The 56,467-nt window shown below is 68.9% G+C and carries 50 protein-coding genes (2 of these 50 running past the window's edge); 31 read left to right on the plus strand and 19 right to left on the minus strand.

What is annotated here, in order from left to right; genetic code table 11:
* Together gmd and FBZ89_RS04495 are read right to left on the minus strand one after the other, a co-directional pair.
* Window positions 1–215, minus strand: the start of a protein-coding gene (gene gmd / locus FBZ89_RS04490; RefSeq protein ID WP_145748812.1) for a GDP-mannose 4,6-dehydratase. 889 nt of this gene lie to the left of the window's left edge; only the first 215 of its 1,104 coding nucleotides appear in the window; it begins with the start codon at window positions 213–215; the stop codon falls past the left edge of the window.
* 146 nt (window positions 216–361) lie between these two features.
* Window positions 362–1,729 carry a glycosyltransferase family 4 protein gene (locus FBZ89_RS04495; protein WP_145748813.1) on the minus strand — a complete coding sequence of 456 codons (1,368 nt, stop codon included), beginning with the start codon at window positions 1,727–1,729 and terminating at the stop codon, window positions 362–364.
* Between the two features lie 262 nt (window positions 1,730–1,991).
* Here FBZ89_RS04495 and FBZ89_RS04500 point away from each other — a divergent pair, with 262 nt between their 5' ends.
* Window positions 1,992–3,371, plus strand: a complete 1,380-nt coding sequence (locus FBZ89_RS04500; protein WP_145748814.1) for a glycosyltransferase family protein — start codon at window positions 1,992–1,994, stop codon at window positions 3,369–3,371.
* Window positions 3,372–3,449: 78 nt separating this feature from the next.
* On the plus strand, window positions 3,450–4,472 hold the full coding sequence (galE, locus tag FBZ89_RS04505; RefSeq protein ID WP_145748815.1) for a UDP-glucose 4-epimerase GalE: 1,023 nt from the start codon (window positions 3,450–3,452) through the stop codon (window positions 4,470–4,472).
* 140 nt (window positions 4,473–4,612) lie between these two features.
* On the opposite strand, the gene FBZ89_RS31415 is transcribed toward galE, so the two are convergent.
* Window positions 4,613–5,005 (minus strand): Rieske (2Fe-2S) protein, encoded by a 393-nt coding sequence (locus FBZ89_RS31415; RefSeq protein WP_246172034.1) that lies wholly within the window; start codon window positions 5,003–5,005, stop codon window positions 4,613–4,615.
* Entirely contained in the window at window positions 5,002–6,195 is a 1,194-nt protein-coding gene (locus FBZ89_RS04515; RefSeq protein WP_145748816.1) for an amino acid aminotransferase, read from the minus strand. The genes FBZ89_RS31415 and FBZ89_RS04515 overlap by 4 nt, the downstream gene beginning before the upstream one ends.
* A 155-nt stretch (window positions 6,196–6,350) precedes the next feature.
* On the opposite strand from FBZ89_RS04515, the gene FBZ89_RS04520 reads away from it, so the two are divergent.
* The 9 genes from FBZ89_RS04520 (at window position 6,351) to FBZ89_RS04560 (ending at window position 13,059) form a co-directional block, all read left to right on the plus strand.
* The gene (locus tag FBZ89_RS04520) at window positions 6,351–6,821 is read left to right on the plus strand and encodes an Lrp/AsnC family transcriptional regulator (protein WP_145748817.1); all 471 of its coding nucleotides are present in this window, start codon (window positions 6,351–6,353) and stop codon (window positions 6,819–6,821) included.
* 233 nt (window positions 6,822–7,054) lie between these two features.
* A complete protein-coding gene (gene hmgA / locus FBZ89_RS04525) occupies window positions 7,055–8,374 on the plus strand; it encodes a homogentisate 1,2-dioxygenase (protein WP_246172035.1) in 1,320 nt (439 codons plus the stop codon).
* A complete protein-coding gene (gene fahA / locus FBZ89_RS04530; protein WP_186457196.1) occupies window positions 8,371–9,690 on the plus strand; it encodes a fumarylacetoacetase in 1,320 nt (439 codons plus the stop codon). Before hmgA ends, fahA begins: the two co-directional genes overlap by 4 nt.
* A 14-nt stretch (window positions 9,691–9,704) precedes the next feature.
* Window positions 9,705–10,394 carry an SDR family NAD(P)-dependent oxidoreductase gene (locus FBZ89_RS04535; RefSeq protein ID WP_145748818.1) on the plus strand — a complete coding sequence of 230 codons (690 nt, stop codon included), beginning with the start codon at window positions 9,705–9,707 and terminating at the stop codon, window positions 10,392–10,394.
* An 11-nt stretch (window positions 10,395–10,405) separates the two neighbouring features.
* Window positions 10,406–10,690 (plus strand): 4a-hydroxytetrahydrobiopterin dehydratase, encoded by a 285-nt coding sequence (locus tag FBZ89_RS04540; protein ID WP_145748819.1) that lies wholly within the window; start codon window positions 10,406–10,408, stop codon window positions 10,688–10,690.
* A 98-nt stretch (window positions 10,691–10,788) separates the two neighbouring features.
* The gene (locus FBZ89_RS04545; protein ID WP_145748820.1) at window positions 10,789–11,379 is read left to right on the plus strand and encodes an ANTAR domain-containing response regulator; all 591 of its coding nucleotides are present in this window, start codon (window positions 10,789–10,791) and stop codon (window positions 11,377–11,379) included.
* On the plus strand, window positions 11,376–12,431 hold the full coding sequence (locus tag FBZ89_RS04550) for a CmpA/NrtA family ABC transporter substrate-binding protein (RefSeq protein ID WP_145748821.1): 1,056 nt from the start codon (window positions 11,376–11,378) through the stop codon (window positions 12,429–12,431). The genes FBZ89_RS04545 and FBZ89_RS04550 overlap by 4 nt, the downstream gene beginning before the upstream one ends.
* Window positions 12,432–12,505: 74 nt before the next feature.
* Window positions 12,506–12,757 carry a type II toxin-antitoxin system CcdA family antitoxin gene (locus FBZ89_RS04555; RefSeq protein ID WP_145748822.1) on the plus strand — a complete coding sequence of 84 codons (252 nt, stop codon included), beginning with the start codon at window positions 12,506–12,508 and terminating at the stop codon, window positions 12,755–12,757.
* The gene (locus tag FBZ89_RS04560; protein WP_145748823.1) at window positions 12,757–13,059 is read left to right on the plus strand and encodes a CcdB family protein; all 303 of its coding nucleotides are present in this window, start codon (window positions 12,757–12,759) and stop codon (window positions 13,057–13,059) included. The genes FBZ89_RS04555 and FBZ89_RS04560 overlap by 1 nt, the downstream gene beginning before the upstream one ends.
* Window positions 13,060–13,068: 9 nt before the next feature.
* Here FBZ89_RS04560 and FBZ89_RS04565 read toward each other — a convergent pair whose 3' ends face one another.
* Complete coding sequence (locus tag FBZ89_RS04565) at window positions 13,069–14,766, minus strand: bifunctional protein-serine/threonine kinase/phosphatase (protein ID WP_145748824.1); 1,698 nt, start codon at window positions 14,764–14,766, stop codon at window positions 13,069–13,071.
* 428 nt (window positions 14,767–15,194) lie between these two features.
* On the opposite strand from FBZ89_RS04565, the gene FBZ89_RS04570 reads away from it, so the two are divergent.
* The 8 genes from FBZ89_RS04570 (at window position 15,195) to FBZ89_RS04605 (ending at window position 25,079) form a co-directional block, all read left to right on the plus strand.
* Entirely contained in the window at window positions 15,195–16,406 is a 1,212-nt protein-coding gene (locus tag FBZ89_RS04570; protein ID WP_145748825.1) for a nitrate/nitrite transporter, read from the plus strand.
* Window positions 16,407–16,465: 59 nt separating this feature from the next.
* Window positions 16,466–18,937, plus strand: coding sequence for a nitrite reductase large subunit NirB (gene nirB / locus FBZ89_RS04575; protein ID WP_186457197.1), 2,472 nt, complete (start codon window positions 16,466–16,468; stop codon window positions 18,935–18,937).
* On the plus strand, window positions 18,937–19,275 hold the full coding sequence (nirD, locus tag FBZ89_RS04580; RefSeq protein WP_145748826.1) for a nitrite reductase small subunit NirD: 339 nt from the start codon (window positions 18,937–18,939) through the stop codon (window positions 19,273–19,275). Before nirB ends, nirD begins: the two co-directional genes overlap by 1 nt.
* An 11-nt stretch (window positions 19,276–19,286) precedes the next feature.
* Window positions 19,287–21,974, plus strand: a complete 2,688-nt coding sequence (locus FBZ89_RS04585) for a nitrate reductase (RefSeq protein ID WP_145748827.1) — start codon at window positions 19,287–19,289, stop codon at window positions 21,972–21,974.
* A complete protein-coding gene (gene cobA, locus FBZ89_RS04590) occupies window positions 21,955–22,761 on the plus strand; it encodes a uroporphyrinogen-III C-methyltransferase (RefSeq protein WP_145748828.1) in 807 nt (268 codons plus the stop codon). The genes FBZ89_RS04585 and cobA overlap by 20 nt, the downstream gene beginning before the upstream one ends.
* 19 nt (window positions 22,762–22,780) lie before the next feature.
* Window positions 22,781–23,761, plus strand: coding sequence for a glycosyl transferase family protein (locus FBZ89_RS04595; RefSeq protein WP_145748829.1), 981 nt, complete (start codon window positions 22,781–22,783; stop codon window positions 23,759–23,761).
* A 79-nt stretch (window positions 23,762–23,840) separates the two neighbouring features.
* Window positions 23,841–24,440: a hypothetical protein gene (locus FBZ89_RS04600; RefSeq protein ID WP_145748830.1), complete on the plus strand. Its 600-nt coding sequence runs from the start codon at window positions 23,841–23,843 to the stop codon at window positions 24,438–24,440.
* 186 nt (window positions 24,441–24,626) lie between these two features.
* Window positions 24,627–25,079 carry an SgcJ/EcaC family oxidoreductase gene (locus tag FBZ89_RS04605; RefSeq protein ID WP_145748831.1) on the plus strand — a complete coding sequence of 151 codons (453 nt, stop codon included), beginning with the start codon at window positions 24,627–24,629 and terminating at the stop codon, window positions 25,077–25,079.
* Here FBZ89_RS04605 and FBZ89_RS04610 read toward each other — a convergent pair.
* A complete protein-coding gene (locus tag FBZ89_RS04610; protein ID WP_145748832.1) occupies window positions 25,047–25,955 on the minus strand; it encodes a sigma-70 family RNA polymerase sigma factor in 909 nt (302 codons plus the stop codon). The two genes, FBZ89_RS04605 and FBZ89_RS04610, sit on opposite strands and share 33 nt — an antisense overlap.
* A gap of 158 nt (window positions 25,956–26,113) precedes the next feature.
* Between FBZ89_RS04610 and FBZ89_RS04615 the strand changes: the two genes are divergently transcribed.
* Window positions 26,114–26,749, plus strand: coding sequence for a glutathione S-transferase family protein (locus tag FBZ89_RS04615; RefSeq protein WP_145748833.1), 636 nt, complete (start codon window positions 26,114–26,116; stop codon window positions 26,747–26,749).
* A 40-nt stretch (window positions 26,750–26,789) separates the two neighbouring features.
* Here FBZ89_RS04615 and FBZ89_RS04620 read toward each other — a convergent pair whose 3' ends face one another.
* From FBZ89_RS04620 to FBZ89_RS04630, 3 genes are all read right to left on the minus strand, one after another.
* Complete coding sequence (locus FBZ89_RS04620) at window positions 26,790–27,431, minus strand: GntR family transcriptional regulator (RefSeq protein ID WP_145748834.1); 642 nt, start codon at window positions 27,429–27,431, stop codon at window positions 26,790–26,792.
* Between the two features lie 96 nt (window positions 27,432–27,527).
* Complete coding sequence (locus FBZ89_RS04625) at window positions 27,528–29,105, minus strand: glycoside hydrolase family 27 protein (protein WP_246172036.1); 1,578 nt, start codon at window positions 29,103–29,105, stop codon at window positions 27,528–27,530.
* Window positions 29,102–30,694: an alpha-N-arabinofuranosidase gene (locus tag FBZ89_RS04630; RefSeq protein ID WP_145748835.1), complete on the minus strand. Its 1,593-nt coding sequence runs from the start codon at window positions 30,692–30,694 to the stop codon at window positions 29,102–29,104. Before FBZ89_RS04630 ends, FBZ89_RS04625 begins: the two co-directional genes overlap by 4 nt.
* Window positions 30,695–30,821: 127 nt before the next feature.
* On the opposite strand from FBZ89_RS04630, the gene FBZ89_RS04635 reads away from it, so the two are divergent.
* Window positions 30,822–32,585 carry an alpha-amylase family protein gene (locus FBZ89_RS04635; RefSeq protein ID WP_246172037.1) on the plus strand — a complete coding sequence of 588 codons (1,764 nt, stop codon included), beginning with the start codon at window positions 30,822–30,824 and terminating at the stop codon, window positions 32,583–32,585.
* A 92-nt stretch (window positions 32,586–32,677) separates the two neighbouring features.
* Here FBZ89_RS04635 and FBZ89_RS04640 read toward each other — a convergent pair whose 3' ends face one another.
* The 3 genes from FBZ89_RS04640 to araD1 all read right to left on the minus strand — a co-directional run bounded on the left by FBZ89_RS04640 (window position 32,678) and on the right by araD1 (window position 38,556).
* The gene (locus tag FBZ89_RS04640; RefSeq protein ID WP_145748836.1) at window positions 32,678–34,093 is read right to left on the minus strand and encodes an amino acid permease; all 1,416 of its coding nucleotides are present in this window, start codon (window positions 34,091–34,093) and stop codon (window positions 32,678–32,680) included.
* Window positions 34,094–34,330: 237 nt separating this feature from the next.
* A complete protein-coding gene (locus tag FBZ89_RS04645) occupies window positions 34,331–37,270 on the minus strand; it encodes a TonB-dependent receptor domain-containing protein (protein ID WP_246172038.1) in 2,940 nt (979 codons plus the stop codon).
* A gap of 290 nt (window positions 37,271–37,560) precedes the next feature.
* Window positions 37,561–38,556, minus strand: coding sequence for an AraD1 family protein (gene araD1 / locus FBZ89_RS04650; protein ID WP_145748838.1), 996 nt, complete (start codon window positions 38,554–38,556; stop codon window positions 37,561–37,563).
* Between the two features lie 338 nt (window positions 38,557–38,894).
* Here araD1 and ytfQ point away from each other — a divergent pair, with 338 nt between their 5' ends.
* From ytfQ to FBZ89_RS04680, 6 genes are read left to right on the plus strand one after another with little or no spacing between them, the layout of a single operon-like run.
* A complete protein-coding gene (ytfQ, locus tag FBZ89_RS04655) occupies window positions 38,895–39,848 on the plus strand; it encodes a galactofuranose ABC transporter, galactofuranose-binding protein YtfQ (RefSeq protein WP_081486693.1) in 954 nt (317 codons plus the stop codon).
* Window positions 39,848–41,380: a sugar ABC transporter ATP-binding protein gene (locus FBZ89_RS04660; RefSeq protein ID WP_145748839.1), complete on the plus strand. Its 1,533-nt coding sequence runs from the start codon at window positions 39,848–39,850 to the stop codon at window positions 41,378–41,380. The genes ytfQ and FBZ89_RS04660 overlap by 1 nt, the downstream gene beginning before the upstream one ends.
* Entirely contained in the window at window positions 41,377–42,387 is a 1,011-nt protein-coding gene (locus FBZ89_RS04665; RefSeq protein WP_145748840.1) for an ABC transporter permease, read from the plus strand. Before FBZ89_RS04660 ends, FBZ89_RS04665 begins: the two co-directional genes overlap by 4 nt.
* Before the next feature lie 11 nt (window positions 42,388–42,398).
* Window positions 42,399–43,457, plus strand: a complete 1,059-nt coding sequence (gene yjfF / locus FBZ89_RS04670; RefSeq protein WP_145748841.1) for a galactofuranose ABC transporter, permease protein YjfF — start codon at window positions 42,399–42,401, stop codon at window positions 43,455–43,457.
* A gap of 9 nt (window positions 43,458–43,466) precedes the next feature.
* Window positions 43,467–44,201: a FadR/GntR family transcriptional regulator gene (locus FBZ89_RS04675; RefSeq protein ID WP_145610299.1), complete on the plus strand. Its 735-nt coding sequence runs from the start codon at window positions 43,467–43,469 to the stop codon at window positions 44,199–44,201.
* Window positions 44,202–44,257: 56 nt separating this feature from the next.
* Window positions 44,258–46,066 (plus strand): IlvD/Edd family dehydratase, encoded by a 1,809-nt coding sequence (locus FBZ89_RS04680; RefSeq protein WP_145748842.1) that lies wholly within the window; start codon window positions 44,258–44,260, stop codon window positions 46,064–46,066.
* 98 nt (window positions 46,067–46,164) lie between these two features.
* Here FBZ89_RS04680 and FBZ89_RS04685 read toward each other — a convergent pair whose 3' ends face one another.
* Together FBZ89_RS04685 and FBZ89_RS04690 are read right to left on the minus strand one after the other, a co-directional pair.
* Window positions 46,165–47,091, minus strand: coding sequence for a Gfo/Idh/MocA family protein (locus tag FBZ89_RS04685; RefSeq protein ID WP_145748843.1), 927 nt, complete (start codon window positions 47,089–47,091; stop codon window positions 46,165–46,167).
* An 88-nt stretch (window positions 47,092–47,179) separates the two neighbouring features.
* Window positions 47,180–48,757, minus strand: coding sequence for an aldehyde dehydrogenase (NADP(+)) (locus tag FBZ89_RS04690; RefSeq protein ID WP_145748844.1), 1,578 nt, complete (start codon window positions 48,755–48,757; stop codon window positions 47,180–47,182).
* Between the two features lie 310 nt (window positions 48,758–49,067).
* Between FBZ89_RS04690 and FBZ89_RS04695 the strand changes: the two genes are divergently transcribed.
* Genes FBZ89_RS04695 through FBZ89_RS04710 form a run of 4 tightly spaced genes read left to right on the plus strand, consistent with a single transcriptional unit; the run spans window position 49,068 to window position 51,300 of the window.
* On the plus strand, window positions 49,068–49,817 hold the full coding sequence (locus FBZ89_RS04695; RefSeq protein ID WP_145748845.1) for a hypothetical protein: 750 nt from the start codon (window positions 49,068–49,070) through the stop codon (window positions 49,815–49,817).
* 15 nt (window positions 49,818–49,832) lie between these two features.
* Window positions 49,833–50,171, plus strand: coding sequence for a PadR family transcriptional regulator (locus FBZ89_RS04700; RefSeq protein WP_145748846.1), 339 nt, complete (start codon window positions 49,833–49,835; stop codon window positions 50,169–50,171).
* Window positions 50,164–50,907 (plus strand): permease prefix domain 1-containing protein, encoded by a 744-nt coding sequence (locus FBZ89_RS04705; protein WP_145748847.1) that lies wholly within the window; start codon window positions 50,164–50,166, stop codon window positions 50,905–50,907. The genes FBZ89_RS04700 and FBZ89_RS04705 overlap by 8 nt, the downstream gene beginning before the upstream one ends.
* A 15-nt stretch (window positions 50,908–50,922) precedes the next feature.
* Entirely contained in the window at window positions 50,923–51,300 is a 378-nt protein-coding gene (locus tag FBZ89_RS04710) for a hypothetical protein (RefSeq protein WP_145748848.1), read from the plus strand.
* A gap of 3 nt (window positions 51,301–51,303) precedes the next feature.
* Here FBZ89_RS04710 and FBZ89_RS04715 read toward each other — a convergent pair whose 3' ends face one another.
* The 5 genes in view from FBZ89_RS04715 to FBZ89_RS04735 are tightly spaced (at most 11 nt apart) and all read right to left on the minus strand, a layout consistent with a single transcriptional unit that may run on beyond the window.
* Window positions 51,304–52,071, minus strand: coding sequence for a prepilin peptidase (locus FBZ89_RS04715; protein WP_186457198.1), 768 nt, complete (start codon window positions 52,069–52,071; stop codon window positions 51,304–51,306).
* Complete coding sequence (locus tag FBZ89_RS04720; RefSeq protein WP_186457199.1) at window positions 52,071–52,928, minus strand: type II secretion system protein GspK; 858 nt, start codon at window positions 52,926–52,928, stop codon at window positions 52,071–52,073. Before FBZ89_RS04720 ends, FBZ89_RS04715 begins: the two co-directional genes overlap by 1 nt.
* Before the next feature lie 11 nt (window positions 52,929–52,939).
* The gene (gene gspD / locus FBZ89_RS04725; protein WP_145748851.1) at window positions 52,940–55,246 is read right to left on the minus strand and encodes a type II secretion system secretin GspD; all 2,307 of its coding nucleotides are present in this window, start codon (window positions 55,244–55,246) and stop codon (window positions 52,940–52,942) included.
* Entirely contained in the window at window positions 55,243–56,001 is a 759-nt protein-coding gene (locus tag FBZ89_RS04730; protein WP_145748852.1) for a hypothetical protein, read from the minus strand. Before FBZ89_RS04730 ends, gspD begins: the two co-directional genes overlap by 4 nt.
* Window positions 55,979–56,467: the 3' portion of a GspMb/PilO family protein gene (locus FBZ89_RS04735; RefSeq protein WP_145748853.1), read on the minus strand. 117 nt of this gene lie beyond the right edge of the window; 489 of the gene's 606 nt are visible here — the last part of the coding sequence; the start codon falls outside the window, past its right edge — the gene reads right to left on this strand; its stop codon occupies window positions 55,979–55,981. The genes FBZ89_RS04730 and FBZ89_RS04735 overlap by 23 nt, the downstream gene beginning before the upstream one ends.

Raw genomic sequence — 56,467 nt, forward strand, 5'->3', positions numbered from 1 at the left:
AGCACCATGCTGTCCGTCATGTCGCCGTAGTGCAGAGAGAACTCGAAGCCGCCCTCATGGCGATCGCGGTAGATGTGATCCAGCCGGTCGGTGTTGATGGACGACGAACGGCGCTTGAGGCCGTGGACCACATAACCACGGGCCAGTAGGAACGAGGCCAGGTAAGACCCGTCCTGGCCGGTGATACCGGTGATCAACGCGGTTCTATTCGACATACGCTGCTCCGTTCATCAAAGGGTTGATCGCTGTTTTCAGCAAAATCTTGGGGGTTCTGTTCTTCAGGGTTGTTGTTCGCGGGGGCGCTTCTTTCCCTTGTTCTAGACGCCCCTTGTCCTGGCGGCCGGCCGGCGCGCCCGTGCCCTCACGGGAACAGCACGGCGCGGGCGACGCGGTCCCAGGTGTAGGTTTCCAGCACGTGGTTCTGGCCGCGGGCGCCCATGACGGCCAGGCGCTGCGGATCGGACACGGCGTGGATGATGAGATCGGCCAACACCTGGGGGTCGGCGTGCGACGCCAGGAAGCCGTAGCGGCCGTCACCGGTGATCTCGGGCAGGCCGTTGCGGCGCAAGCCCAGCACGGGGGTGCGGGAGATCAGCGCCTCCAGGTACACTTGGCCCCAGGGGTCGTTCAGCATGGGCTGCACCAACAGGGAAGAACGGCGGTACAGCTCCTGCAACTCCACCCATGGCAAGGCGGACCGGAAGTCGATGGCCGGATGCTCCGGCACCCGGTCACGCACCGAGGGGTCGGCCACGATGGTCAGGGTCAGGTCCGGCCGGCGCAGCACCGCCTGCTGGAAGGCCTCGATGACCAGTTCGCCGCCCTTTTCCCGGAACAGGTGCTTGCAGACGAACAGCAACTTGGGCTTGGCGTAATCCTTGGGTCCGATGTAGGGCTTGATGTCGCCCATGCCCGAACCCACCGCCGTCACCCGCGCCGCCGGCACGCCGTAATGGCTGATGATGTGGTCGCGCACATAGCGGCCGAAGGTGAAGATGTGGTCGACGCAGTGCAGCGACCGCCGCTCCAGCTCCTCATAGGCTTCCAGCGCGCGGGCACTGTAGCCGGCGATGTCGGGGCGATGCTCCGCCGCCAGCGCCCAGGTGTGATCGCAATAAAGGTAGTGGTGGATACGGTGCGCCCGGTCGGCCATGGGATCGGCCGTGGCCTGCGCCTCCACCGCCGGCAGGTCGAGGGCGCCGGTATGGATGATGTGGCGGGTGCCGCGCTCCGCCGCCTTGGCCGCCAGCTGGCGCGCCAGATGGCGCCGGGCGGGGGCCGCGCGGTACAGCTGCTCCGACGTCATGAGCCTGCCGTAGCCGCCCATCACGTGGCGCGCGGCCAAGCCCATCTTGAAGGTCTTGGATAGGTGGGGGTGAAAGCCCTCCACCGTCACGCCCAGCTTTTCCAGGGCCACGCCCAGGTTGCGGGGGGCCCCCGACCAGGTGCGGGGATGGGCGGGATCGCCGAAGACCGAGGTGATGGCCACGTGGTCAAAACGGCGCTCACCCGCCTCACCCTCCGTGATGACCGGGCGGGCGGGCGTCTCTTCCCCGGAAAACCCACCGAAAACCGGCGGCTGCACGGGGCGCCCGGACGGATGCGATTGGGACTGGGGGGTGTGCACGGCCACGGCCTTGGTCACTCCGGTCGGTTGATCGGCGGCGGGATCGGAGGTGCCTAGAAACCCGTCCGGCGCCGCGGCGTTGTGGATAGGTGGTTCGGACACATGAACCCGCTGATGTCGTGGCTTAAATCAAACAATCCCGGCGTCAAACCCGCCAGTGACCAACCTGTGACCGGGGGTGCTTTATCTGCCCCATTTCAGTCACAGGGGCTACCCCAACGGAAAAAAGGCATATGCCCTTTAATGATAAGACGGCCCTGTTTTGTCACAGCACGGAAAATCCGCCCAGGTCCATGATGAATTACTTCGCATTGGCCGCTAATGGGGACGCTCCGTGCCGTCAAGAATTCCCAGTGCAGCATTGATGGACAATAGTCAGGCTGCCACCGCCGCCGTTTCACCCACCGACACCGCCGCGACGCCGCAGGGCGGCATGCCCGGCGGTGACGTCCTGGGCGATTGGATGGCCCAGCGCGTCGGCCCCGGCGCCGCTCCGGCGGACAAGGCCGGCGTGGTGTTCCTGACCCAGGACGTAACCGATGTCAGCACCATCAAACGGGTGCGGGAATTCCTGGACAACGGCCTGCCCGTCCTGGTCCTGGGGTTTGAGCGCGAGCGGTACAACAGCGGCTATCGGCCGCCCTGGCCCCACGTGCTGCTGGGCCGCACCGTGGACGGCAAGTACGCCCATCGCCTGCAGGCTCTGGCGGGCGCCCTGCGCGTCATCTTCCGCCACCGCCCGCGCCTGACCGACGCCACCATCCTGTACGCCCGCAACATCGACCAGCTGCTGCTGGCCCTGGTCATGAAGCTGTTCATCAGCCGGCGGGCGGAGGTGGCCTACGAGGTGCTGGATATCCAGCCCATGTTCGTGGCCCACGGCCTGCGCTCTTTCCTGCTGCGCCTGGTGGAACGCCTGTGCCTGACCCAGGTGAAGCTGCTGGTGCTGTCCTCCCCCGGCTTCCATCGGCATTATTACGCGCCCACGCAGAAGTTCCGGGGCCCATGGCTGCTGGTGGAGAACAAGCTGCCCCGTGTCGGCCTGCCCGAACGGCCGAAGCCCGCCGCCACGGTGGCGGCCGAGATTCAACCCGCCGGGGCCCAGGCCGCCGGCACCAAGCCCCTGATGCCGCCGCACCGCCCCTGGGTCATCGGCTATTTCGGCCTGATCAGGGGGGAGCAGACGGTTGACCTGATGCACCGCCTGGCCCAGCGCCTGCCCGATCGGCTGCAGATCCGTTTCCGCGGCGTGCTGACCACGGTGGATGAGAAGCGCTTCTTCAAAACATTGGAGTCCTGCCCCAACATCGTTTACGGCGGCCGCTACGACCATCCGGGCGAATTGGCCGACATGTACGCCGGCGTGGATTTCGCCTGGGCGCTGGACCTGGAAAACACCGAGCACAATTCACGCTGGCTGCTGCCCAACCGCTTCTACGAGGCGGGCTATTTCGGCGTGCCCTGTCTCAGTGTCCAAGGGTTCGAGGTCGACCGCCTGGTGCGCCGACACGATGTGGGCTGGGGTTTCGAGCCGCCGCTGGAAGATACCATGGTCCGCTTCTTCCAGGACCTGACGGTCGAGGAGTACGAACGCAAGCGGCAGCGCCTACTGGCCCTGCCCGACGAGACCTTCGTCGCCGGTGAGGAGATCCGGGCCCTGTGCCGTTTTTTCGCCCGGCGGGCCGCGACCCCGATGGAAAAGCCGCCAGTTGAGAAGGGGATGCAACCGCACCCCGCCTCCTGATCCGCCGCCGCCGATTTATCGCGGACCCATCAAAAGCCCCCCGAGTTGTCGGGGAGAAGACTGTGAAGGGAATAGGCTATGAGCGACACCGTTGTGGTGACCGGCGGCGCCGGTTTCATCGGCAGCCACGCCTGCAAGGCGCTGGCCGAGGCGGGGTTCAGCCCCGTCACTTATGACAATCTCAGCCGTGGTCCCCGGGAGGCCGTGCTGTATGGCCCGCTGGAGGTGGGCGACATCGGCGATGTGGACCGGCTGACCGCCGTGCTGCGCGACTACGATCCCTGCGCCGTCATGCATTTCGCGGCCTATGCCCATGTGGGCGAGTCCGTCAGCGACCCGCTGCTGTATTACCGCAACAACGTCTCCGGCTCCGTTGGCCTGCTGGAAGCCATGCGCGACGCCGGCGTCACCAATCTCGTGTTCTCCAGCACCTGCGCCGTCTATGGCGTGCCGCAACGGGTGCCGATCACCGAGGGCCACCCCCAGGCGCCCATCAACCCCTATGGCGCCAGCAAGCAGATGATGGAGCGCATCATCGCCGACTGTGAACCCGCCTGGGGCCTGCGCGCCGTCGTGCTGCGCTATTTCAACGCGGCCGGCGCTGACCCGGATGGCGACCTGGGGGAGAACCATGACCCCGAGCCGCACCTGATTCCCAACGTGCTGGACGCCGCCCTCGGCCGCAAGGACGGGCTGACGGTCAATGGCGCCGACTATCCCACGCCGGACGGCACCTGCATCCGCGATTACATCCACGTCAGCGACCTGGCCCAGGCCCACATCCTGGCGCTGAAGCACCTGCTGGACGACGGCCCGTCCATGGCCCTGAACCTGGGCAACGGCAACGGCTATTCCGTGCGCGAGGTCATGGAGGCGGCGGAGCGAGTGACCGGCCTGCCCATCCCCTGGCAGGTCGGCCCCCGCCGGCCGGGCGACCCGCCGTCCCTGGTCGGCGACGCCACCCAAGCCCGCCGCATCCTGGACTGGACGCCGGAGCGCGGCGGCCTGGACGTGCAGATCGCCGACGCCTGGCGCCGCCGCCTGCGCGAACTGCAGGCCTCGCAGGAGGCGGGGGTTGCCGCAGCACGGAAAACCGCATGATCGCATGATCCCACCAGCGGCGTGCAGCCGCCGTAGGACGCGACCGCGTCCGCCGAAACGAGCACCGCCAGGTAACGTAATGGGGGGCGCAGTGAGGAAGCCAAGCAGGCGGATGCCCGCGCCCGGCGCGTGAGGGACAATCAAAGGGTCTCGATGAAACCGTCGCGCACCGTCACCGGCCAGGGCAGCAAGCCCTGGCCGGGGCACGGTCCGGCGACGCAGCGCCCGGTATCGATGTCGAACAAGGCGCTGTGCCAGCTGCAGCGGATGACGTCCCGGCCGGTCAGGTCCTGGGCGAGGTAGTCGTCCAGGGTGAAGGCCAGGGGCACGCCGGCATGGGGGCAGCGATCAACGTAGCCCATGACCGCCTCCCCCCGCCGCACAACGAAGCCGTGGAAACGGTCGCCCTGGATCTCCAGCACGAAGTTGCGGGCGCTGAGCGGCGCCAGCTCCGCCACCGCGCACAAGCGCACCCCGGCCGGTGTCCGGGTCAGCCGCGGGCGGATGCCGCCCGGCACGGGCGCGTCGCTCAACGCACGGCCCGCAGGGCGTCGATGAACCGCGGCACGGTGGCCAGCGTCAGGCCGGCCAGGTTGGCGCGACCATTGCCCACCATATAGACGGCATGGTCGCGCCGCAGCAGGGCCACCTGCTCCGGCGACAGGGGCAGCAGCGAGAACATGCCGCGCTGGCGCCCCAGGGGGGCCAGCCAGGCGTCACCGGCGGCCAAGGCCTGGCGCACCTGGTTGATGCGGGTGCGCATGGCGTCCAGCTCCGCCCGCCACTCGGCGGTCAGCCCGGCGTCGTCCAGGATGACGCGCACCAGGGCGCCGCCGTGGTCGGGCGGCATGGACCAGTTGACGCGCGCCAGCAACAGGATGTTGGAGCGCATCAGCGCCGTGCGCGCGGGCGTGCCGCCCTTGGCGTAAAGGGCGCCCACGCGTTCCCGGTACAGGCCGAAGTTCTTGTCGCAGGAATAGGCCACCAGGGCGTCCGGGGCGGCATCCAATACCAGGCGGGCGCCGGCGGCATCCTCCTCCAGCCCGTCGCCCAGGCCCTGGTAGGCAAGGTCGATGAGGGGGATCAGGCCGCGCTCGGCCACCACATCGGCCACCGCCCGCCACTGGGCCTGGTCCAGGTCGGCACCGACGGGGTTGTGGCAGCAGCCGTGCAGCAGCACCACGTCGCCGGCGGCGGCACCCTTCAGGGCCGACATCATCTCATCGAACAGGATGGTCTGGGTCGCCTGGTCGTAATAGCGGTACGTGGCCACGGTGAGGCCGGCGGAGGTCATGATGGGCGCGTGGTTGGGCCAGGTGGGCGTGCCCAGCCAGACCTTGGCCCCAGGTCCCTTGGCGTTTTTCTGGGCGGCGTTCACCAGTTCCGCCGCCAGGCGCAGGGCGCCGGTGCCGCCGGGCGTCTGCACCCCCACCATCGTGTCGGCCGGCATCGCCTTGCCGAAGATGATAGGCTGCAGCAGCTCGGTATAGCGGATGTCGCCCTCGGGGCCCAGATAGCTCTTGCTACCCTGCGTCTCCAGCAGCCGGCCCTCGGCCGCCTTGACGGCGCGCATCACCGGCGTGGCGCCGCTGTCGTCGCGATAGACGCCCACGCCCAGGTCCAGCTTCTTGGGCCGCGGGTCGTCACGGTACAAAGCGATCAGGGACAGCAGGACATCGGCGGGCTGCGGCGTCAGCGCGTCGAAAGGCGTCGGGGCGGACATCGTGGAGACTCCCTTATGGGCGGGGCTGGATCCGCCCCCAGTGGCGGCACCCCTATCGTTGCTGAATGATTTTATGCGAAACCTGTGACAATGTCCTTTCATTGACGCGCCACGGGAACCCGATATGGGAATCGCATTTCGCCGGATTGGGAAAAATGAAAGAGATTGATCAGTTCGATGAAATCGACCACCGCATCCTGCGCGCCCTGCAACGCGACGCCAGCCTGAGCCACGCCGCCCTGGCGGAGGAGGTGGGCGCCTCCCCCGCCTCGTGCTGGCGGCGCATCAAGGCGCTGGAGGGGGCCGGCATCCTGGGCGCCACCGTGCGCCTGGTGGACGCCACCAAGGTCGGCCGGGGCGTCAGCGTCATGTGCCAGCTGCGCATGAAAAGCCACGCCACCAAGGACCGGCAGGAATTCGAGGCCTTCATCCAGACGCGCGGCGAGATCATGGACTGCCACAGCATGTCGGGCGAATGGGATTATCTGATGCGGGTGGTGGTGGCCGATGTCGCCAGCTACGAGCGCTTCCTGATGCGGGAATTGCTGGCCCACCCGGCCGTGGCCGCCGCCGCCTCGCACTTCGCGCTCAGCCAGGTGAAATACACCACCGCCCTGCCGATCTGATCTTTTCCATTTCCGGTGCCTTCCTTTCACCGATGGCCTTTCACCGATGGCGTTTGGGCCGCGAAACCTTTTCAGGCCTGCCGGGTTCCGCCAGCGCGATTGAAAGGTTTTCGCGGGAGCCGCCGCCCATCTACGCTGATGGCCCGAAACTGGTGGCGTTTATCCATTTGACAAGCGGCGGACATCGCCCCTTATATCGTTTCAAATGAAACGATCTGGTGGAGGCAGCGGCCATGACCCAGGACAGCATCCGAGACAACGCGCCCTTTGACATGATGAGCGGCTTCGGCAACAGCGTCGCGACCGAGGCCGTGCCCGGCGCCCTGCCCGTGGGCCGCAACTCACCGCAGAAGGTGCCCTTCGGCCTGTATGCCGAGCAACTGTCGGGCAGCGCCTTCACCGCCCCACGCACGGAGAATCGCCGCTCCTGGCTGTACCGCCTGCGCCCCACCGCCAGCCACGCGCCGTTCACGGCCTATGGGCGGGCCAGCCTGCTACGGTCCGGCCCGTTCGATGAGGTGCCGCCCACGCCCAACCGCCTGCGCTGGGATCCGCTGCCCCTGCCCGACGCGCCGACCGACTTCGTCGACGGGCTGGTGAGCTATGGCGGCAACGGCGACGTGGGCACCAACAACGGCATCGCCATTCACCTCTACGCCGCCAACCAGCCCATGACGGCAAGGGTGTTTTACAACGCGGACGGCGAGTTGCTGCTGGTGCCGCAGCTGGGCCGCCTGCGCCTGGAGACGGAGCTGGGCCGGCTGGAGGTGGCGCCGGGCGAAATCGCCGTGGTGCCGCGCGGCGTGCGTTTCCGCGTCCTGCTGCCGGACGGCGCCGCCCGGGGCTATGTCTGCGAAAACTACGGCGCGCCGTTCAAGCTGCCCGACCTGGGGCCCATCGGCGCCAACGGCCTGGCCAACCCGCGCGACTTCCTGACCCCCGTCGCCTGGTTCGAGGATGTGGATGAGGCCACCGAGGTGGTGCAGAAGTTCCAGGGCCGCCTGTGGACCACCACCCTGGACCACAGCCCTCTGGACGTGGTGGCCTGGCACGGCAACCTGGCGCCCTACACGTACGACCTGGCGCGGTTCAACACCATCAACACCGTGTCCTACGACCATCCGGACCCGTCCATCTTCACGGTGCTGACCGCGCCGTCGGAAATCGCAGGCACGGCCAATTGCGACTTCGTCATCTTCCCGCCGCGCTGGATGGTGGCGGAGGACACGTTCCGGCCGCCCTGGTTCCACCGCAATGTCATGAATGAATTCATGGGCCTGATCCACGGCCAGTACGACGCCAAGGCCGGCGGCTTCGCGCCTGGCGGCGCCTCGCTGCACAACTGCATGAGCGGCCACGGCCCCGACCGCACCAGTTACGAGCGGGCGGTGGCGGTGGACCTGAAGCCGCACAAGATCGAGAACACCATGGCCTTCATGTTCGAAAGCCGCTGGGTCATCCGCCCCACCCGTTTCGCCACCGAGACCCCGCTGATGCAGTTGGACTATGATGACTGCTGGGCGGGCTTCACCAAGGCCGAGCTGCCGCGATGAACATTCCCCTGATCGATGAGACCCACAACCCGGCTCTGACCAGCTGGGTCAGCAGCGCCAACGGCCACGCCGAGTTCCCCATCCAGAATCTGCCCCTGGGCGTGTTCAGCACCCGGAATGAGGCGCCGCGCGGCGGTGTCGCCATCGGCGACTGGGTGCTGGATTTGGCCAAGGCCGGCCGGTCCGGCCTGCTGACGGGGGATGCGTTGGACGCCGCCATCGCCGCCAGCGGCCCAACGCTGAACCCGCTGCTGGCCCTGGGGGCGGGCCCGCGCCGGGCGCTGCGCCGCCGGCTGTCGCAGCTGCTGGCCACCGGCAGCGATGACCAAGGCATCGTGGAAGGCCTGCTTTACCACGCGGCGGACTGCACCCTGAATCTGCCCACCGCCATCGGTGGCTACACGGATTTCTACGCCGGCATCCACCACGCCCTGAACGTCGGCCGGCAGTTTCGCCCCGACAACCCGTTACTGCCCAACTACAAGCATGTGCCCATCGGCTACCACGGCCGCGCCTCTTCCGTGCGCGTGACCGGGGCGGAGGTACGCCGGCCTAACGGGCAGCGCAAGGCCCCGGATGCGGAGGCGCCGACCTTCGGCCCCAGCCAGCGCCTGGACCTGGAGCTGGAGCTGGGCATCTGGATTGGCCCGGGCAACGAGTTGGGCACGCCCATCGCCATCGGCGCGGCGGACAGCCACATCGCGGGCCTCTGCCTGCTGAACGACTGGTCGGCCCGCGACCTGCAGGCCTGGGAATACCAGCCGCTGGGCCCCTTCCTGGCCAAGAACTTCCTGACCACCGTGTCGCCCTGGATCGTGACGGCAGAGGCGCTGGCCCCCTTCCGCACCCGCCAGCCGGCGCGCGGCCCCGACGACCCCAAGCCCTTGCCCTATCTGTGGGATGAGACGGATCAGGAGCGCGGCGCCTATGGCATCGAGCTGTCCGTGCTGATCCGCACGCCCAAGATGCGCGAGGACAAGGAGGCCCCGCACCGCCTGGGCACCGGTCCCGCCACCAACCTCTATTGGACGGCGGCGCAGTTGGTGGCGCACCACACCTGCAACGGCTGCGACCTGAACCCCGGCGACCTGCTGGGCACCGGCACCATCTCCACCCCCGACGACAGTGGCGTGGGCAGCCTGCTGGAGTTGACCCGGGGCGGCAAGGCGCCCATCACCCTGCCCAATGGCGAGACGCGCACCTTCCTGGCCGATGGCGATGAGCTGATCCTGGCCGGCCGCGCCGTGGCCGACGGCTATGTCTCCATCGGCTTCGGCGACTGCCGGGGCCAGGTGACGCCGGCGTTGAACATCTGAGAAAGGGGAAAGCCATGACCCAGCAGAAGGTCATCATCACCGGCGGCGCCGGGGTCCTGGGCGCCACCGTGGCCCAGGCCTTCCGGGCGGCCGGCCATCACGTCGCCGTGGTCGATCATGCGCCCGCACCCGCCGTCGTGACGGAGGGCGTGCTGCACCTGGGCGGTGTGGATCTGACGGACGAGGCTGCCGCCCGTACCGCCTTCCAACAAGCCAAGGTGGCCATGGGTGGCGCCGACGTGCTGGTCAACGTCGCCGGCGGCTTTCGCTGGCAGACGGTGGCGGACGGCGATCCTGCCGCGTGGGAGAAGCTGTTCGCCATCAACGCCCGCACCTGCCTGAACATGTGCCGCGCCGCCATCGTGCCCGAGGGCGGCCTGTCGGATGGCGGCGCCATCGTCAACGTGGGTGCCGCGGCGGCGGAGAGGGCGGGCATCGGCATGGGCGCCTATGCCGCGTCCAAGGCTGCCGTCGCCCGCCTGACGGAAAGCCTGGCGGCGGAGCTGGGCGGGCGCATCCGCGTCAACGCCGTGCTGCCCCTGGTCATGGACACGCCGCAGAACCGCGCGGACATGCCCGGCGTCGATCCCAAGACCTGGACCGCCACGGCGGCCGTGGCCGACGCCATCGTCTTCCTGGCCAGCCGTGCCGCCCGCGCCATCAACGGCGCCCTGATCCCCGTCACCGCCCCCACCGCCGACTGAAGGAGCGCCCCATGGTTGCCCGCCTGAACGCCGCCGATCTTCCCCCCCTGCCCGGCTGGACCGTGACGCCGGAGGGCGACGCCATCACCCGTCGCTGCGTCTTCACCGATTTCCGCGCCGCCTTCGGCTTCATGACCCAGGTGGCCCTGCTGGCGGAAAAGGCGGACCACCATCCGGAATGGTTCAACGTCTACAACCGCGTGGACATTCGGCTGACCACCCACGACGCCGGCGGCCTGTCGCAACGCGACGTGGACATGGCCCAGGCCATCGACCGTTTGTTGCCCGTCCTCTGACCTTCGGGACACAATCGGCATCACCGCACTTGCGCACGGGGGGCAATGGCGATTAGAGGTGATCGCCTCCACCAACCCGCATCCCCCGTGTGCTGCCGGTGAAAGTCCTTATCGCCGACACCGTCCATCCCAACGACCCCGGCCGCATCGTCGAGGCGGACCTGATGGCTGCCGGGGCCACGGCCATTGTGCGCCTGGGCGCCGGTGAGTTGCTGGCCGACGCCGTCCTGCGTGAGGCGCCGGATCTGGTGATCGTGGACATGGCCCGCCCCGACCGCGATGGGCTGGAGGACATCCGCGCCATATCGCGCCACGACCCGCGCCCCATCGTCATGTTCGTGGACCAGGACGACCCCGCCTTCATGGAGGCGGCGATCGAGGCCGGCGTCAGCTCCTACAACGTGGTCGGTGCCTCGCTGCCCGTCCTCAAGCCAGTGGTGCAGGCGGCCGTGGCCATGTTCCGCCGCTACCGCCAGGTGGAAACCAGCCTGCACAAGGCCGAGACGTCCTTGCGCGAGCGTGAGGTGGTGGACCAGGCCAAGGCCCTGCTGATGCGCCAGCGCGGCATGGCGGAGCCGGACGCCTATCGCTGGCTACGCCGCCAGGCCATGGAGCAGAGCCGCAAACTGGCCGCCGTGGCCGCCGACATCGTGGCCGCCGCTGAACAAAAGAAGGGAGGCGGGTCATGACCGTTTCGCGCCCCGTCCGCATGGGCCTGCTGCGCCTGACCGACAGCGCCCCGGTCATCCACGCCCAGACCGCCGGCCTGTTCGCGGCCGAGGGCCTGGACGTCACCCTGTCGGTGGAACCCAGCTGGGCCAACCTGGCGGACAAGCTGTCCTACGGCCTGCTGGACGCCGCCGTGATGCTGCCGCCCCTGGTGCTGGCCATGGCGCTGGGCCTGCGCCCGGCGGCGGCCCGCCTGATCATCCCCATGAGCCTCAGCCAGCACGGCGACGCCGTGACCCTGTCCAATGAGCTGGCCGAGCCCATTCTGGCGGGCGGGCGCCCCGACGACGCCGAGGCCGGGCGCCGCCTGGCGACGCTGCTGCGCGCCCGTGCCCAAGCCAACGGGCCGCGCGTCACCCTGGCGGTGGTGCATGCCTGGTCCACCCACGCCCTGCTGTTCAAGCGCTGGCTGCACGCCGCCGGCATCGACCCCCAAGCCGACGTGGACTGGGCCATCGTGCCCCCGGCCGACAGCGTGGCCGCCATCGAGAGCGGCCGTATCGACGGCTTCTGCGCCGGCGCCCCCTGGGGGGCCGTGGCCGCGGCCGCCGGCGTGGGCCGCACCGTGGCCCTGTCGTCCGACATCATGCCCGGCCATCCGGAAAAGTGCCTGGCGGTGCGCGAAGCCTGGGCCGAGGAACAGCCCGAGGCCCTGCAAGGCCTGCTGCGCGCCCTGCTGCGCTCGGCCAAGGACTGCGCCGACCCGGCCAATACCCCCGCCATCGCCGCCACCCTGGCCCAGCCCACCTTCCTGAACCTGCCGCCCGACATCATCGCCGCCTCCCTCCCCGGCGGCGCCCGTGAGGGCGTGGGCCAGGACACCGACGTCTGCCGCTTCGCCATCCCCGAGGCCACCCGCCCCACCCTGGCCCAGGCCCGCTGGTTGCTGGACCAGATGGCCCGCTGGCGCGACCTGCCGGTCAGCGCGGCCGAAGCGGACACCCTGGCGACCCGCATCTATCGGCCGGATTTATATGAGGCCGCGCAGGCGGTAAGCATCTCACCCTATTGATTGGGTCTTAAATGACGCACATATTGCGCCCAGAATGACGCGCACGTTTCGTGCGCATGTTTCTGGAGGTCACTATGCGCACGAAATCCTCTCAGGAAAACGCTTTCGCCCGAAAAAATACCAACGTGTCACTTCCTGAGGACATGGTCTCCGAAGCCAAAAACCTGGGTATCAGCATTTCGCGCGCCTGTGAACGCGGGTTGGCAATGGAGATTTCAGAACGGAAGGCAGCCCTGTGGCTCGAAAAGAACCAAGCGGCAATCGACGAATGGAATGCCTTTATTGAAGAAAATGGCGTGCCTTATGCGCAATTTCGGCAATTCTGATGGCTCAGCTAGATCTCTATCGGGTCAGAGGAGAGGGTGGATATGCCCTCGAAATCCAAGCTGATCTGCTGAGCGGCCTAAAGACGGCAGCAGTCGTTCCTCTTCGCCCTGGGAGCAGCAGTCCTGGAGCTTTAGACCGGCTAAATCCCATCTTCACAATTGACGGGATCGACTATGTAATGGTCACGCAATTTATCGCCACCATTCCCCGAAAAGAGCTAGGTCCACCAGTCGGATCTTTAAATCGTGCCCACTATTTCGATGTCATCAACGCCCTGGACATGCTGATTTCCGGCTCTTAGCCAGGTCTTCTAATCCCGCACCAGCGACAGGATCAGCAGGACCAGCAGCGCCAGGGCCGTCAGCTTCCAGAAGCGCACCGGGTCGCGGTCGTAGAGGGAGCGGCGGCGGGTGGGCCTCGGCGCGGGGTGGGCGGCGCCGGCTTCCAGTTCCAGGGCGAATTCCAGCACATCGCCAGGACGGTCGGCCGGATTGACGGCCACGGCCTTCATGACCGACAGGTCCAGCCAGGTGGGCAGGTCGGGGCGGCGCTGCTGCAGGGGCACGGGCGCGCCGAAGCGGGGGCGCTGGAAGGGTTCGACCTCGCCGTAGGGATAGGCGCCGGTGAACAGGTGATAGACGGTGACGCCCAGGGCGTAGAGGTCGGTGCGCTCATCCCCCGGCGCGCCGGCCAGCAGCTCCGGCGCCATGTAGCTGGGCGTGCCGGGGATCTGTTCGGCGGGGAAATCCTCCATGCCCGGCAGACGCACCACGCCCAGGTCGATGAGGCGCAGGCCACCGGTGCCGTCGATGATGACGTTGTCCGGCTTGATGTCGCGGTGGATGATGCCGGCGCGGTGCAGGGCCGCCACCGCCTTGGCCAGCTTCACCGCCAAGGGCACGCCCTCCACCACGCCCACGCGCGGGGGCGCCGCCAGGCGCTGGGCCAGGGTCTGGCCGGGGTAATAGGGCATGACGGTGTAGAGCCGCGTCTGGCGGCCGGGCGGCACCTCCACCACCTCCCCCAGCCAGGGGCTGCGCACCCGGGCCGCCACCCAGCCTTCGCGCACGAAGGCCAGGCGGTAGACGGCGTCCTCCGCCACGCTGGGCTTGGGGAACTTCAGCACCTGCGGCACCTCCTTCCCTGTCGGCTCGGTCAGGAACAGGGCGCTATAACGGCCATCGGACAGTTGCCGGCCCACACGATAGCCGTCGACCACATCGCCCGGCTTGGGCACGGGCAAAATGGGCAGGTCCGCCGTCAGGTCGGCCAGTTCCCCCTGGTCGGCCGGCGGCAGGGCCACCACGTCGATGACCAGGGCGGTGGCGTTGTCGTGGCTGCCGGCGGACAGGGCGGCCGCCACCATCTCGCGGGCGCCTGCCTCCGGCGTCGGTTCACCGGCGGTGAGGCGGGCCAGGTCGCGGTATGACAAGACCCCATGCACACCATCGGTCAGCAGCACCAGGCGATCGCCTTCGCGCAAGGGCTCGGCCGTGTAGTCGGCGCGCAGCGCATCCTCCAACCCGATGGCGCGGCGCAGGATGTGGCGTTGGTCCGGGCCGTTGTGCACATGGTCCTCGGTCAGCTGGGTCAGCCGGCCGTCGCGCAGGCGGTACAGGCGGGTGTCGCCCACATGCAGGATATGGGCGCGGCGGTCGCGCAGGATCACGGCGGTCAGGGTGGTGGCCATGCCCGTGCGTTCCGGGTCCGTGCGACCTTGGGCGTGGATCCAGCGGTTGATGGCCTCCGCCGCGTGCGCCGCCGCCCGCCGGATGCCCAGGGTCTGGCGTTCGCCCAAATAGAAATCGATGAAGCCGCGCACCGCCAGTTCCGCCGCCACCCGGCCGCCGGGCGCCCCAGAGACGCCGTCGGCGATGGCGGCCACCGCCCCCTGACGGGCCCGCTGGGCGGCGGTGCCCAGGCATACGCCCACGTAGTCTTCATTGCGTGAACGGCGGCCAGTCTCGCTGCACCAGCCGACGCGCAGTTCGATCTGCCGTGCCCCCATTCCCCGCCCACCCCAATTTGCCTAATATTTGGTCATCTGCGCAACCAACCTAGCGATTGCGCAAAAACTAGGCATACGTGTCGCCAGCCAGCCGTCCGAAACCCCAGGTTTTCCGCGATTGCGAAATTGGCATGGCGGTTGCGAAGAACATTACACGAGCAGGGGGCCGAAAGGTTCTTTTCTGCATCGGGGCGGCCCCAACGGCGGGGCGGCCCCGCCTCCGGGATGGCGCAACGGCGCACGTCCCCTGTGGTTCGATCGGCGGGTCAACGGCGGCCTGTCAGCGTCCGGTTCCACCGGACCCTACCCCACCCCCAGGCCCCTCGCGGCCTGACCCCGATCCACCACCCCTTCTGGTGATAGGCGGCGCCTGCTATCGGCCGCCCCCATCCCCATAAGGCCCACGGCCCTGCCCGGAGGCGCACCCGATGAACAAGAGTTTCCTGAAGGCTGGACATCTGCCGACCCTGTTCGCGGCGTTTCTCTACTTCGACATGAGCTTCATGGCCTGGGTGATCCTGGGCCCGCTGGGCGTGCTGATCGCCAAGGACCTGGGCCTGAACCCGGGACAAAAGGGCCTGATGGTGGCGGTGCCGGTGCTGGCCGGCGCCTTCTTCCGCGTCATCAACGGCATCCTGGTGGATCACTTGGGGCCCAAGCGCACCGGCATCCTGGCGCAGGTGGTGGTGATCGCCGGCCTTGCCGCCGTCTGGTACTTCGGGGTGCGCAGCTTCAACGCCACGCTGCTGACCGGCGCCATCCTGGGCGTGGCCGGCGCCAGCTTCGCCGTGGCCCTGCCGCTGGCCTCGCGCTGGTATCCGCCGGAACATCAGGGCACGGCCCTGGGCCTGGCGGGTGCCGGCAACTCCGGCACCGTGTTCGCCTCCCTCTTCGCGCCGGCCCTTGCCGTCGCCTATGGCTGGAACAACGTGCTGGGCCTGCTGGCCATCCCGCTGGCCCTGACCCTGTGCGTCTACACCGTGCTGGCCAAGGACAGCCCGGAATGCCCGCCGGCCAAGTCGCTGGCCGAATACCTGGCGGTGCTGAAGATCGGCGACGCCTGGTGGTTCATGTTCTTCTACAGCGTCACCTTCGGCGGCTTCGTCGGCCTCGCCTCCTCCCTCACCATCTACTTCAACGACCAGTATGGGCTGAGCCCCATCACCGCCGGCTACTTCACCGCGGCCTGCGTCTTCGCCGGGTCCCTGGTCCGTCCCATCGGCGGCGCCGTGGCCGACCGCATCGGCGGCGTGCGCTCGCTGACCGTCATGTACACGGTCGCCGCCGGCGCCCTGGTGGTGGTCAGCTTCGCCCTGCCGCAGGCCTGGATGGCCCTGGCCGTCTTCGTCGTCGCCATGCTGGCCCTGGGCATGGGCAACGGTGCGGTGTTCCAGCTGGTGCCACAGCGCTTCCGCCGTGAGATCGGCGTCATGACCGGCCTGGTTGGCATGATGGGCGGCGTCGGCGGCTTCTACCTGGCCTCCAGCCTTGGCTACTCCAAGCAGCTGACCGGCGGTTACCAGGCGGGCTTCCTGCTGTTCGCCCTGCTGGCCCTCGCGGCCCTGGTCGGCCTGACCGGCGTGAAGCGCCGGTGGCGCACCACTTGGGGCGCCGCCGCCCTGGGCGCGGCCCGCGTCTGACTGGCCGCGTCTGATCCTCAACACCTCTGATTTCGCGATTTCAAGGGAAGGGTTCCCCCATGGACACGCATATGCCCCCGCGCCAGAAGCTGGTGGTCGTCGGCAACGGTATGGCCGGCATGCGGACGGTGGACGAACTGCTGAAGCGCAACCCGCTGAAGTACGACATCACGGTCTTCGGCGCCGAACCGCACGTGAATTACGACCGCATCATGCTGTCGTCCGTGTTGGCCGGCGAAAAGGACCTGGAGCAGATCGTCATCAACCCCCGCTCCTGGTACGAGGAGAACGGGATCGAGCTGATCACCGGTGACGCGGTGACGGCCATCGATACCCAGGTTCGTACCGTGACATCGGCCAGCGGCCGGGTGGTGGCCTATGACAAGGTTCTGCTGGCCACGGGGTCCCGCCCCATCGCCCCGCCGGTGCCGGGCCTGGACCTGCCCGGCGTCTGCGCCTTCCGCGACATCGCCGACGTCAACACCATGATAGAGGCATCACAGACCCATAAGCGCGCCATCGTCATCGGCGGCGGCCTCTTGGGGCTGGAGGCCGCCAACGGCCTGCTGCGCCGGGGCATGCAGGTGGCCGTGGTCCACCTGATGGGCACGCTGATGGAACGCCAGCTGGACAAGGCGGCGGCCGAACTGCTGCAGCGCGAGCTGGACGAGCGCGGCATGAACTTCTTCACCAACGGCCAGACCGAGGAGATCTTCGGCGAGGGCCGGGTGCAGGGCGTGCGCCTGGCCGACGGGCGGGAGATCCCGGGCGACCTGGTGGTGCTGGCCATCGGCATCCGTCCCAACATCGACCTGGCGCGAGCCGCCGGCATCGCCATCAACCGCGGCATCGAGGTGGGCGACGACATGCGCACCTCCGTCCCCGACATCTACGCGGTCGGCGAGTGCGTGGAGCATCGCGGCAAGACCTATGGCCTGGTGGCCCCGCTGTGGGACATGGCCAAGGTCTGCGCCGACCATCTGGCGCGCGAGGACGCCACCAGCGACTACGTCCCCGCCGCCATGGCCACCCGCCTGAAGGTCACGGGCATCGACGTCTTCTCCGCCGGCGACTTCATCGGTGACGAGACGACGGAGGAGGTGGTCTTCCGCGACGCCGCCCGCAACACCTACAAGCGCCTGGTGCTGCGCGACGACAAACTGGTGGGCGCCGTGCTGTACGGCGACGCCCAGGACGGCGGCTGGTACTTCCAGCTACTGCGCGAGGACAAGCCGCTGGGCGAACTGCGCGACACCCTGATCTTCGGCCAGGCCTTCGCCAGCCTGGCGGCAGGCGCGCCCGCCGCCGACCCCACCGCCGCCGTGGCCGCCCTGCCCGATGAGGCCGAGATCTGCGGCTGCAACGGCGTGTGCAAGGGCAAGATCATGGGCGCCATCGCGGAACATGGCCTGACCACCCTGGAAGGGGTGCGGGCGCGCACCAAGGCGTCCGCGTCCTGCGGCAGCTGCACGCCCCAGGTGGAACAGCTGCTGGCCCTGTCGCTGGGCGACAGCTACGCCAAGCCGACGGGCGAGAAGCCGCTGTGCAAGTGCACGACGCACAGCCACGACCAGGTGCGCCGCGCCATCGCGGACCGGGAACTGCGCACCATGCCGGCGGTGATGTCCACCCTGGGCTGGAGCACGCCCGACGGCTGCCACGTCTGCCGCCCGGCGCTGAACTTCTACCTGCTGGTGGCCTGGCCCGGCGAATACCAGGACGACCAGCAGTCCCGCTTCGTGAATGAGCGCAACCACGCCAACATCCAGAAGGACGGCACCTATTCCGTGGTGCCGCGCATGTGGGGCGGCCTGACCACGGCCGATGAGCTGCGCGCCATCGCCGACGTGGTGGACAAGTACGCCATCCCCACGGTGAAGGTGACGGGCGGCCAGCGCATCGACCTGCTGGGCGTGACGCGCGAGCAGTTGCCCCATGTGTGGAAGGATCTGAACGACGCCGGCATGGTCTCCGGCCATGCCTACGGCAAGGCGCTGCGCACGGTGAAGACGTGCGTGGGGTCGGAATGGTGCCGCTTCGGCACGCAGGACAGCACCGGCATGGGCGTGAAGCTGGAGCGCATGACCTGGGGGTCCTGGCACGCGCACAAGGTCAAGCTGGCCGTGTCCGGCTGCCCGCGCAACTGCGCCGAGGCCACCATCAAGGACTTCGGCGTGGTGGCGGTGGACAGCGGCTGGGAACTGCATGTCGGCGGCAACGGCGGCATCCACGTCCGCGTCACCGACCTGTTGGCCAAAGTCACCACCGAGGAGGAGGTGCTGGAATACTGCGGCGCCTACCTGCAGCTCTACCGCGAGGAATCCCGCTATCTGGAGCGCACGGCGCCCTGGATCGAGCGCGTGGGCTTGCCCCACGTCAAGGACCGCATCGTGCAGGATGAGGCGGGCCGCAAGGCGCTCTACGCCAAGTTCCTGTACGCCCAGAAATTCAGCCAGGACGACCCCTGGGCCGAGCGCGCGCCCGGCAAGGCCGCGGCCGCCCCCTTCCGCACCCTGGCGACGGTGGAGTGATGACCATGGACAGCGTTGGTATCGAAAGCCGCTGGGTCGAGGTGGGCGCCATGGACGACATTCCCCGTCAGGGGGCCCGCGTGGTCGCCACCCCCCGGGGCGACATTGCCGTCTTCCGCACCCTGGACGATGCCGTGTTCGCCGTGGACGACCGCTGCCCGCACAAGGGCGGCCCCCTGTCGCAGGGCACGGTGCACGGCCATGCCGTCACCTGCCCCCTGCACAACTGGGTGATCGACCTGGAGACCGGCGAGGCCTGCGCCCCCGATGAGGGCTGCGTCACCCGTATCCCCGTGCGGGTGCAGGACGGCCGCATCCTGCTGGCCATGGTGGCGTGATGCCGGAGGGGATGGCACGGGACGCTGAAGCCGGTGCCCTCGCCGGCGCCGTCCGCTCCACCTGCCCCTATTGCGGCGTGGGCTGCGGTGTCGTGGCCCAGGCCGACGGCCGGGTGGTGGGCGACACCGACCACCCGGCCAACCGGGGGCGCCTGTGCTCCAAGGGGTCAGCCCTGGCGGAAACGCTGAAGGATGGGGAGCGGCTGACCCGTCCCCTGATCGACGGCAGGGCGGCGGACTGGACCCAGGCCCTGGACCTGGTGGCCCGGCGCTTCAAGGCCACGATCGCGGAGCATGGGCCCGACAGCGTCGCCTTCTACGTCAGCGGCCAATGCCTGACGGAGGATTACTACGTCGCCAACAAGCTGATGAAAGGCTTCATCGGCAGCGGCAACATCGACACCAATTCCCGCCTGTGCATGGCCTCCTCCGTCGCCGGCCACAATCGCGCCTTCGGCGCCGACGTGGTGCCGGGGACCTATGAGGATTTGGAGCTGGCGGACCTGGTGGTGCTGGTGGGCAGCAATTCCGCCTGGTGCCACCCGGTGCTGCACCAGCGCCTGCTGGCCGCCCGGGCCAAGCGGCCCATCCGCATCGTCGCCATCGACCCCCGCCGCACCGCGACGTGCGAGGATGCCGACCTGCATCTGGCCGTGCGCCCCGGCGCCGACGTCGCCCTGTTCAACGGCCTGCTGGCCCACCTGGCCGACCAGGACCAACTGGACCACGCCTGGATGGCGGCGCATGCGGAAGGGTTCGAGGCGGCCCTTTCCGCCGCCCGCCAGACGGCCGGCCAGACCGCCGCCCTCACCGGCCTGGACCCGGCGGACCTGGTCCGGTTTTACCAGTGGTTCGCCTCCACCCCACGCGTCGTCACCGTCTATTCCCAGGGCGTGAACCAGTCGTCGGTGGGCACCGACAAGGTCAACGCCATCATCAATTGCCACCTGGCCACGGGGCGCATCGGCAAGCCCGGCTGTGGCCCCTTCTCCATCACCGGGCAGCCCAACGCCATGGGCGGGCGCGAGGTGGGCGGGCTGGCCAACCAGCTGGCCGCCCACATGCGCTTCGACCAGCCGGAGGCCATCGACCGCGTCCGCCGCTTCTGGCGGGCGCCCAACCTGGCGACCAAGCCGGGGCTGAAGGCCGTGGAGATGTTCGACGCCGTGCTGGACGGCCGCATCAAGGCCCTGTGGATCATCGCCACCAACCCAGCCGACAGCCTGCCCCGCGCCGACAGGGTGCGGGAGGCGTTGCGCGCCTGCCCCTTCGTCGTCGTGTCCGATTGCTGGCCCAACGACACCACGGCGCTGGCCGACGTGGTGCTGCCGGCAGCGGGATGGGGGGAGCGGGACGGCACCGTCACCAACTCCGAACGGGTCATCAGCCGCCAGCGCCCCTTCCGCGCGGCCCCGGGCGAGGCGCGGGCCGACTGGCGGGTGCTGGCCGCCGTCGGCCAGCGCATGGGCTGGAAGGACGCCTTTTCCTGGACCAGCCCGGCGGCGGTGTTCCGGGAGCATGCCGCCCTGTCCGGCTTCGAGAACGCCGGCAGCCGGCCCTTCGACATCAGCGGCCTGGCCATGCTGACCGACGGCCAGTACGACGCGCTGGCGCCGGTGCGCTGGCCCGTGCGCTGGGCGGGGGATGAGGGCGGGCGGCTGTTCGGCCAGGGCGGCTTCGCCACGCCCAACGGCCGGGGCCGCCTGGTGCCCACGCCCTGGCGCCCCCCCGCCGGCCGCGCCGATGATGCCTATCCCCTGGTGCTGAACACCGGCCGCATCCGCGACCAGTGGCACACCATGACCCGCACCGGCCGCGTGCCCCGCCTGCTGGCCCACACGGGGGAGCCGCGCGCCGCCCTGTCCCCCACCGACGCCGCCAGCCTGGGTGTGGCCGACGGCGACCTGGTACGCATCGAGAGCGTCCACGCCGGCACGGTGGTGCGCGCCACCATCGACGCCGGCCAGCGGGTGGGTGAACTGTTCCTGCCCATGCACTGGACGGATGAGTTCTGCTCCGCCGGGCCCGCCGGGCGCCTGGTGAACGCCGCCCTGGACCCCGTCTCCGGCCAGCCGGAACTAAAACTGACGGCCGTGCGCGCGGCGGCGGTGCCGGTGGCCTGGCGCGGCCTGCTGCTGCACCGCGCCGCCGTGCGGCCCCAGGGTGTCGCCTATTGGTCGCGCATGCCGCTCAATAACGGCCACGCCTTCGAGCTGGTGGGATCGGACGCGCTGCCGGCCGGCCCCGCCCTGACCCGCTTCGTCGAGGGCCTGCTGCATCCGCCGGCGGGGGCCGAATGGCTGCAACTGACCGACGCCGGGCGCGGCTTGCTGCGCGTCGCCATCCTGGTGGATGGCCGGCTGGAGGCCTGCCTGCTCCTGGCCGCCGGCGACGGCGCCCAGCTGCCGCCGCGCGACGCGCTGGCCGCCTTGCTGGGCGACACGGTGACGGACGAGGCGCGGCCCAGCCTGCTGTCCGGCCGCGCCCCCGGCGGTTTGGGGGCCGCTGGCGTCAAGTCCGCCGGCCGCACCGTCTGCGCCTGCTTCTCCGTCGGCCTGGTCACCATCCGGGAGGCCATCGTCGCCAACCGCCTGACCTCGGCGGAAGATATCGGCGCCTGCCTGAAGGCCGGCACCAACTGCGGGTCCTGCATCCCCGAACTGAAGGAGATCCTACGCGATGTCCATGCGTCAGCCTAACGTCACCGGCCGCGCCAGCCTGGTGGGCGCCGGCCCCGGCGATCCGGAGCTGCTGACGGTGAAGGCCCTGCGCCGCATCGAAAGCGCCGACGTGCTGCTGTACGACAAGCTGGTCGACCCGCGCATCCTGGACCTGGCCCCCGCCCATGCCCGGCGCATCGACGTGGGCAAGCGCTGCGGCCGGCATGAGATGAGCCAGGCCGCCATCAATCGCCTGATCGTCAGCCATGCCCAGGCGGGCGCCCACGTCGTGCGCCTGAAGGGCGGCGACCCCATGGTCTTCGGCCGCGCGGGCGAGGAACTGGCGGCCCTGGCCGCCGCCGGCGTGGTGGCGGAGGTGGTGCCCGGCATCACTGTGGCCTGCGCCGCCGCGGCATCCATGGCCATGCCCCTGACGCAGCGCGGCTACAGCCGCAGCCTGCACCTGATCACCGGGCATGCCCGTCAGGACGGGGGCGCCGATGAAATCCTGCCCACCCACGACTGGAACGCACTGGCCGCCTGCGACGGCACCATCGCCATCTACATGGGCGGCCGCACGCTGGCCCAGGTGACCCAGCGCCTGCTGGCCGCCGGACTGGACCCCGCCACCCCGGCCATCGCCATCGAGAACGCCACCCTGGAGGCCGAGCGCCGCCTGCCCGGCACGGTGGCCGACATCGCGGCGCGGGTGGCTGCGGCGGCGGTAACCGGCCCCACCCTGGTGCTGGTGGGACGGGTGGTGGCGTTGCGGCGGCAGGACGCGGTAGAGTCCGCGATGAACGAGGTGCGGTCCCGCGCCGCCTGAAACTGAGCCTGCCTGCGCCATGACCGATGAACATGTCTTCGCCCAATACGTCCGCACCCTGGGACGCGGCCCCGGCCGCTCCCGCTCACTGACACGGGAAGAAGCGCGCACGGCCCTGGGCATGGTGCTGAAGGGGGAGGCCGATCCCCATCAGGTGGGCGCCTTCCTCATGCTGCTGCGCTATCGCGGGGAGGACCCGGACGAGGTGGCGGGCCTGGTGGAGGCGGCCCGCGACGCGACGGGCCTCAGCGACGGCAGCTGCAGCGGCGCCGCCGACCTGGACTGGCCGTCCTATGGTGCCGGCCGCACACGCGATGAACCCTGGTTCCTGCTGTCGGCCCTGGCGCTGGCCCAGGCCGGGCACCGCGTCATCATGCACGGCAGCAACGCCTTCACCCAGGGCCGCGACGTGCCCGACGCCCTGGGGGAGTTGGGCCTGCGCCCCGCCAACAGCCGCGCGGACGCCAAGGCCCTGGTCGCCGAAACCGGCTTCGCCTACCTGCCCCTGTCGGCGCTCAACCCCGAATTGGACCGCCTGCTGAACCTGCGCCACCTGCTGGGCCTGCGCAGCCCCATCAACACCGTCTGCCGCTTGCTGGACCCCTTCGACACCCGCGCCGCCGTCGACGGCGTCTTCCACCCGCCCTACATCGACCTGCACCTGGGCGTGGCCCAGCGCCTGAACCGCCCCCGCCTGGTGGTGGTCAAGGGCGGCGGCGGCGAGGTGGAACGCAACCCCGCCAAGCCCACCACGGCCTACGTCCAGGTGGGCACGAACCGCCGCGAACTCCCCCTCCCCGCCCTGACCACCGGCAAGGCGGACAGCGAAGGCCTGCTGCCCGTCTGGCGCGGCGAGCCCGGCCTGGAAGCGGCCACCGCCACCGTCATCGCCACCATCGCGCTGGGGGTTTTGGCCCTGGGCCTGACGACGGAGCCCGCTGACGCTGACCGGCTGGCGGCGGCGATTTGGGTGGGGCGACACGTTTCCAATAATAGATAATTTATATTTAGGGGCGGAGGCGGCCCATATTTTTACAAGAAACATTACGCCCTCAATTTAAGGCTAAGGATCAGAATCCATGAAGCACCTAATAGTGAATAATCTTGCCCACAATATAGAAGAATCTAATAAGATTTTACGCCGAAAAGTGAGAATTGCCGCGCGATTAAGGGAAAACATTCTGTCGGCACCAGAAAAATTTCCCTCCATGATTGAGGATATATACGTAAGAGTTAGGAATTTATACTTTGCGACATTTGTCGCAATTATCGCCATTCTTGCATCTATATTCCCTTATTTGTTCATATCAGAGTGCAATCAATTGCACGGACTAAATGTTATTAAATCGCTGCTTATGCGTTTTGGCGCTCTGTATTTCATGGCATTTACCTTGCTCGTAGCGATACGCGGTGTCAGTTCTTTTTTTGGAAGCACACTTTTTATAGTCATGCCCCTTTTTTCGACGAAAATTGCTGGAAAGATTCGCAAAGACTTGGCCAAAAGCTTCCACGGAGATGCATTTTTAAGGGTGACTGGCATAGCATCCATTGCTGCTTTATTTCTCTGGACATACTCAACAATTAGCATAATAAAATTCACGAATGAAATTACAACAGACCAAAAACTCATGGAGTATAGCCTATATCGAGACAAGAACTGTCACAAAGAGCAACCTTAATATTGTTTTCCAAACTCTCTTTGTATTGGATACTGCATCCCATTTATTTCATTTTTTATTGTTAGTCGGGAAAATCACACCCAAAATCACACCACCCCGCCTGATCCTCAAAAAAACCCAATCGCCCCTGTATCCTTTACTCCTTGTCGTTCGTCTTCCAGGCTCAAGGCCTAAAGGAGAAGCGATATGAGTGATGAGGTGAGGAAAGTTCTGAACGCCTACCGCCAGGCGGTATGGGACCGGGACGCCAAGGCGCTGCTGGCGCTCTATACCGAGGACGTGGTGGTGTTCGACACCTGGGACAGCTGGTCCTATCCGGATCGCGCGGCCTGGACGGAGTCGGTCAAGGCGTGGCTGGGCGGCCTGAATGACGAGCGGGTGCAGGTCACGGCGGAAGAGGTGCGGGTGGTCGGCGGTGGCGAGGCCGCGGGCCTCAGCGCCTTCCTGACCTACACCGCCCTGTCGCCCGAGGGCGCCAAGCTGCGGTCCATGCAGAACCGCCTGAGCTGGCAGCTGGTGAAGCATGAAAGCCAGTGGCGCATCGCGCAGGAGCACACCTCCGTCCCCATCGCGCCGGAGAGCTTGATGGGGCATCTCAGCCGGGACTCAGACGAGGATGGCCCCACCCTCCGGGAGTGAAGCCATCTCCAGGGGACGGGCGTCGGCCATGCCGCGCGCCACCGGGCAGTGGAAGAAATCCCGGATGCGGGTGATGCGCCCGTCCCGCCAGCTGATGAGGATGAAGTTGGCGATGGCGCCGTCGCGGTAGGACAGCAGGCCGGGTTGGCCGTCGATGCCGCCCGGCACCAGGTGCCAGCCCAGCAGGCGGCTGTAGTTGCCGAAGTACGGTTCCACGCCGGCGCGGCCATGGCGTGTGAACTCCCCCATCAGGTCCAGGCGCACGTCGTCGGCCAGCAGGGCGCGCACAGCGTCGAAGTCGCGGGCGTTGAACAGGGCGACGTAGCGGGCCAGGTGCGCCCGCTCCTCCGCCGACAGCACCAGCGGCGCCGGGTCCTCCAGCGTGGCCGCCAGGGCGCGCAGCTTGGCCCGGCCCCGGTGCAGGGTGGCCTTCACCGCCGGCACGCTCATGTCCAGCATGGGCGCGATCTCCGCCAGGGTGTAGCCCAGCACGTCCATGAGGATGAGGCAGGCACGCTGGGCCGGCGACAGCTTCATGAAGGGGCGCAGGCCGAACTCCGCCAGTTCGCGCTGGTTGAGCGCGTCCGTGGTCTCCACCGCCAGGTGCTCATGGTCGTCCAGCGGCTCCGTCCGGCCGCCGCGCCTCAGGGCGTCCAGGGCGGCGTTGCGGGCGATGCGGAACATCCAGGCTTCGGGGCTGTCCAGCCGCTCAGCCCCGGGCCAAGCCTGCAAGGCCTTCAGCAGGGTGTCCTGCAACACGTCCTCCCCCTCCACCGCCGAGCCCACCATGCGGGCGCAGAAAGTGTAGAGCCGGGGGCGCAGGTCGCGCACCAGGCGGTCGAAGTCCGTCTGGGGCCGGGAATGGATCTGAAGCATGCAGGGACGCCTTCCGCTGGGGTGCATCCCCCAAGGACGATCGGCGCCGGCGGAAGGTTACAGGGGGTGTGAAAAATATTTCCGGGCGCGATGTCGAATCCTTTCGGGCCGCGCCGGCGTCTTAGCGGTGTTCCCCAAACCCACGGAGCATACGCATCATGGAACTCTACACCCTTCCCGGTTCCCCCAGCGCCCGCAAGGTCCTGGCCGTCGTCCACCATCTGGGCCTGGCGGTGGAGGTCCGCACCCTGGACTTCCTGAAACAGGAAACGCGGCAGCCCGGCTTCCTGGCCCTCAACCCCAACGGCATGGTGCCGGTGCTGGTGGATGGCGGCCAGACCCTCTGGGAGTCCTGCGCCATCAACCAGTACCTGGTGGCCAAGGCCGGCGGCTCCCCCCTGTTTCCGGACGATGCGGCCGTGCGCGCCGACATCGCCCGCTGGCAGTTCTGGGAGCAGGCGCACTTCAACAAGGCCTGGGGCACGCTGATCTTCGAAAGCATCATCAAGCCCCGCAACGGCCTGGGCGAACCGGCGGCGGAGGTCATCGCCTTCTTCCAGCGGGACCTGGCCCGCTTCGCCCCCGTGCTGGAAAGCCACTTGGCCGGCCGGACCTATCTGGTCGGCGACGGCGTCACCCTGGCCGATTACGGCCTGGTCTGCCTGGAGGGCTATCGCGGGGTCACCCCCTTCGACTGGACGCCCTTCCCCAACATCAACCGCTACCTGGATCACATGCGGGAACAACCCGCCTGGGTGAAGGCGGCCCCACCTGCGGCGGCGGTGGCGGCCTGATCCGGAACGCGCGGCGGGGTCACACCCGCCGCGTCGTCGATCACCCCGCCAGCTCGCGCTGCAAATCCGCCAGCGTGCCCTGGATGTGCCGGGCGGTCAGCGTTTCCACGGCCGGGGCGTCGCCGGCCATCCAGGCGTCGAACAGGGCGCGGTGCTCGTCCCGCGCCCTGTCGTCGCGGCCCTGGGGTTCCAGGTGCACGCGGACATAGCGTTCCGACAGGATGTGCAGGCGTTCCATCAACTGGCTGGTGATGCCGCCCGCCGGACGGATCAGCGCCATGTGGAAGGCGCGGTTGTGGGTGACATGGCCGGTGCCGGCGGTGCCCTGTTCCCGCTCCAGCGCCAGCAGCTCGGCCCGGGCGTGGTCGCGGTCGGCCGGGGTGGCGCGCCGGGCGCCGTCCGCCGTCGCCCCGGGTTCCAGCTTCAGGCGCAGGGCGAACACCTCCGTCGCCTCTTCCGCCGTCAGGGTGTTCACCACATAGCCCCGGTTGGGGAAGGAGGTGACCAGGCCGTCCTGTTCCAGCCGGCCCAAGGCCTCGCGCAGGGGGATCTTGCTGATGCCCAGCTGGTTGGCCACCGCCGCCTGCTGCACCGCCGTGCCCGGCGCCATGGTGCCCAGCAGGATATGGTCCCGCACGATTTCATAGGCCTGGTCGGGCAGGCTGCGAACGATGATGCTCATGCGGCGGGTTCAGTCGGGAGAGGGGCGCGGCGGACTGCCGTGCCCCATCATACCATTTTCCGGATGAAAATCCGCTGGCTCTGTTAGCGCTACCACCTACCGGGTGGCGCGCAGCAGCACCACGCCATGCGCCGGCACCGTGTGGGCCATACCCGGCGCCACGCTGCGGTGGGCCCACAGGTCGCGCACGCTGGGATGGTCGCCCAGGCCCAGGGCGGGCCAGTCGGCGGTGAGGATCACCGGCTTGTCCGTGCGGTTGAACAGGCCCACGGCGACCGAGCCATCGGCCAGGGGCCGCGTCCACACCTCCGTCCCGTCCCGCTTGCGCACCGGCAGGCCTTGGCGGCCCAGCGGGTCCTGGTCGATGGCGATGACCTCGGCATTGCCCAGCAGGGCCAGGGTGTCCGGGGTCATGGACCGGGCGTCGTTACCCATCAACAGCGGTGCCGCCATCATGGCCCAGAGGCTGATGTGGGTGCGGTATTCCTCCACGCTCATGCCGCCGTTGCCGACCTCCAGCATGTCGGGGTCGTTCCAGCCGCCGGGGCCGGTATGGCGGGGCACGCCGTTCTTGTCGAAGCCGATGGCCGCCATGCTGGCGTAGGTATCCTCGATGTCTCCGGTCGTGCGCCACAGATTGCCGCCCACGTCGCGTCCCCAGGCGCCGACATCGAAACGGCCGTATTCGCACAGGCTGTAGACGATGGGGCGGCCGGTGGCGGCCCCCGCGGCGGCCAGCGCCGTGCCCATCTGCTGATACACCGCCTGCACCGTCTCCACCGTGTGGTAGAAGCCCTCGCCTGAGCAGAGGTCGTATTTGAGGTAGTCGACGCCCCATTCCGCCCAGGTGCGGGCGTCCTGTTCGACATGGCCGTAGCTGCCGGCGTAGCCGGCGCAGGTCTTTGGGCCCGGCGAGCTGTAGATACCCAGCTTCAGCCCCCGCGCGTGGACATAATCGGCCAGGGCCTTCATGTCCGGGAACTTGGCGTTAGGACGCAGCACGCCATCGGGCCCCCGTTCGCCCTGCCAGCCGTCGTCGATGTTGACGTAGACATAGCCGGCGTCGCGCAGGCCGCTGCGCACCAGGGCGTCGGCGATCTCCCGCACGGTCTTGTCGTCGATGGCCTCGGCGAACTTGTTCCAGCTGCTCCACCCCATGGGCGGGGTGCGCGCCAGGCCGTTGCTGGGCACATGGGCCGGTGCGGGCAGCGGATAGGTCGGGAAGGCCAGGGCCGCCATCTCCGCCGCCGTGGCGCGGTGGGCGGCGGCGTCCTGCTTCTCGTACCAGACCTGGCCGGTCAGCCTCACGCCCTGGTTCCCCTCCGGCCCGTCCGGCGTCAGGGTCAGGTCCAGGGGCTTCAGCTTGGGGTTGCCGTTGTCGATGTGGAAGACCAGCCCCTCCCCCGCCGGGCCCTTCCCCACCACCTTCAGGTCCAGCATGGGCAGGTCGCCATACCACTCGGACGTGATGGTGCCGTGCAGGCCACCCGCGTCCCGGCGGAGGACCATCTTGGTGAAGCGGGGGAAGGACGGGGCGGCCTGGAAGACCCAGTCGCCCGTCAGGTCGGCCGCCATCGCCCCCGTGACCGGGCCGGCGAGAAGAATGCCGGCCAGGACGGCAAGGACACGCCCGAGGACACGCCCAGGGGCGTGCCCAAGGAAAAGCTTGTTCATTGCAGTTCCAGAACGACCACGGACTTGGCCGGCAGGGTCACGCTGACGGTGTCGCCCGACAGCTTGGCATCGCCGAAGGCCACCGGCACCACCGTCTGCGGATGGTCGAAGGTGTTGTCGCTGTTCATGGCCGGGGCGGTCAGGATGCGGCCAGTGACCTTGCCCGCCTTCAGGCCCGCCAGGCGCACTTGCACGGGCGCCGCCTTGTTCGGATCGACGTTGGTCAGGGCCAGGCGGGTGACGCCGTCCGTGCCACGGCCGGCCGAGGCGCTGACGGCGGGGACGGCGCGGCCGCCCTGGCTGTAGTCCGGCCCGGTCACCGCCAGCGGCAGGCTGGCGGCCCCCTGGAAGCCCTTGTACATGTCGAAGACGTGGTAGGTGGGGGTCAGCACCATGCGCGGCCCGTCCGTCAGGATCATGGCCTGCAGCACGTTCACCATCTGGGCGATGTTGGCCATACGCACGCGGTCGGCATGGGCATGGAAGATGTTCAGGCTGATCGCCGCCACCACCGCGTCGCGCAGGGTGTTCTGCTGTTGCAGGAAGCCGGGGTTGCTGCCGGGGGTGGGGTCGTGCCAGGTGCCCCATTCATCCACCACCAGGGCGACCCGCTTTTCCGGATCGTACTTGTCCATGATGGCGCTGTGGTGGCTGATGAAGGTGCCGATCTGGTAGGCGCCGAAGACGCTGGCGAACCATTCCGCCTCACCGAACTCGGTGGCGGAGCCCTTCACCTTCCAGGTGCCCTTGGGCACCATGTTGAACGAGGCCACGTCGTAATAATGCATGGACAGCGCGTCGATTTCCTTGGCCGCCCGCGCCATGATGGTCTCGGTCCAGGCGGTGTCGTCATCGCTGGGGCCCACGGCGATGAACTTCGTCGGCTGGCCGGCGCCCGGCTTCAGGAAGGTGCGGGTCTGGCGCAGCAGGTCGGCGTAGTAGTCGGCGCGCATGTTGCCGCCGCAGCCCCAGACCTCGTTGCCCACAGCGAACCAGTTCAGGGTCCAGGGCTTGTCCCGGCCGTTGGCCCGCCGCTCCTGCACCAGGGTGCCGTGGTTGTCGGCCGTCATGTAGGCGACCCAGTCGGCCATCTCGCGCACGCTGCCGCTGCCCAGGTTGCCGTTGACGTAGGTGCCGGCGCCGATCAGCTCCGAGAAATCCATGAACTCATGGGTGCCGAAGGCGTTGTTCTCCTCCACCCCGCCCCAGTTCGTGTTCACGATGACGGGCCGGCGGTCCTTGGGGCCGATGCCGTCGCGCCAGTGGTATTCGTCGGCGAAGCAGCCGCCGGGCCAGCGCACCACCGGCACATGCAGGTTCTTCAGCGCCTCCACCACGTCCTTGCGATAGCCGCGGATGTTGGGGATGGGGCTGTCCGGGCCCACCCAGATGCCGCCATAGATCTGCGTGCCCAGATGCTCCGCGAACTGGCCGTAGATCTCCTTGGCGATGACCGGGCCGGGATGGTCGGCCTGGACGGTCACGGTGGCCGAAGGGGCGGCGAAGGCCATCGGGGCGCCCAGGGCGGTACCCGCCAGCAGGACGGCGGCGGCGATGGGGCCAGCAGTGGGGCGAAGAGCACGGATCATTCCTGGAGGCACTCCCTGTGGTGTTTTTAAGTCGTATAATAGTACTATCCGGCGACAGCGGGGTTGTAAACCTTTCGCGGGCCGGCCGCCGCCGGAAAAGAACAAGCAGAAACAGGAGACGTCATCCGTGCCCCATCCAGTAACCCGCCGTGCCTTCCTGGCCAGCGGCGCCGGCAGCGCCGCGGCGCTGGCCGCCACCGCCCCGGCAACAGCGGCGTCCGGCACGCCCAGCCCGGACTTGCAGCTGTTGACCTCGCGCAGTGGCGTCTACACCCCGGCCAAGGGCGAGGCGGTGCTGCAGTTCAGCTTCGACTTCCCCGAGGCGTCGGTGCAGGTGGGCCCTTTGCTGATGGGCTTTCGGGTGCAGACGTATGAGAACGCCTACGCCATCGACCCCTCGGTGACGCGGGTGGTTCGCAACGGCAACCGCACCATCCTGACCTGCGATGGCCTGCTGTGGGCCGGCGGCCAGGAAAAGGCGCCAGGCAGGCTGGCGGCCGAGTTCTCGGTGGAGGCGGACGGTACGGTGCAATGGACGGCCAAGGCTGAGGCGCCGCACCCCGTGAAGTCCATCACCACCGTGGTGCGCGGCCTGCCGCGCGGTGAAATCTCCGTCTCCGGTCAGGATTTCACCGATTTGAAGGATGACGAGAAGGTCTTCGAATATCCCAACTTTTTCCATGGGGTGGCGACACCCTTGGCCGTGCTGAAGGCCGCCGATGGCCGCCATTTCGCGCTATCGGCGCGGCAGACGGCGGTGCGCACCTGCCGCTTCTTCTTCCAGCCGGGGCCGGACGGCTATCGCATCGAACTGATCCATGAGGGGGAGGGCTGGGCCAAGGCCACCAGCCTGGCGACCCCGCCCTGGCGGGTGGGCCCCGCGGCGGACTACGCGGCCGCCGTCGCCCCCCACTTCGCCCATGTGGAAAAGACCTACGGCATCCCGCCCCTGGCCACCCGGCCGGACATGCCGGCCTGGATGCGGGAGGTCGACCTGGTGCTGAGCATCCACGGCGCGCATTGGACCGGCTATATCTTCAACGACTATGCCCGCATCCTGGAGATCCTGCGCTGGGCCGCCACGCAGATCGACCCGAAGCGGGTCATGGTGTTCCTGCCGGCCTGGGACGGGCGCTATTACTGGAACTATCCCCTGTACCAGCCCGACCCGCGCATGGGCGGGGCGGAGGGTTTCAAGCGCCTGGTCAGCCAGGCCCAGAAACTGGGATTCCGCATCGTCCCCATGTTCGGCACCAACAGCGCCAACAAGGTGTGGGAGGAGTTCAAGCTGTTCGCCGACGCCACGACGGAGCGGGTGGACGGCGATTCCTTCGACCTGAACTGGGTGGACTGGGACAACGACCGTTCCGGCGAGGGCTGGATGCCCTTCATGAATCTGGGCGTGGAGTCCTGGCGGCGTTGGCTGGGCGCGCGCATCTCCGCCACCATCAGGCAGTTCGGCGTCGACGGCTATTTCCTGGATATCGCCGGGGCGGCCATCAACAACACCAAGGCCGACATGCATGAGGGCACGCGCCTGCTGGTGCAGGACCTGGCCCAGCGTCACCCCGGCATCCCGCCGGTGGGGGAGATGCTGTACGACGCCCAGATGGCCTTCATCCCCATGAGCCATGTGACGCGCTACGCCCTGGCCCCCGCCGCCTATGACGGTCACGTGCGCAGCTATCAGCACCTGAGCCGCCCGGCCCCCGGCCGGGGCAGCACCGGCGTGCATGAGGCGGGCTTCGGCACCTACAAGCCGGAGATCCCGTCCCACCAGCGCGCCATTCCCACCATCACCGTGGTGGATGACACCTTCGACAAGGAACGCGCCGCCATGGCGGACTACATCAAACAGGCCAAGGCCTGGGGCGAGGCGCGACGGAAGTAGGCCGCGACCGCGGCCGCCGGAATTTGAGGAAGATAAAAAAAGGCCGCCAGCCCCGATCGGCTGGCGGCCTCGCATTTCCAGGGCCGGCGGCCTTACGCGGCCTTGTTCAGCAGGCTGGCCCGGCGGCTGTAGGCCAGGTAGATCACCAGGCCGATCACGTGCCAGATGGCGAAGTTGCGCAGCGTGGTGCCCGGCAGGGAGTACAGGAAGTAAAGGCAGCCGATGACCGCCAGCGGGGCCACCACCCACACGGCGGGGCAGCGGAACAGGCGCGGCAGATCCGGCTTGGTCACGCGCAAGACCATGACGCAGACCGAGACGGAGATGAAGGCCGCCAGCGTGCCGGCGTTCGACAGCTCCGCGATGGTGGCCAGCGGCAGGAACCCGCCGAACAGGGCCACGAACAGGCCGACCAGCAGGGTCACCTTGACGGGCGAGCGGCGGTCAGGGCCCAGGTCGCTGAGCGTGCGCGGCAGCAGGCCGTCGCGCGACATGACGAAGAACACGCGGGTCTGGCCGAACATCATCACCAGGATGACGCTGGGCAGGGCCACGATGGCGGCGGCCCCTATGGCCCAGGCGGCGCCGGGATGGTTCAGGCTGCGCAGGATGAAGGCCAGCGGCTCGCCACTGGCGGCGAATTCGGCGAAGGGCCAGGCGCCCACGGCGCAGGCGGCCACGATCATATAGATGATGGTGGAGATGACCATGGAGCCCAGGATGCCGATGGTCAGGTCGCGGCCGGGGTTCTTCACCTCTTCCGCCGAGGTCGACACGGCGTCGAAGCCGAAGAAGGCGAAGAAGACGATGGCCGCCGCCGCCATCACGCCGCGCACGTGGCCGGCATCGTCCATGTGCGAGACGAAGCCGTAGGGCATGAACGGGGTGAAGTTTTCCGGCACCAGGCTGAACACCGTCAGGCCGACGAACACCGCCAGGGCGATGATCTTGATGGCGACCAGCGCGATGTTGACCGTAGCGCTTTCCTTCGCACCCTTGGCCAGCAGGGCCGTGACCAGCGCGGTGATGACGATGGCCGGCAGGTTGACGATGCCACCGGCATAGGGTCCGGCGATGAGTTCCTTGGGCAAATGGATGCCCATGCTTTCCAGCAGACCGACCATGTAGCCGGACCAGCCCACCGCCACGGCGCTGCAGGTGACGGCATACTCCAGCACCAGGGACCAGCCGATGATCCAGGCCAGCCCCTCCCCCAGCACCGAGTAGGTGTAGGTGTAGGCGCTGCCGGCCGCCGGCATCATGGTGGCCATTTCGGCGTAGGTCAGGGCCGCGAAGGCGCAGAGGATACCGCAGGCGGCGAAGGCCAGAATGACGGCGGGGCCGGCGCGCTCCGCACCGATGCCGGTCAGGGTGTAGATGCCCGTGCCGATGATGCCGCCAATGCCCAGGGCCACCAGGTGCGGCCAGCTCAAAGTCTTGCGCAACTGCCGGCTTTGGTCCACGTGCGCCAAAGCGTCCAACGCCTTACGGCGCGTCCAGAACGTCATAAAGCAGTCCCCATCTAGAACGTGTTTTAGCCCCCTGCCGTCAACAGCCCGCCCCCTTGCCCTGGGGCTGGCGTCTATTGACCGGAAGCTGTTTGGACACCGATCAGCGCGGGCGTCAACATCTTAACTGCCCTAGCCGTTTCAAACGACATTTTGTGGCGCGGAAGGCCCGCTTTCCAACAAAAAACCCCGCCCGGGATCACCCGGGCGGGGATATCTCCGTTCCAGGCCCAGGCCTTAGAACTCCACCGTCGCACCGACGAAGATGGTGCGGCCCAGCGGGTCGTAGACACCGGGGTAGGTGTTGCCGTTGCCGAAGCTGCTGAGCAGGCTGGACGCAATGGCCGGCGGGTCGCGGTCGAGGATGTTGTTCACACCCGCGCGCAGCGACAGGTAGTCGGTCATCTTGTAGGTCATCGCCAGGTCGAAGTAGCTGTACGATGGCAGCTTGGCGTTGATGCCCACAAAGTCGGAGGCCAGGAAGTCGTTGCTGGTGTTGCTGGACAGCGACGTCGGGCCGATGAAGCGCCAGTTCACGGACACCGTGGCCGGGACCCAGGGGCTGGACCAGGTGGTGCGCAACTGGTGGCGCCACCGCGGGTTGGGCTGGCCGCAGGTCGGCCCGAACAGGCCGGTGCAGTCATAGGTGCCCAGGCTGGGCAACGGCTGGGTCTCGCGGGTCAGCAGGACGCTGCCTGTCAGGTTGAAGTCCAGGTCGCCCCAGTTGCGGTTGATGACGTCGTCCAGCGCCAGCTTGTAGGACATGTCGATGTCCACGCCCGAGGTCTGCAGGTGACCGGTGTTCTGGTTGCCGGCGATGATGTAGCCGTCGGTACCGAACAGCACACCCGAACCCTTGGCACGGTGGAACAGGCCGCAGAAGTACGGGTTGGCGGTCTGGACGCACTGGTTGATGACGGTCTGGGCGTCCAGCGCCGAGATGTAGCCGTCAACCTTGATGGTGTAATAGTCCAGCGTGGCGGAGAAGTTGGGAATGAAGGTGGGGGTCAGCACCACGCCGGCGGTGAAGGTGTCCGCCGTTTCCGGCTTCAACGCGCTGTTGCCGCCACCCTGGGTGACGCAGACGGCCGAGGGGCAGTCGGCGATGTGGCCGTACTGGGCCGAGGTGACGCCGGTCAGGGCGCACTGGGCCGCCGATGCCGTCGGGCTGGAGCCGGAGCAGGGATCCACCGCCGCGACGTTGCCCAGCGTGGTCGGCGCGAACAGTTCGGAGATGCTGGCGGCGCGGACGGCGCGGTTGTAGCTGCCGCGGAAGCGGACATCGCTGACCGGAGCGTACTGCAACTCGAACTTGTAGGTGCTGACGCCGCCGTCCAGGTAGTCGTACTTGGAGTAGCGGTAGCCGGTGTTGAACAGCAGTTCCTCGACCAGGGGCTTGTCCTGGATGATGGGGAACTGCAGTTCGCCGTAGCCTTCGTCCACGCTCAGGCTGCCGTGCGACGGCAGGGTGCCGTTGGCCTGGGCCACCTGGTCCGCCTCGAACAGGAGCGTTTCCTCGCGGTGTTCATAACCCAGCGCGATGGCCGCCCCCTTCTTGGCCCACGGGCTCTTGATCCCGTACTGCTCCAGATCGCCGTTGATGGACAGGCTGCCCACCTTCTCCGTCTGGGCGCCGTGGGTGTGGCTGGGCGAATAGAGGTAGGTGTAACCGGCCTGGCTGATGCCGTTGTACTGGAAGACGTTGATGGGCACGCAGGTCGGGTCGGTACCGTCGATCACCGACCTGCAGGTGGGCACGCCGTTCACGTTGACAACCTCCAGGGCGCGCTGCGCCTTGGTGTTGTCGACGTTGTTCATATAGGTCTCGTTCAGGATGGCCTTGGACCACAGGAAGTTGGCGTCGTAGCTCCAACCATCCCAGACTTCGCCGCGGAAGCCGCCGGTGAAGCGGTAGTCGATGTGGCGCAGGTCGTCGCGGCGCGGCTGGCTGCCGGGGCCGGTCAGGCGGTAGCCGATGAAGGTCTGCGCGTCGGCGTTGGTGCCGGCGTCGGCGCCGCACAGCGTGGACGCCTGGGCCGACGACATCAGCGGGTTGTTGCAGTTGATGTTGAACGTCGTGCCCTGGAACAGGGCGGACGGCGCCGCCTGCGAGAAGCTGTGGTCGTTCATGTACATGAAGTTGCCGTAGACTTCGATTTCCTTGGCAAATTCATAGTGGGCGGCCAGGCCGGCCGTCTCGCGCTTGTCCGTGCGCTGGATGTAGTTGGTCGGCGTGTAGTTGTAGGCGAAGCTGCTGTTGTACGGCACCCAGGTCTTGCTGCCGTCCTTGGCGTTCACCAGGGTGGTGTTCGCGTTGGGGCCGCTCAGCGGATAGAACAGGCCATAGGCGTTGTTGCTGGAGCCGCCGCAGATGAAGGTGTTGGCGTCCTTCAGGTTCAGGTCGCAGTTGGAATAGTCGCGCTTATCCTGGGTGACCGGCATGGAATAGTGATAGCCGGCGAACAGGGTGACATTGCCCTTCTTGCCGTCGAAGTTGGTGCCGGCGGCGACGCTGACGTCCTTCTTGATGCCATCCCACACCTCACTGGGCGCGGTGGCGAAGTTCTTGGCCTGGCTGAGGGACCGCAGGGCGGTATTGCCGTTGTCATGCTGCGCGATGCTGTACTGTACGTCGGCGCGCACGCCGTCCAGATTCTTGCGCAGGATGAAGTTCACGACACCCGACACGGCGTCGGAGCCATAAACGGCCGAGGCGCCGCCCGAGACCACGTCCACCCGGTCCACCATCGCGGTGGGGATGAAGTTGATGTCGGCGGTTTCCGGCGGCAGCATGCGCTGGCCGTCGATCAGCACCAGGTTACGGTTGGAACCCAGGTTGCGCAGGTTGACGCGCGAGGTGCCGTCGGCACCGTTGGACACGTTGTCGTTGGCGTCCGCCGTCACCTGCGGCAGGCGGTTCAGGGCGTCCACCATGTTGGTCGTGCCCTGATACTGCAGGTCCTGTGATCCCACCGTGGTCAGGGGGCTGGCCGTCGTCAGGTTCGCCTGCTTGATGCGCGAACCCGTGATGACGATTTCCTGCAGATCATCGACGGATTGGGCCAGCGCCTGGCCACCCGCCATCAATGCCACCATGGCGGCCCCCGCCGCCAGGACCGACGCGCGGCCCGAGCGGAGCACCGACCCGGGGGCGGACTTCGCATGAATCTTTTGCATTCTTATCTCCCAGACCGCGCACCCCCGTTAGTGCGCGCTGGACAACCGTCCCGCAAATGCCACGAACCTGTCAAATATCTTATATCGTATATCGTATGATTTATTCGAAAGTGTGTCGCCGACGCATCAGCGGCGACCAAACTTTGCGTAGCTTCAAATAGTTAACTCGCATCACGACAGACAGACGCCAAAAGCCGCCCTCCCCCGGTGGGGAGGGCGGTTGCAAAGGCGTCGCCGTTAAAAACCACCCATCCGGAATAGGATGGGCGCTGGTGCGCGACCCGTGGCGCTTACAGCGCCGTCACGGTCACCGCTTCCGCGTCCTTCACCGCCAGCGGGTTGCGCAGCGGCAGCCCGAAGGGTGCGGCTTCCACCTCGAACCGGTCGCCCGGCCGGGTGGTGAACCCGTCGCTGAACGACAGGGTGGCGGTACCGAAATAATGCGCATGGGCGTCGCCGGGGCGGCGGAAGCCGGCGTATTTGAAGTGGTGGTGTTCCAGGTTGGCCAGGCTGTGGCACATGTTGGCCTCACCCGACAGGAAGGGCTTTTCCCACGCGACCTGGCCGTCGCGGACGATGCGCGTCGTCCCCCGGATGTCGGCCGGCAGCGGCCCCACCAGCAGCTCCGGCCCGAAGGAACAGGGGCGCAGCTTGGAATGCGCCAGGTAGAGATAGTTCTGCCGCTCCGTCACATGGTCGGAGAATTCGTTGCCCAGGGCGTGGCCCAGGCGGAAGGGCGTGCCGTCGGGACCGATGACGTAGAGGCCCACGATCTCCGGCTCCTCCCCGCCATCCAGGGCGAAGGCGGGGGAGGCCAGCGGCGCCTCGGGCGCCGTGACGATGCCGCCATCCCCCTTGAAGAACCATTCCGGCTGCGCGCCCACCTGTCCGGCGGCCGGCTTGCCGCCCTCCAGACCCAGGCGGAACATGCGCATCGAGTCGGTCTGCTTGGCGGGATCGGCCAGATCCTTGTGCATCTTGTCCCGGCCCTCCGCCGACCCAAGGTGGGTCAGGCCCGTGCCGGTGACCAGCAGGTGGGCGGTATCGGGATGGTCCAGCGGCACCAGCAGGCGACCCTCAGCCACCAGCGCGGCCAGGTCCACGGGGCCACCCACGCCCGCCGCCTCGACCACCGCCGCCAGGCCCGTGCCGGCGGCGATGGCCCGCTGCGCCAGCTCATAAACGCTGGCGACATCCGGCACCGTGCGCGCCGGACCATCATCGTGGCGGGCGGCGACGGCACGGGCGCCCGTGCCGTCGACATATTGGAGGAGACGCAGGACCATGGGTGTTTCCCTGACGATTGTTTTGCGTGACTGTGGGTCCGCCCGGCCGGGATGACGGCACCAGAGGGCTAGACGTGCTCATTTAATAATACTATTTCTGTCTAGTCCAAGCCCTTTTCAGGGGCAAGCGACTTCGTCACACGGGGACGACGTCCAGGGATGCAAAGGGGCTTGAGTAGCCTCCATAAATAATATCATATGACCCATAACAAACGGCCGCCATCTCCTGGATAAGGATAGCCGGCGGACGGCCCCGACGGGGTGAACATGACACAGGGATGGATATGAAAACGCTGCTGGGAAGCCGGAAAATCTCTCGCCAGGGTCTGGCGCGTCGGATGCTGGGTATCGGGACGGCGGTGCTGCTGGGCAGCCTGGCGGCCGGATGCGACAGCGGCGACAAGAAGGGCCTGACCGTGGGCTTTTCCCAGATCGGGTCGGAATCCGGCTGGCGCGCCGCGGAGACCAAGCTGGCCCGCCAGGGCGCGGAGCAGCGGGGCATCACCCTGAAATTCTCCGACGCGCAGCAGCGCCAGGAAAACCAGATCAAGGCCGTGCGGTCCTTCATCGCGCAGGGCGTGGACGCCATCCTGCTGGCCCCCGTGGTCTCCAGCGGTTGGGATGAGGTGCTGGGCGAGGCCAAGGCCGCCAACATCCCCGTCATCCTGCTGGACCGGCAGATCGACACGCCCAACGTCGACCTCTATCTGACGGCCGTCACCTCCGACACCATCGAGGAGGGGCGCGTGGCCGGCCGCTGGCTGGCGGGCAAGGTGCAGGGCCGCGACTGCCGCATCGTGGAAATCCAGGGCACGGTGGGCGCCAGCCTGGTGGCCAACCGCAAGAAGGGCTTCGAGGAGGCCATCGCCACCGCCCCCAACCTGCACCTGGTGCGCACCCAGTCGGGCGAGTTCACCCGTGCCAAGGGCAAGGAGGTCATGGAGGGCTTCCTGAAGGCCGAGGCGCCGGGCAGCATCTGCGCCGTCTATTCCCACAACGACGACATGATGATCGGCGCCATCCAGGCCATCAAGGAGGCGGGGCTGAAGCCCGGCACCGACATCCTGACCGTCTCCATCGACGGCGTGCCCGACATCTTCAAGGCCATGGCCGACGGCGACGCCAACGCCACGGTGGAACTGGCCCCGGACATGGCGCCGCGCGCCTATGACATCCTGCTGGCCTACCGCAAGGACCACGCCCCGCCGCCCAAGTGGGTGCAGACGCCGTCCAAGCTGTATGAACCCGACACCGCCGCCGCCGAATACGCCCGGCGCAAGGATCTGTACTGATGGCGGTCACCCCACCCCCGGTGGTGCTCGCGGCCCGGGGGTTGACCCGGCAGTACCCTGGGGTGCGCGCGCTGGACGGCGTGGACCTGACCCTGCGGGCGGGCGAAATCCACGCCCTGCTGGGGGAGAACGGCGCCGGCAAGTCCACGCTGATCAACCTGCTGACGGGCGCCCAGCCGCGTGACGGCGGCACCATCACCGTGGACGGCGTGGACATCGACCCGGATGGGCCCGGTGGCGCCGTGCGCGCCGGCATCGCCGCCGTTTATCAGGAGATCACGCTGCTGCCCAACCTGTCGGTGGCGCAGAACCTGTACCTGGGGCGGGAGCCCACGCGCTGGGGGCTGGTGCACCGGTCGCGCATGAATCGGGAGGGCGCGGCCCTGCTGCGCCGCTTCGGCCTCACCATTGACGCCAGCCGGCCGCTGTCCGACTTTTCCACCGCCGTGCAGCAGTTGATCGCCATCGCCCGCGCGGTGGACCTGTCGGCCAAGGTGCTGATCCTGGACGAACCCACCGCCAGCCTGGACACGGCGGAGGTGCAGACCCTGTTCACCCTGCTGCGCAGCCTGCGTGACCAGGGCCTGGCCATCGTCTTCGTCACCCATTTCCTGGACCAGGTCTATGCCCTGACCGACCGCATCACCGTGCTGCGCAACGGCCGGCTGGTGGGGGAGCGGCGAACCGCCGACCTGCCCCGCCTGGACCTGGTGGCCATGATGCTGGGCAAGACGCCCACGGCGGAAAGCCACCTGAGCCGCCGTCCGGCCACGGCCACCCCCGCCGGCGCCCCGCTGGTGCGGGCGGAAGGCCTGGGCCGCCGCCGCCTGGTGGGCGCCTTCGACGCGGAGCTGCACGCCGGCGCCGTGCTGGGCGCCGCGGGCCTGCTGGGCTCCGGCCGCACGGAAACCGCCCTGTTGCTATTCGGGGTGGAGACGGCCGACCAAGGCCAGTTGCTGGTCGACGGCAAGGCCGTCACCCTGCGCAGCCCGCGCGACGCCATCCGCCTGGGCTTCGGTTTCTGTCCGGAGGACCGCAAGTTGGACGGCATCGTCGCCGGCCTCAGCATCCGCGAGAACATCGTGCTGGCCCTGCAGGCCAAGCGCGGCTGGTGGCGACGGCTGTCCACGGCGCAGCAGCACGAACTGGCCGACCGCTACATCAAGCTGCTGGACATCCGCACGCCGGATGCGGAAAAGCCCATCCAGCTGCTGTCGGGCGGCAACCAGCAGAAGGCCTTGCTGGCCCGCTGGCTGGCCACCGAACCCCGCCTGCTGATCCTGGATGAGCCCACGCGCGGCATCGACGTGGGCGCCCATGCCGAGATCGTGCGCCTGCTGGAGGACCTGCGGGACCGAGGCATGGCGCTCTACGTCATCTCCTCGGAAATCGAGGAGGTGGCCGCCTATTCCGACCGCGTGCTGGTCATGCGCGACCGCGCTCCCGCCGGCCTGCTGGAGGGGGAATCCATCACCCCCGCCGCCATCGTCAACGCCATCGCGGCGGACCATCACACCAAGGGTGCGGCATGAACGCCGTGATACAACGCCTGAAGGCGGCGCGGCCGCAACTGGCCCTGCTGGTGCTGGCATTGCTGGTCAATGTCTTCGTGGCACCGGGCTTCCTGGATCTGCGCCTGCAGGACGGCCGGCTGTTCGGCGGCCTGATCGACATCCTGAACCGGGGGGCGCCGGTCATGCTGTTGGCCGTGGGCATGGCCCCGGTCATCGCCACGCGCGGCATCGACCTGTCGGTGGGCGTCATCATGGCGATATCCGGCGCCGTCGCGGCGGCAGGCGTGAACGCGGGGCTGGCCTGGCCCGCCGCCATTCTTGCGGCCCTGGGCACCGGTCTGGCCTGCGGCCTGTGGAATGGCCTGCTGGTCGCGGTGTTCCGCCTGCAGCCCATTGTCGCCACGCTGATCCTGATGGTGGCGGGGCGCGGCATCGCCCAGCTGATCACCGAGGGCCGCATCCTGACCTTCACCGAGCCGCACCTGATCGCCGTGGCCGGCGCGACACTGGCGGCCCTGCCCCTGCCCGTGGTGCTGGCCCTGGCCGCCGCGGGTCTTACCGGCCTGCTGGTGCGGGCGACGGCGCTGGGCCTGTTCGTCGAGGCCGTGGGCACCAATCCGCGCTCAAGCCGCCTGGCCGGCGTCCATACCGGCCTGGTGCTGGGCGCCGTCTACGTCTGGTCCGGGTTGATGGCGGCCCTGGCCGGCCTGATCGCCACCGCCGACATCAAGGGGGCCGACGCCAACAACGCCGGCCTATGGCTGGAGTTGGACGCCATCCTGGCCGTGGTCATCGGCGGCACCAGCCTCTACGGCGGACGGTTCAGCATCGGCCGTTCCGTCCTGGGCGCCCTGGTCTTGCAGGCCATGCGCACCGCCATCCTGCGGGCGGGCCTGCCGCCGGAGCTGAACCTGGTGCTGATGGCGCTGGTGGTGGCTGCCGTGCTGACCCAGCAATCACCCGCCTTCCGGCCAATGGCCACCCGCCTCATGGCCCGCCTCAAGAACAAGGAGGCCCGGGCGTGATGGGCCGGATCGTGAATACGCGTACCCTGCCGCTGCTGGCGACGGTGGTGGTCTTCGTCCTGATCTATGCCGTGTGCGCCGTGCAATATCCGGCCATGCTGGGTCTGCGCGTCATGGGCAACCTGCTGACCGACAACGCCTTCCTGGGCATCCTGGCGGTCGGCATGACCGTGGTGGTCGTGGCGGGCGGCATCGACCTGTCGGTGGGCGCCGTCATGGGGCTGACCACGGTGGCGCTGGCCCGCCTGATCGAGGGCGCCGGCCTGCCCCCGGCGCTGGCCTTCGCCCTGGTGCTGGCGCTGGGCGGCCTGTTCGGCGCCGGCGTGGGGGCCGCCGTCCATTACCTGAAGGCGCCGGCCTTCATCGTCACCCTGACGGCCATGTTCCTGGCCCGGGGCTGCGCCCTGCTGATCAGCACCGATTCCATCCCCATCCACAACGCCGCCTACGACATCCTGGCGGGCGCCGCCCTGGCCCTGCCCGGGGGCGGGCGGCTGACGCTGGTGGCCGGCATCATGCTGCTGACCTTCCTGGCCGGGGGCATCCTGCTGCACGGCACGCGCTTTGGCGCCCAGGTGTTCGCCCTGGGCGGCAACGGCCATTTCGCCCAGCTGATGGGCATCAACACCGGCCGGACCACCATCCTGGTGCATGCCTTCTGCAGCCTGATGGCGGCGCTGGCCGGCATCGTCTTCTCCCTTTATACCCGGTCCGGCTACGCCCTGACGGGCACGGGGGTGGAACTGGACGCCATCGCGGCGGTGGTCATCGGCGGCACGCTGCTGACCGGCGGCGTGGGTGGCGTGGCCGGTTCTTTCATCGGCGTGCTGATCCAGGGGCTGATCCTGACGTGGATCACCTTCGACGGCACACTGTCCAGCTGGTGGACCAAAATCGCCATCGGGGCCCTGCTCTTCCTGTTCATCGCCGTACAGCGCTTGATTTTGGTGGCCTCCGCCCGGTATGGCCGGTCGGGGGCGGGCCCCGCCGCGCCCAACACGCCCAATCAGGCCACGTCGGCCCCCGCCTCCCGTCCCTCCTCCGGCGCCGCCGCGCCGTCCGCCAGCTGAGCCGCCCCCATGACCCTTTCGACCTGGTCATCGCCTGAACGTCCCCTGTCGCACCATGAACAGATCGTGCGCACCCTGGGCATGGAGATCCTGAGCGGCGCCCTGCCCGTGGGCGTGAACCTGCCGCCGGAGCCGGACCTGCTGGTCCGCTTCCAGATTTCGCGCACGGTGTTGCGGGAGGTGATGAAAACGCTGGCGGCCAAGGGGCTGGTCGTCTCCAAGACACGGGTGGGCACCAAGGTGCAGGACCCGACGCATTGGAACTTCTTCGATGCCGACCTTTTGTCCTGGCGCGTAAGCTTGGGCCTGGACGACGCCATGCGCCGCCACCTTTATGAGATGCGCAGCGCGGTGGAGCCGCGCGCGGCCGCCCTGGCGGCCAAGCGCCGCACGCCCGAGCAGTTGGCCGACATGCGCCGCGCCGTCGCCCGCATGGCGGAGCCCGGGCACAACCGCCGCAGCTTCGCCGAAGCGGACCTGGCCTTCCACGTCGCGGTCAGCGCCGCCTCCGGCAACCCCATGATGCGGTCGCTGGCGGCGGTGATCGAAGCGGCGCTGCTGGCCTCGTTCTCACTCTCGTCCCCCGTGGATGAAACCGTCCTGCAGCAGGAGGTGGTCGATAGCCACGCCGCCATCGCCGACGCCATCGAGGCGGGCGACAGCGCGGCCGCCGCGCACGCCATGCTGGCCGTCATCGACTCCGGGTTCGGCCGGCTGGACCTGCCCGACCCCGACGCCGCCTGAAGTTCCCCCGCCTTCCCATTCAACGCCTTGACCGCATTCCTGAAGAAAGCCCCGCAATGACGTCGTCCGATCCTTCCAACGGCAAGCCCAAACTGCGGTCCCGCGCCTGGTTCGACAACCCCGACAATCCGGACATGACGGCGCTGTATCTTGAGCGCTACCTGAACTACGGCCTGACGCTGGATGAGCTGCAGTCGGGCATGCCCATCATCGGCATCGCCCAGACGGGGTCGGACCTCAGCCCCTGCAACCGCCACCACCTGGTGCTGGCCCAGCGCCTGCGCGAGGGCATCCGCCAGGCCGGCGGCATCGCCATCGAATTCCCCGTCCACCCCATCCAGGAAACCGGCAAGCGTCCCACGGCCGGCCTGGATCGCAACCTGGCCTATCTGGGCCTGGTGGAGTTGCTGCACGGCTACCCGCTGGACGGCGTCGTGCTGACCATCGGTTGTGACAAGACCACGCCCGCCTGCCTGATGGCCGCCGCCACGGTCAACATCCCGGCCATCGCCCTGTCCGTCGGCCCCATGCTGAACGGCTGGCACAATGGCGAGCGCACCGGTTCCGGCACCATCGTGTGGAAGGCCCGCCAGATGCTGGCGGCTGGGGAGATCGACCAGCGCAAGTTCATCGAGCTGGTGGCCAGCTCCGCCCCGTCCACCGGCTATTGCAACACCATGGGCACGGCCACCACCATGAACAGCCTGGCCGAGGTGCTGGGCATGCAGTTGCCGGGCTCCGCCGCCATCCCCGCCCCCTACCGCGAGCGCCAGCAGATCGCCTACGAGACGGGCAAGCGCATCGTCGAAATGGTGAACCAGGACCTGAAGCCCTCGGACATCATGACGCGCGAAGCCTTCCTGAACGCCATCGTGGTGAACTCCGCCATCGGCGGTTCCACCAACGCCCCCATCCACCTGGCGGCCATCGCCCGGCACATTGGCGTGGAGCTGGAGCTGCAGGATTGGCAGACCCATGGCCACAAGGTGCCGCTGCTGGTGAACCTGCAGCCGGCGGGCGAGTACCTGGGTGAGGACTATCACCATGCCGGCGGCGTGCCGGCCGTGGTGGCGGAACTGATGAAGCAGGGCCTGATCCACGAAGGCGCCCTGACCGCCAACGGCAAGACCATCGGCGACAACTGCCGTGACGCCGAGATCAAGTTGCCCGACGTCATCCGTCCCTTCGACAAGCCCTTGAAGAAGGACGCCGGATTCCTGGTGCTGCGCGGTAACCTGTTCGACAACGCCATCATGAAGACCAGCGTGATCTCTGACGAGTTCCGCGACCGCTACCTGTCCAACCCCGACGACCCCGACGCCTTCGAGGGCCGGGCCGTGGTGTTCGACGGGCCGGAGGATTACCACCACCGCATCGACGACCCCGCGCTGGGCATCGACGCCCACACCCTGCTGTTCATGCGCGGCGCCGGCCCGGTGGGTTATCCCGGCGCGGCCGAGGTGGTGAACATGCGGCCGCCCGCCTACCTGATCAAGCAGGGTATCACCGCCCTGCCCTGCATCGGCGACGGCCGGCAGTCCGGCACCTCCGGCTCCCCCTCCATCCTGAACGCCTCGCCGGAGGCCGCGGCCGGCGGCACCATCGCCCTGCTGCGGACGGGCGACCGGGTGCGCATCGACCTTAAGGCCGGCACCGCCAACATCCTGATCAGCGACGCCGAACTGGCCGCCCGCCGCCAGGCCTTGGAGGCCGCCGGCGGCTACCAGTACCCGGCCAGCCAGACGCCCTGGCAGGAGATCCAGCGCGGCATGGTCGGCCAGCTGGGCGACGGCGCCGTGCTGGAACCGGCGGTGAAGTACCAGCGCGTGGCCCAGACCAACGGCATCCCGCGCGACAATCACTGAGGCGCGGATTGAGAGATTGAGACAAAGGCGGCGGTGCTGGCATGGCACCGCCGCCTTTTCTTATGGGCGATTGATCATTCCAGCCTGAGCGACCCCGCTCAGTCGTGGAACTCTTCCACCAGCACGCGGTGACCGCAGAGGAAGGCGTCCGCCACATGGCTGAGCGGGGCCAGGTCCACGTCCACTTGGCGGTCACGGACCAAACGGCTGAACAGGGCGTAGAGGTTGGCGTACTCCGCCTCCGGCTCTTCCAGATGGGCCACGCCGTCGATGCTCATGGCGGCGCCGCCACGGTTCAGCGCCAGGGTGCCGTCCGTGGTCTCCACCACGATGTCCCAGCTTTGCGGGCCGGTCTGGCGCCAGTCGAACTCCGCCCGCACCGGCACGCCGGACAGGTCCTGGAAGTCCAGCTGGGCGGCGATGGGGGCCTGGCGATTGGCCGGGAATTCCAGCGTGGCGGCCTTCAGCACCAGGGGACGGGGCAGAATGTGGGTGATGATGGACAGGGCGTTGATGCCGGGATCGAACACGCCCAGGCCGCCCGGCTGCCAGATCCACTCCTGGCCCGGGTGCCAATGGCGCACATCTTCCTTCCACGACACCGACACCGATTTCAGCGTGCGGCCCGCCAGCCAGGCGCGGGCCGGTTCCACGGCCGGGGCGTAGCGGGAATGCCAGGTGGCCAGCAGGGCCAGGCCCTTGTCTTTGGCCAAGCCCACCAGGTCGTGCACCTCGGCCAGGGTGGCGCCCGGCGGCTTTTCCAGCAGCACGTGGACGCCGCGCTCCAGCGCGTGGCGGGCCAGGGCGTGGCGCCCCTGCGGCGGGGTGCAGAGGGCGACGGCTTCGATCTCGGGCCGGGCGTCCAGCAGGGCGTCCAGGCTGCCGTAGCTGTCCACGCCGTCCAGCGTCGCGTTGCGGCTGGCCACGGCCACCAGTTCATAGTCCGGATTGGCGGCGATGACGGGCAGGTGCTGGTCGCGGGCGATCTTGCCCACGCCCACCAGGCCGATCTTGATCGGTGACATGCGCTCTGGTGACATGCGCTCTCGGGGCTCCCCTGTTTTTTATGAGGAAGGGGCGGGCCGCGTTTCCCGGCCCGCCCCCAGCGGCGACTTACTTGGCGGCCTGCACCACACCATCGACGCGGCGGTTCAGGCCCAGCGGATTGCCATGCTTCACCGCCGCCGGCAGCAGCGCGTCCGGCAGGTCCTGGTAGCAGACCGGGCGCAGGAAGCGGTCGATGGCCAGCGTACCCACCGAGGTGGAGCGGGCGTCGGACGTGGCCGGGTACGGGCCGCCATGCACCATGGAATGGCAGACCTCGACACCCGTCGGCCAGGCGTTGGCCAGGATGCGGCCGACGCGGCGTTCCAGCGTGGGCAGCAGGGCGGCGGCGGCGTCATGGTCCGCTTCGTCCAGGTGCAGGGTGGCGGTCAGCTGGCCTTCCAGGCCCTCCAGCACCGCCTTCACCGCGTCGATGTCCGGGCAGCGGACGATGACGGAGGACGAGCCGAAGACTTCGTGCGCCAGGGCCGGGTCGGCCAGGAAGTCGGCCGCCGTCACGCTGAACAGCACACCGGAGCAGGTGTTGCCCTCACCCTCGGCCGCCTGGGCCAGGATGGTGGTGCTGGGGCTGTCGGCCAGGGCCTTCACGCCCTGCTTGTAGGCCTTGGCGATGCCGGGGGTCAGCATGACCAGGGGCGTGGTCTTGGCCACGGCCTCGGTGGCGGCGGCGATGAAGCGCTCCAGATCCGGGCTTTCGACGGCGATGATCAGGCCCGGGTTGGTGCAGAACTGGCCGGCACCCATGGTGAGCGAGCCGACAAAAGCCTGGCCCAGGGCCTCGGCACGCGCCTTCAGGGCGGCCGGCATCAGCAGCACGGGGTTGATGCTGCTCATTTCCGCGTAGACGGGGATGGGCTCCGGACGGCTCTGGGCGATGCGCACCAGGGCCAGGCCGCCGGCGCGGGAGCCGGTGAAGCCCACGGCCTTGATGCGCGGGTCGGCGACCAGGGCGCCGCCCAGCTCGTTGGTGGTGCCGCTCAGCAGGCTGAACACGCCCTCGGGCAGGCCCAGTTCCTTGACGGCGGCGGCGATGGCCTCACCCACCATCTCGCTGGCACCGGGGTGGGCGGGATGGCCCTTCACCACCACCGGGCAGCCGGCGGCCAGGGCCGAGGCGGTGTCGCCACCAGCGACGGAGAAGGCCAGGGGGAAATTGCTGGCGCCGAACACGGCCACCGGGCCCACCGCGATGTGGCGCAGGCGCAGGTCGGCGCGGGGCAGCGGCTGGCGCTCCGGCATGGCCGGGTCGACGCGCACGCCCAGCCAGTCACCCTGGCGCACCACACTGGCGAACAGGCGCAATTGGCCCATGGTACGCCCCCGCTCGCCTTCTAGGCGCGCGCGCGGCAGGCCGCTTTCCTGGCCGACACGCTCCAGCAGGGCGTCGCCCAGGGCCAGGATGTTGTCGGCGATCTTTTCCAGCAGGCTGGCGCGCAGCTCCAGGCTGGTTTCGCGGAAGGTGTCGAAGGCGTCCCAGGCCAGCGCGCAGGCCTGGGCCACATGGTCGGGACCACCCTGGGCGAAGGCGGTGTCCAGAGCCCCATTGGTGGCGGGATCGATGGCGGTGAAGGTGGCGTCGGTGGCGACGCGGGCACTGCCGATCAGCAGCTTACCGTGCAAAGACATCTGGTGTTCCTATCCCTCTGGTGGCCCCCCCGACGGGTGGCCTGTTGCCGGGGCGCCGCCCCTTGTTAGCCAAATTTGTACGATAAATCCACACTTCCCCGGCGGACGTGCCTTAAGGCTGGATCATTCGAGGGCGTGCGGCATCGACGGTCGCGATCGGGAATGTAGGCCTGATACCGGTAACATGCAATGGCGGGGCAGCCATGGCGGATGGCCCTTGCCATACCTTGTAGCACAAGGCATGATACCTCGCGTTGCAAGGTATTATTCGGCGCCTGGGCGCCGTCGCTCCCCGGCTCAGGAGACGCGCATGTCCGACCAGTTCCATGCCCTGCGTGAACGCCTGCTGACAGGCGGTGTCGCCCCCCGCCACGTGCGCCGCTATGTCATGGAGCTGCGGGAGCATGCCGCCGACCTGGCGGCGGAGGAAATGGCCACGGGCCTGCCCTTGCGGGAGGCGCAGGCGCTGGCGCTCAAGCGCCTGGGCGGGCAGGAGGTCTTGGCCCAGGCGCTGCTTCAGCGCGGTGAATTCCGGTCCTGGGGCGCCCGCGCGCCGTGGGCGGTTTATGGCATCGCCCCGCTGTTGGGTGTCCTGGCCACCTACGGCCTGGCCTTGGGCACCATCGTCGGCATCCTGGCGGCGCATCGCCCCGCCCCCGGCGCCCACCCCATACTGCCCCCCTGGTTTGGTGTCGCGACCATGACCCTGGGCTATCTGCACAACCTGGTCCTGCCCCTGCTGGTCGGCGGCGCCCTCGCCTGGATGGCCACCCGCCAGCGCATGCCGGCGTTATGGCCCAGCGTCGCGCTGCTGATCGTCGGTATTGTCGGCGGCGCCGGCGTGGCGGAGGTGCAGTTGCCCAAGGTGCCGGATGGTTATGTCGAGCTGGTGGTCGGCTGGTCCTTCATCTGCCCTTACGTGAACCTGGACATAGCACTCAGACACATCGCCGCGATCCTCCTGCTGACCCTGGTGCCCTACCTGGCCTGGCATATCTGGCGCAAGGCCGTTCCCCCCAGCCCCGGCGGCCCGGAGCATGGCCACCTGATCGAGACCTGAGACAAGAGACGTCCCATGGCAGAGAATAATTCCAACTTCATGAGCGGCGTGCCCGAACTGCTGATCCTGCGCCTGGTGCGGGAGAAGGAGATGTACGGTTACGAATTGGTCCAGGCCATCCGGGAGCGCAGCCGCGACGCCATCGCCCTGGGTGAGGGCGTGATCTATCCGGTGCTGCACGCGCTGGAACGCGACGGCGCCCTGTCCTCCAGCCGCAAGACCGTCAACGGCCGCAGCCGCGTCTACTACGCCCTGACCGCCGCCGGGGCCCAGCGCCTGGACGACCTTGCCGGCAACTGGTCGCGCCTGACCGACGCCATCCAGTCCATCTTGGTCGGGGTGCAGCATGCCTGAGATGTTCGGCCCCCTGCGCCACCGGCTGCTGACCGCCGGCATCGCCCCCCGCCACGCCCGCCGCTATGTCGCGGAACTGCGCGACCACGCCGCCGACCTGGCGGACGAGGAACGGGCCGCCGGCCTGGCCCCGGACGAGGCACACAGCCGCGCCCTGGCCCGCCTGGGTACGGCCGACGACCTTGTCCGCGCGATGGTCGCGCGCGGCGATTTCCGATCGTGGGGCGCCCGCGCACCCTGGGCGGTCTACGGCCTGGGGTCAATGCTGGGCGTGGCGATGACATACGGGCTGGCCATCGCCGCCGTCGCCGCCATCGTGGAAACGCACCGCCCCACACCGGACGCCCGGCCCGTGCTGCCCGACTGGTTCGACAGCGCCTTCGCCACCATCACCTATGTTCACGGCCTGGTCCTGCCCCTGGCCCTGGCAGCCGTCTTCGCCTGGATGGCCACCCGCCAGCGCATGGCGGCGCTGTGGCCCAGCGTCGCCATGCTGATCGTGGGCATCATCGGCGGCAGCGGCACCCTGGACTTCATCCGGCCGGCCGACCCGCACGGCATCATGGAATTGGAAATCCGTTTCGCCTTGGCCACGCCCTGGCCCGGCCTGAACGACTGCCTGCGGCACATCGCCATCAACCTGCTGCTGACCCTGGCACCCTATATCGCCTGGCATTTCTGGCAAAAGGCGGTGACGGAGTACGCCAGCGACGACGACGCCTTGATACCAAGCTGACCCAAGGGGCGGATCATGACACTGCGATCGATCAAAAGCGCGGGCCGGCTCGCGCTGATCCTGGCGGCCGCCCTGTCGCCGGGTGCCGCCAGGGCGCAGAGCGGCGCCCCGGTGGCGGCCGGCCCGGCCACGAACCCGGGCCAAGACGCGACCATGGGCGCGGATATCATCGTCACCCCCAGCTTCCTGCCCTCGCCGGAAGAGGTGAAGGCCTTCCATGACGAAGAATACGGCCGGCTGAAGGGCATCTACGCCCCCGAGCCGCCGCGCGTCAGCCGGGGCGATCGCCTGACCCGCAACAACACCGCGAACACCGGCACCGTGGCAGGCGCCCAGTCCCTGAACTGCGCCAACGTGGGCGAGTGCCGCGCCGCCTACACCGGCGACAAGTGACGATCAGAGGTTGAAGCAGGCCAGCCCGTAGAAGGCCAGCGCGATGGCCGGGCCGAAGGGCATTTCCGCCGCCTCCTCCCCCCGGTAGCGCCTGGCCAGCCACCACAGCGGATAGAACGCCAGGCCCAGGCCGGCGGAAAGCAGCACCAGCCAGGGCATGCCGGCCGGGCCGATCCACCAGGCGGCGGCCGCGAACAGCTTCACGTCCCCCAGGCCCAGCGCCACCCGGCGCAAACGCCGGCTGAGGACCCAGCGCATCGCCAGCAGCGGCAGGGCGACGAGAACGGCCGCCGCCAAGCCAGGCAACGGCGCCACGGTCCAGCCCGCCAGGCTGCACCCCAGGCCCAACAGGGCCGCCGCCAGGGTCAGGCCATCGGGCAGATAGCGGTGGCGCAGATCGATGACGGCGCCGGCCAGCAGCAAGATGGCCAGCAGGGCCAAGGACGCCGTCTCCGGCCCCCAATCCAGGCGCGCCACCGCCACCATGAAGGCCAGCGCGGCCAGCGCCTCCCCCACCGGATAGGCCATCGGGATGGGGGCGCCACAGCAGCGCGCCCGCCCGCCCAGCGCCAGCCAGGAGAAGACCGGCACCAGGGCCGAGGGCGTCAGCGGCGTGCGACACGCGGGACAGCGCGACCGGCCCGTCACCCACGGCTCATCGCGTGGCAGGCGCCAGGCCAGCGCCATGGCGAAGCTGCCGGCCACCAGGCCCAGCAGGGCGGCGGCCATGAGGGAGAGCGCCGTCCACAGGCTGTCTTCCGCCGCGCCCATCAGGGAACCCCGGCCCGGTCGGTCCCCATACGATCCGTCACGGCGCAGGCGTCGCGGCCGGCCAGGACGGGGCGCTGCCATTCCAGGGTAAGCCAGGGGGACTCGGCATCCGTGCCGGACCCCGCCGCCTGCCGACCCACGCCGCGATACAGCAGCACGCTACGCCGCACCTGGGGCCGCCCCTCCTCCGCCACCGTCACCCGCACCATGCCGCCGGCGACCAGGCCCAGCGGCCCCTCGCCCCGTTCCTCCCCCGCCGCCGGCTTCGCGCCAGGTCGGCGCACCAGGGGCGCCAAGCCATGGAAGGGCCCCCGGGCATAAACCGTGCCCCAGCGGCGCAGGCAGGCGGCGACATCCGGGTCCAAGCCCGGGATGGCATCCAGATCCTCGAGCGACCACAGGGCGCGCACGGGATCAATGGTCAGGTCCAGGCCGTTCGCCCCCGGCGGGTCCATGCCGCGCCAGGCGGCGATGGCATCGGCCGCCTTCAACGCCTGGCCTTCCGAGAAGCCCAGGGTATGGATGGCCTGGGCCAACGCCTTGCGCGACAGGCCATTGAGGTCGATGCGACCGGTTTCCGGCACCACGGTGACGGTCAGCGCCTGGCCGTCCAGCACCAGCCGCCGCGGCGGCGGGATGTCGGCATCCCCTTGCGCCAGCAGGGCGTCCAGCGCCACCCAGGTGGCCGCCGCCGCCCGCTGGTCCTGCCCCGCCGCGATGGAGGCGACGCGCGCCAGCTTGCGCGCCGACAGGCCGTTGCCCATGACGACCAGGCCCACCGCCGTGGCCATGGCCAGCAGAAACAGGACCAGCAACAGGGCGTAGCCGTCCCGCCCGGTCTCCATTTCCCTGGGCATACTCCCAGCCATCATCGACCCGTGGGCGCCGCCGGCTCATAAGACGGCGGCGTGGCCGGCAAGGGCATGGTCTGTACCGGGGGCGGCACCACGGCCGGCGGCGGTGCCGGCGTGCCGCCGGTGGCGCCGGCGAAGATTTCCAGGCGGCTCATGCTGGCGCGCAGGGCGTCCGTCACCTCGCGCGCCCGGGTGGCGTCGCGCACGATGACCGGGCGCAGGAAGACCAGCAGCTCCGTCCGGCCCTTGGTGTGGCCATCGGTGCCGAACAGCTTGCCCAGCACCGGGATGTCGCGCAGGTAGGGTATGCCCGCGCCGTTGCGGCTGGAGGTGTCGCTGATCAGCCCGCCCAGGGCCACCGTCTCCCCATCCTGCACGTTCACCACGCTGGTGATCTTGCGTTGCTGGATGGTGGGGCTGTCGATGCCGGACGTGGTGGTGGTGGTCACGGTGCTGACCTCCTGGTTCACGTCCAGCACCACGGCGCCGCTGCGGTTGATGCGGGGCGTCACCTCCAGGATCACGCCGGTGTCGTGATATTCGACGGAGTTCACCACGGCGCTGTCGCTGGTCAGCGTACTGGTGGCCGACTGCACCACCACCGGCACCTCGTCCCCCACCTGCAGGCGCGCGGTCTCGTTGTTCAGCACCATCAGCCGGGGGGCCGACAGCACCTGCACGTCGGTGACGCTGGACAGGGCGTTCAGCACCACCCGGGTATTGGGGGTCAGGAAGGTGTAGTTGAAGTTGGGGTAGCTGGCCCCCACCGTGGCGCCGTTGGTGTTGGAAAAGCCCGCCGTGCTGCTGCCCCGGTCCAGGAACCACTGAACACCGAAGTTCAGCTGATCGTTCAGCGTCACCTCAGCGATCGTCGCCTCGATCAGCACCTGCTCGCGCGGCGCGTCCAGGCGGGTCAGCACCTGTTCCAGCAGGGCATACTGCGCGCCTGAGCCGAAGATCAGCAGGGCGTTGCGCCGTTCATCCGCCACCACACGCACGCCCTTCAGTTCCGACAGCCCATCCTCGTCCCCTCCGCCCTCACCCGCGGCGCCGGGCAGGGTGGCCCCGCTGGCCACGGGGCTGGGCGGCGCGCTGGCGGCGGAACCGGAAGCGCCCGTGGCGGCGCTGCCGCTGGGCGGGCTGGCGCTGGCGCCGGTGGACAGGCCCCCCCGGCTGGCGGTCATCGCCGTGGTCGTCGTCGTGGACCGGCCGCCGGCCCGCCCCCGGCCCTGCTGCTCCGCCGCCTGCTGCTGCTCGGCGCCGGCGCGGCCCACCAGCCGGTTCAGGGCGTTGGCCAGTTCCACGGCGGAGCCGTTCTGCACCTCATAGAAATGCACGACCTTGCCGCCGTCGGGGCCGGGCCGGTCCAGCCGGTCGATCCAGGTGCCCACGGTGGGCAGCAGCTCAGGCCGCTTGGCCACCACCAGCAGGGCGTTCAGCCGGTTGATGGGCACGAAATCGATCATGCCCTGCAAGGGCCCCCCGTCCAGTTGCAGCACGCGGCGCAACTCAGCCTCCAGCCGGGCCGGTTCCACCGATTGCAGGGTATGGAGGGAGAAGGACAGGCCGGCCAGCCAGTCGACGTCGAAACTGGCGACCAGTTGGGTGAAGGACTCGATCTCATGCGCCGTGCCGTTGACGATGAAGATGTTGCGGCCGGCGTCCGCCAGCTGGATGAAGCCCTGGCGGGTCAGGGGGTGGACGATCTTGTCCAGTTCCGCCACGGAGACATGGCGGATGGGCACGATGGCGGTGCTGAAGCCCGCCGTGCGCTCCGCCGCCGAGGGGGTCTGCACCGGCGCCTGGCCGGCGGCGTCGGCCGCCGGCACCACCTGGTAGAAACCATCGCCGCCGATGATGGCGAAGCCCTGGGTGCGCAGGGCCGCGTCCACCGCCGCCAGCGCCTGCCCCCTCGCCAGCGGCCGGGTGGTACGGATGGTCACCTGGCCCTGCACCTTGGGATCGATGGTGTAGTTCAGGCCCAGCATGCCGCCCAGCACGGCGTCCAGGACCGAGCGGACATCGGCGTTGACGAAGTTCATCTCCACCGGCTCGCCCGCGTCCGCGCCGGCCGGGGTCACGCCCGACACCGGCCGGGTCTGGCGCACCAGCTGCCCCGTGCCGGTCACCGTCTGCGCCGCCGCACGCGGCGGCGGGGCGCTGGGGCCGATGACGCTGCTGACCGGGGCGGTGGCGGCGGGCGGGGAGGAGGGCAAGGGCGTGCCCGGCCCGCGTGTCACGGTGCTTTCCGAACAGCCGAACAAGGCCAGGCACGCGGCGAACAGCAGGCGGGGCGGAGCACTGGGTCGGACTGGGTTCATGGCTGCTGCCTGGGCGTGCGGGAGGGCGGATGGCTGGGCTGGGCATCCAACTGCTGGGGATCGGGCGGCGGCGGATTGGCGGCGGCGGGACCGGTCGCCGGCGGCGGCGCCCCGGAAGGCTTGGCTGAGGGCGCCGTCGGCCCCGGCGGCGCCCCGGATGGCGGCGGCGCGCCGGTGGTAGGGGGCGTAGCGGGGGCAGAGGGCGCGGCGGGGGTGCCGGACGTGGGGGTAGGGGTGGGCGTGGACGCGGGTGCCGCCGGGGGGGCGATGGGCGCGCCTGCCGTGGGCGGCGGCGGCAGGACCAGGGGATAGTCGCGCACGGTCGCCCCCCGGCGCAGGCGCAGGGTGGCGCGGCCGATGGCCGCCACCGTCCAGCCCTGAAGGTCATCGCCCAGGCGCACGCTGAACGGCTTTTGCGTCTTGCGGTCCAGGCCGGTGGCGGCCCCGCCCGCGGCGCCGGTGACGACGCCCGTCACCTGCAGGTCCGGCTCATCCGGCGCCACCGCCCCCCCTCCCTTCGGGGGGGGCCGCCGGTCGGGCGTGAACAGGGGGCGCCGCGCCGCCTCTCCCGGCTCAGCGGAGAGGCCCATGGCGGTGGGGCCGGCCAGCGCCGGAACCGCCGGCAACGGCGCGCGGGCCCGCACCGGCTGGTCCGACGCATCGACGGCCACCACCAGCGCCAGGCCGGCGCCAACCGCCAGGCCGGTCGCCGCCAGCATCAGCGCGGGCCGGTCAAGAGGCGGCCAGGTCGGCATAGACGTCGATCTCCAGCTCCAGGGTCACGGGACGGTCCTCGCCCGGCGCGGGGCCATGCGCCGCCCGGCCGAAACTGGGCCCGGCCGCCGCCGGTTCCGTCGCGTCGGCATGCACATGCACGGATCGCAGCAGCAAGCGGGGGCGCACGCCGTCCAGCGCCGCCACGGCGTTGGTCACGGCCACGGCGTCTCCCTCCGCCGCCACGGACAGGTGAATGCGGCGATAGGCGCCGCGGCCCGCGTCCGATCGCGCCGTCAGGGCGCGGACGGTGACGCCGGCCTGCCGCAGGGCGCCGCGAATGTCACCTTCGGCATCGGCCTGCACCGCCGCCACATCCGCGCCCCTGCGCAGCAGGGTGTGTGTCCCCAGCGCCTGGTCGAACAGGGCCGCCCGGCGGCTGAGGTCATCACGCTGGCTCAGCAGGGCGCGAGCGCCTTCCAGCTGATCCAGGCGGGCGACGCGGCG

The sequence above is a fragment of the Nitrospirillum amazonense genome, from assembly GCF_007828045.1.
Lineage (GTDB): Bacteria > Pseudomonadota > Alphaproteobacteria > Azospirillales > Azospirillaceae > Nitrospirillum > Nitrospirillum amazonense_C.

Bases quoted from the DNA above. Each gene is read 5' to 3' on its own strand.
- FBZ89_RS04665 (WP_145748840.1), top strand. From the start codon at position 41,377: ATGAACGCCGTGATACAACGCCTGAAGGCGGCGCGGCCGCAACTGGCC.
- FBZ89_RS04660 (WP_145748839.1), top strand. From the start codon at position 39,848: ATGGCGGTCACCCCACCCCCGGTGGTGCTCGCGGCCCGGGGGTTGACC.
- FBZ89_RS04615 (WP_145748833.1), top strand. From the start codon at position 26,114: ATGGAACTCTACACCCTTCCCGGTTCCCCCAGCGCCCGCAAGGTCCTG.
- FBZ89_RS04700 (WP_145748846.1), top strand. From the start codon at position 49,833: ATGGCAGAGAATAATTCCAACTTCATGAGCGGCGTGCCCGAACTGCTG.
- araD1 (WP_145748838.1), bottom strand. From the start codon at position 38,556: ATGGTCCTGCGTCTCCTCCAATATGTCGACGGCACGGGCGCCCGTGCC.
- FBZ89_RS04690 (WP_145748844.1), bottom strand. From the start codon at position 48,757: ATGTCTTTGCACGGTAAGCTGCTGATCGGCAGTGCCCGCGTCGCCACC.
- FBZ89_RS04600 (WP_145748830.1), top strand. From the start codon at position 23,841: ATGAAGCACCTAATAGTGAATAATCTTGCCCACAATATAGAAGAATCT.
- FBZ89_RS04560 (WP_145748823.1), top strand. From the start codon at position 12,757: ATGGCTCAGCTAGATCTCTATCGGGTCAGAGGAGAGGGTGGATATGCC.
- FBZ89_RS04710 (WP_145748848.1), top strand. From the start codon at position 50,923: ATGACACTGCGATCGATCAAAAGCGCGGGCCGGCTCGCGCTGATCCTG.
- FBZ89_RS04585 (WP_145748827.1), top strand. From the start codon at position 19,287: ATGGCACGGGACGCTGAAGCCGGTGCCCTCGCCGGCGCCGTCCGCTCC.
- FBZ89_RS04685 (WP_145748843.1), bottom strand. From the start codon at position 47,091: ATGTCACCGATCAAGATCGGCCTGGTGGGCGTGGGCAAGATCGCCCGC.
- nirB (WP_186457197.1), top strand. From the start codon at position 16,466: ATGGACACGCATATGCCCCCGCGCCAGAAGCTGGTGGTCGTCGGCAAC.
- FBZ89_RS04640 (WP_145748836.1), bottom strand. From the start codon at position 34,093: ATGACGTTCTGGACGCGCCGTAAGGCGTTGGACGCTTTGGCGCACGTG.
- FBZ89_RS04570 (WP_145748825.1), top strand. From the start codon at position 15,195: ATGAACAAGAGTTTCCTGAAGGCTGGACATCTGCCGACCCTGTTCGCG.
- FBZ89_RS04730 (WP_145748852.1), bottom strand. From the start codon at position 56,001: ATGCCGACCTGGCCGCCTCTTGACCGGCCCGCGCTGATGCTGGCGGCG.
- FBZ89_RS04680 (WP_145748842.1), top strand. From the start codon at position 44,258: ATGACGTCGTCCGATCCTTCCAACGGCAAGCCCAAACTGCGGTCCCGC.
- FBZ89_RS04535 (WP_145748818.1), top strand. From the start codon at position 9,705: ATGACCCAGCAGAAGGTCATCATCACCGGCGGCGCCGGGGTCCTGGGC.
- FBZ89_RS04595 (WP_145748829.1), top strand. From the start codon at position 22,781: ATGACCGATGAACATGTCTTCGCCCAATACGTCCGCACCCTGGGACGC.
- FBZ89_RS04720 (WP_186457199.1), bottom strand. From the start codon at position 52,928: ATGCCCAGGGAAATGGAGACCGGGCGGGACGGCTACGCCCTGTTGCTG.
- FBZ89_RS04625 (WP_246172036.1), bottom strand. From the start codon at position 29,105: ATGAACAAGCTTTTCCTTGGGCACGCCCCTGGGCGTGTCCTCGGGCGT.
- galE (WP_145748815.1), top strand. From the start codon at position 3,450: ATGAGCGACACCGTTGTGGTGACCGGCGGCGCCGGTTTCATCGGCAGC.
- FBZ89_RS04565 (WP_145748824.1), bottom strand. From the start codon at position 14,766: ATGGGGGCACGGCAGATCGAACTGCGCGTCGGCTGGTGCAGCGAGACT.
- FBZ89_RS04620 (WP_145748834.1), bottom strand. From the start codon at position 27,431: ATGAGCATCATCGTTCGCAGCCTGCCCGACCAGGCCTATGAAATCGTG.
- FBZ89_RS04605 (WP_145748831.1), top strand. From the start codon at position 24,627: ATGAGTGATGAGGTGAGGAAAGTTCTGAACGCCTACCGCCAGGCGGTA.
- FBZ89_RS04675 (WP_145610299.1), top strand. From the start codon at position 43,467: ATGACCCTTTCGACCTGGTCATCGCCTGAACGTCCCCTGTCGCACCAT.
- FBZ89_RS04555 (WP_145748822.1), top strand. From the start codon at position 12,506: ATGCGCACGAAATCCTCTCAGGAAAACGCTTTCGCCCGAAAAAATACC.
- gspD (WP_145748851.1), bottom strand. From the start codon at position 55,246: ATGAACCCAGTCCGACCCAGTGCTCCGCCCCGCCTGCTGTTCGCCGCG.
- FBZ89_RS04630 (WP_145748835.1), bottom strand. From the start codon at position 30,694: ATGATCCGTGCTCTTCGCCCCACTGCTGGCCCCATCGCCGCCGCCGTC.
- FBZ89_RS04550 (WP_145748821.1), top strand. From the start codon at position 11,376: ATGACCGTTTCGCGCCCCGTCCGCATGGGCCTGCTGCGCCTGACCGAC.
- FBZ89_RS04610 (WP_145748832.1), bottom strand. From the start codon at position 25,955: ATGCTTCAGATCCATTCCCGGCCCCAGACGGACTTCGACCGCCTGGTG.
- hmgA (WP_246172035.1), top strand. From the start codon at position 7,055: ATGACCCAGGACAGCATCCGAGACAACGCGCCCTTTGACATGATGAGC.
- FBZ89_RS04520 (WP_145748817.1), top strand. From the start codon at position 6,351: ATGAAAGAGATTGATCAGTTCGATGAAATCGACCACCGCATCCTGCGC.
- FBZ89_RS04515 (WP_145748816.1), bottom strand. From the start codon at position 6,195: ATGTCCGCCCCGACGCCTTTCGACGCGCTGACGCCGCAGCCCGCCGAT.
- fahA (WP_186457196.1), top strand. From the start codon at position 8,371: ATGAACATTCCCCTGATCGATGAGACCCACAACCCGGCTCTGACCAGC.
- ytfQ (WP_081486693.1), top strand. From the start codon at position 38,895: ATGCTGGGTATCGGGACGGCGGTGCTGCTGGGCAGCCTGGCGGCCGGA.
- FBZ89_RS04500 (WP_145748814.1), top strand. From the start codon at position 1,992: ATGGACAATAGTCAGGCTGCCACCGCCGCCGTTTCACCCACCGACACC.
- cobA (WP_145748828.1), top strand. From the start codon at position 21,955: ATGTCCATGCGTCAGCCTAACGTCACCGGCCGCGCCAGCCTGGTGGGC.
- nirD (WP_145748826.1), top strand. From the start codon at position 18,937: ATGACCATGGACAGCGTTGGTATCGAAAGCCGCTGGGTCGAGGTGGGC.
- FBZ89_RS04695 (WP_145748845.1), top strand. From the start codon at position 49,068: ATGTCCGACCAGTTCCATGCCCTGCGTGAACGCCTGCTGACAGGCGGT.
- FBZ89_RS04715 (WP_186457198.1), bottom strand. From the start codon at position 52,071: ATGGGCGCGGCGGAAGACAGCCTGTGGACGGCGCTCTCCCTCATGGCC.
- FBZ89_RS04705 (WP_145748847.1), top strand. From the start codon at position 50,164: ATGCCTGAGATGTTCGGCCCCCTGCGCCACCGGCTGCTGACCGCCGGC.
- FBZ89_RS04540 (WP_145748819.1), top strand. From the start codon at position 10,406: ATGGTTGCCCGCCTGAACGCCGCCGATCTTCCCCCCCTGCCCGGCTGG.
- FBZ89_RS04645 (WP_246172038.1), bottom strand. From the start codon at position 37,270: ATGCAAAAGATTCATGCGAAGTCCGCCCCCGGGTCGGTGCTCCGCTCG.